We start from the raw sequence: 55,335 nt of genomic DNA on the forward strand, positions 1-55,335 counted from the left end.
ACGGGCCGCGCCATCGCACCACGGGCACCTACGGCGCCGTGTTCGGCGTGTTCATGGCGCAGAAGCTCGCCGGCAAGCCCTTCACGGTGGTCGGCGATGGCGAACAGACCCGCGACTTCACCTTCGTCAGCGATGTCGCCGATGCTTTCGTGACCGCCGCGCGCTCCGAGGTCTCGAACGAGATTTTCAACGTCGGCTCCGACAACACCTACAGTGTCAACCGGCTGGTTGAGCTTCTCGGCGGCGACAAGGTCCACATTCCCAAGCGTCCCGGCGAGCCCGATTGCACCTATGCCGACATCGCCAAGATCAAGCGGATCCTGAAATGGACGCCGAAGGTAAGATTTGAGGACGGGGTCGCGACGATGCTGAATTCGATGGATCAGTACAAGGACGCTCCCCTGTGGACAGTGGACAAGATCGCGGACGCCACGAAGGACTGGTTCAAATATCTCGCAGACAACAACGACGCGCCATCCGGCGCGCCGCAGAAGGCAAGCCAGTGAACAGGTTCGCCGGGTATCGTTGCCGCGAATCGATCAATTCCGGGCCGCCCGGCTGAGGCCGGCCGGCGCTTTAGGTAATTCACATGGGCTATATTCCGACCGACAATCCCGCGTTGAACGACCAACTGGCGGAGCACGAAAAGATCAGGACAATCGAGGAACTGGGCGAGATCGCGCGCTCCGCGCAAGCGCGGGGCCGGAAGGTTGCACTCTGCCATGGCGTCTTCGACCTCGTGCATCTCGGCCATATCAGACACATCCAGGCGGCGCGCAACGACGGCGACGTCGTCATGGTCACGATCACCGCCGACCGTTACGTCAACAAGGGACCCGGTCGGCCGATCTTCCCCGAAAACATGCGGGCCGAGATGCTGGCCTCGCTCGCGACCGTCGATTGGGTCGGCATCAATCACACTTCCAGCGCCGAGCCGATCCTGGATACGGTGCGGCCGGACATCTATGTGAAGGGGTCTGACTATGAAAACCCCGAAGACGACGTAACCGGCAAGATCCGGACCGAGCGCGACGCCGTCGAGCGTCACGGCGGGCGCATCGTGTTCACGCGCGACGTGACATTCAGCTCCTCGTCGCTGGTGAACCGGTATTTCGACATCTACGATCCTCCCCTCCGCGACTACCTGCAAAAAGTCCGTGAAGGTGGCGGCGCCGATCGCCTGCTGAAGCTGATCGACAAGGTGCAGGACATGCACGTCGTGCTGGTCGGCGACACCATCATCGACGAATACCAGTACGTCACGGCGCTCGGAAAGGCCTCGAAGGAAAACATCGTCGCCACGCTGTTCAAGAGCGGCGAGCAATTTGCGGGCGGCGTCATTGCCGCGGCGAACCATGTCGCGAGCTTCTGCAAGTCGGTGGAGGTCGTCACGACGCTTGGTGGCAACGACTACCCTGAGGAGTTCATTCGGGCGCATGTCCGCCCGAACGTCACGTTGACGCCGATCCGCCTTCAGGGCCGTCCGACGACCCGCAAATCGCGGTACGTCGAGCTCGGATATCTGCACAAGCTCTTCGAAGTCTACACCATGGACGACACGCCGCTCGACGAGGCCGATCGGAAGGAGATCGACCGTATCACGACGGAGCGCGTCCGTGGCGCGGACGTGGTGATCGCCACCGATTTCGGTCACGGCATGATCGCGTCGAGCACGATCGACACCCTGATCGCCAACTCCAGATTCCTGGCGGTCAATGCCCAGAGCAACAGCGGCAATCACGGCTACAACCTGATCACGAGGTATCCGCGGGCCGACTACATCTGCATCGACGCGCCGGAGGCGCGTCTGGCTGCAAGCGACAAGTTCAGCGACATCGCGTCCGTGATCGAGGCCGGCTTGCACGGCAAGATCGACTGCGACAACATGATCATCACGCACGGCTCCTTCGGCTGCTACCCCTTCTCGTCGAAAACCGGCGTCACGCGCGTCCCCGCCTTCACCAAGACCGTCGTCGATACCGTCGGCGCGGGCGACGCCTTCCTAACGATCACCGCGCCGCTGGTTGCCGCCGGCGGCAATATCGAGGACGTCGCCTTCATCGGGAACGCAGCCGGCGCGATCAAGGTCGGGATCGTCGGCCACCGCAGCTCGGTCGAAAAGGTGCCGCTGGTCAAGTTCGTCACCGCGCTGTTGAAGTAGCGCGACGGCAGATACTGGAGAACGACAGTGATTGGTCGAAAATGGAATGTGATGGTCACCGGTGGTGCCGGCTATGTCGGTAGCGTGCTGGTTCCCCAGTTGCTCGCTGCGGGCCACAAGGTCACCGTGCTCGACCTGTTCATGTATGGCGAGGACGTGTTCGATGCCGTCCGCGACAATCCCAATTTGCGCCTGATCAAGGGTGACATCCGTGACGAAGCCGCGATCAACGAGGCCCTGCGCGGCAACAACGCCGTAATCCACCTCGCCTGCATCTCCAACGACCCGTCGTTCGAGCTGGACCCGGGGCTCGGCAAGTCCATCAACTACGACTGCTTCCGGCCGATGGTGCGCGCCGCCAAGAAGGCTGGCATCAAGCGCTTCATCTATGCCTCCTCGTCCAGCGTCTACGGAATCAAGGACGAAGCCGAGGTGACCGAGGACCTGTCCTGCGAGCCGCTCACGGACTACTCGAAGTTCAAGGCGATGTGCGAGACCGACCTAGCCGACGAGGCCGCGTCCGGGTTCGTCGCCTGCACGGTTCGCCCCGCCACCGTCTGCGGCTACGCACCGCGACAGCGGCTCGACGTCGTCGTCAACATCCTGACTAATCTCGCGGTTAACACCGGCCGCATCCGCGTGTTCGGCGGAACGCAGCGCCGGCCCAATTTGCACATCCAGGACATGTCAGCCGCTTATCTGTTCCTGCTCCAGCTGGATGACGCAAAGATCGACGGCAAGACGTACAATATCGGCTACGAGAACCACTCGCTGATGAAGATCGCCGACATCGTCAAGTCGGTGGTCGGCAGCAATGTCGATGTCGTCGTCGAGCCGACCGACGATCTCCGCTCCTACCACGTTTCTTCGGAGAAGATCCGGCGCGAGCTCGGCTTTGCGCCGTCCCATACGATCGAGCAGGCCGTGTCCGGCCTCGTTGACGCTTTCAAGGCGGGCCACCTGCCGAACTCGCTTAACGACCCCCGGTACTTCAACATCAAGATGATGCAGAACATCAGCCTGAAGTGAGCGGCGTGCGGATCGGCATCGATTTCGACAACACGATCATCTGCTACGACAAGGTCTTTGCCGCCGTCGCACTTCAGCGTGGGCTGGTGCCGGAAGGGTGGGAGGGGCTGAAGACCGACCTACGGGATCATCTCCGGTCCAGCGCGGGCGGCGAGCTCGCCTGGCAAGGACTGCAAGGCTTCGTCTACGGCAAGGGAATTGGCGGCGCCGAAATCTATCCGGGCGTGCGGGAATTCCTGGTGGCGTGCAAGCGGGCCGGCTCGAAGGTCTGCATCGTCAGCCACAAGACCCGATTCGGTCATCAGGACCCCGACCGCACCGACCTGCGCGACGCGGCGCGCGGCTGGCTGCGGGGAGCCGGCCTGATCGACGCTGCGGATGCGGCGCTGGCCGTCGACGACGTCTATTTCGAGCACACACTGGCCGCCAAGGTCGAGAGGCTCGCGAGCCTGAAGCTGGACGTCTTCATCGACGATCTGGTCGACGTCTTCGAGCAACCGCATTTTCCGAAAACCACGCGATCGATCCTGTTCACGCGGTCGGAGCCTCCTCACCCCGAACACTGCAAGCCGATCGCGACATGGGCCGATATCCGCCGCGAGGTGTTTGCAGCATGAGCGAGACCGACATCACCGCGCCGGATGCGATGGCAATCGGCAGCCGCCTGGCCGGTGCGCGTGTCGCAGACGCCCAGCCGGCACGGTCCGGCGGCAACAACAGGGTTTTTCGGCTGGAGATGGCGGAGGGACCGCCCCTCGCCCTCAAGCATTATCGGTCCGACGGACGCGATCGCCTGGGACAGGAGTATGATGCACTCTCGTTCCTGGCGCGCCACGGCATCACGTCGACACCACGGCCGGTCGCGAAGGACGCGGATGCGTTCTGCGCGCTGTACCAATGGTTCGACGGCGAACCTGCGGTGCTGCGCCCCCAGGGCGACGATGCCGATCAACTCGCCGATTTCCTCATCGGGCTGCAGAAGCTGCGCGACGCCGAAGGCGCGCAGCATTTGCGCAACGCCTCAGCCAGCATCTTTTCGCCAGAAGCGGCCATCGCCCAGTACGAGCAGCGCCTGGACGCATTGAGGCGGGCATTGGATGATCATCCGGACCTGCGCACGTTTATCGAAGGCAGCCTCGTTCCCAGCACTGCCGTCGCGATTCGGCAGCTCCGCCGGCGCTACGCGGAACTGGGCCGGGGTCCCTCGGTGGACCTTGCGCCCACCCATCGCGCGCTGAGTCCGTCCGACTTCGGACTGCACAACGCGCTGCGCGCCGAAGACGGGCGCTTGCGATTCATCGACCTCGAATATTTTGGCTGGGACGATCCGGTCAAGCTCGTGTCCGACACCGCCATTCACCCCGGCAGCGACCTGCCGGAAGCGAGCGCGAATCGCTTGATCGAACGGCTGTCGCGCGCCTTCGAGGCGAGCGATGACGCGTTTGCGATCCGCCTTGACGTACTATATCCTGTGCTCAAGGGAATCTGGTGCCTGATTGTCCTGAACGCGTATTTGCCGGACAGCCGCTCCCGGCGCGCAATGCCTGCGCAAGGTGGCGATGTTAGGATCCGCCTCGCCGGTCAGCTCGACAAAGCCCGCCGACTTCACCAGACGATTCGCCCAACCGATTTACCGAAGTGACCCGGATCTCACCCCACGCTGAAACCGCCCTCGCCTGCACGCTGGATGAGCGCAGCCTCTATCTGCGCCGCCTGGTGCTCGGTTCTGTCCGCTCTGCGGGACGCGGACATGTCGGTCCGGCATTGTCGCTGATCGAGATGGTCCGCGTGCTCTACGACGACGTGCTGCGGATCGATCCGAGCAATCCGCGCGATCCGACCCGCGACCGCGCGATCCTCAGCAAGGGACACGGGTGTCTGGCACTCTATGCGCTCTTGGCCGATCGCGGATTCTTTCCGCTGTCGGAGCTGGACGGTTTCTGCGGCCCCGACAGCATTTTGGGCGGACATCCCGAATACGGAATGGTGCCGGGGGTCGAGGCCTCGACCGGCGCGCTCGGACACGGACTGTCGATCGGTGTCGGCCTGGCGCTCGCCGCGCGCATGCGCGAGCGGACCTACCGTACCTTCGTCCTTCTCGGCGACGGCGAGATCAACGAGGGATCGGTGTGGGAAGCTGCCATGGGCGCGGCCAAGCACGGGCTCGACAATCTTGTCGCGCTGATCGACTACAACAAGCTGCAGAGCTACGGGCCCACCGATTACGTCCTGCCGCTGGAGCCGCTCGCGGACAAATGGCGCAGCTTCGGCTTTGCCGTGCAGGAGCTCAACGGCCACGACGTCGGCGCCCTGCGCACTGTCCTGAAGCAGGTCCCGGCCGTTCCGGGAAAACCCACAGCGATCATCTGCCATACCGTCAAGGGCAAGGGTCTGCCGGCCGCGGAATCCAACGCGGATTGGCATCACAAGAACAAGCTCACCGACAGCGAGCTCGACGCCATCCGCGTCGCCGTCGGGGATTTTTGATCGGCTTCTCATGCGCAACACCGCGATGAACATGGTCCACAAGCTCGCCGCGCGCGACGAGCGTGTGCTCTACATCGGCTCCGATCCCGGCGCAGGTACCTTGCGCGCGATGAGCAAGGAGTTTCCCAAGCGCCACCTGATCGAAGGCATTTCGGAAGCGCACATCATCGGCATGTCGGCAGGTCTCGCGATGGAAGGCTTCGTGCCCTACGTCAACACCATCGCCACGTTTCTGACCCGCCGCTGCTACGAGCAGGTCGCGGTCGATCTGTGCCTGCACAATCTGCCGGTGCGGTTGATCGCCAATGGCGGCGGGCTCGTCTACGCCCCGCTCGGCCCCACCCACCAGGCGATCGAGGATATCGCCATCATGCGGGCGCTGCCGAACATGACGGTGGTCTGCCCGTGCGACGCCGACGAAGCGGCGCGGCTGATGGGGCAAACGCTCGACTGGACCGGGCCGATCTACATCCGGCTCGGCAAAGGTGGCGACGCCGTAGTCTCAAAGGCCGAGCACGGCTTCGAGATCGGCAAGGCCATCCTGGTGCGGCCGCCAGGCGACGTCGTCATGATCACGACAGGCATCATGCTCCAGCGGGCACTCGCTGCGGCCGACCTGCTGGCCGCGCAAGGCATTCGCGCCGGCATCCTGCACATGCACACGGTCAAGCCGCTCGACACCAAGGCGCTGCTGCAAGCGATCCGGGGTATCAGGCTAGTGGCGACGCTGGAGGAGCACGTGCCCTCGGGCGGCCTGGGCAGCGCGGTCGCGGAGACGCTGATCGACAAGCTCGGCTCTGGCCTGCCCGCGATGCTGCGGTTGTCGTTGCCGGACCGGTTCATGCACAATTACGGATCGCAGGACTCGCTGCTGAAGAAGCACGGACTTTCCGCCGACGCCATTGCGACCTCGATCGCGCGCGCGCTTCCCGCCTCATACACCTCCTCTCCGCAACTTCATTCCACCTGACGGGTCCCATGCACGACGTTCGATATTCCTATCTGCTCGAGCAATTCTCCGACCCAGCACCGATCCTGGCCGAGATCGGCCGACTGGTGGCGACGGGTGACTTCACTCTGGGCAAGCCGGTCGCGGAATTCGAACGGCGCTTTGCCGAGCTGATCGGCGTGCGTCACGCCATCGGCGTCGGATCGGGCACCGATGCGCTCAAGCTGCCGCTCAAGGCGCTCGGCATCGGCCATGGGGACGAGGTCATCACGGCCGCCAACACCTTCATCGCCACCGTCGGCGCCGTCGCCGAGACCGGCGCGACCCCGGTGCTGGTCGACTGCGACGACTCCTTCTGCATGAACGTCGACTACGTCGAAGCCGCGATCACGGAGAAAACCAAGGCGATCATGCCGGTTCAATTGACCGGCGAGGTCACCGACATGGGCAGGCTGATGGCGATCGCCCAGCGTCACAACATCCCCGTGGTCGAGGATTCCTGCCAGGGCATCCTGTCGGAATTCGCGGGAAAGCGGTCCGGCACCCACGGTATCGCGGCCGGCTTCTCCCTGCATCCGCTGAAGAACCTCAACGTCTGGGGCGATGCCGGCGTCGTCGTCACCAACGACGACGGGATGAACGAGCGGCTTCGCCTGATCCGCAACCACGGCATGAAGAATCGCGACGAAATCGCGATTCTCGGCTGCAATTCGCGGCTCGATTCCCTCCAGGCGGTCGTCGGCAACTGGCTGATCGGCCAGACCAGCGAGATCACGCGCCGTCGAATCGAGAACGCGGCCTATTACGATGCAGGCCTCGCGTGCCTGCCCGGCCTGCGCATTCCGCCGCGCCGGCCTAACGTGAAGCACGTCTACCATCTCTACATGGTGTTCGCCGAGCGCCGCGACGAGCTCTACAAACACTGCCTGGACAACGGCATCGAAGCGAAGATCCACTATCCCATCCCGCTGTATCAGCAGGAAGGCCTCAAACACCTCGGCTACGCGCCAGGCACCTTCCCGGTCTCCGACCGCCATGCCCGGGAAGTCATCAGCTTCCCCGTCGACCAGCATCTGACACGGGCGCAGCAGGACCGCGTCATCGAGATCGTTCGGGCGTTCTGCCATGGACGCTGACACCGGCCGCCGGCGCATCGGTTACGTCAATCTTCCCGCCCAATTCGAGGAAGAGCGCGTTGAGATCATGCAGGCGGTCGAGGGCGTGTTCCGGCGCGGCGATTTCATCGGCGGCGCGGCCATTGCCAAGTTCGAAGAGGAGCTCACCACTTATGTCGGCTCGCCGCATGTGGTGACGCTGAATTCCGGCACCGATGCGCTGATCCTGTCCTTGAGGGCGCTCAACATTGGTCCCGGGGACGAGGTGATTACCCCACCCAATTCGTTCGTGGCATCGACCGCGGCCATCATTGCCGTCGGCGCCAAGCCCGTGTTTGCGGACGTGCTGCCGGACCAGAATATCGATCCCGCCGCAGTTGAGGCCGCCGTCACCTCGCGCACCAAAGCGATCATGCCGGTGCACCTGACCGGACGCATGGCGGACATGAACCCGCTGATGGCGATCGCGGCCAAGCACGCTCTCGCCGTGATCGAGGACAGCGCGCAGGCCGTCGGCTCGACCTATGACGGGCGGATGAGCGGGACCATCGGAACGTTCGGCTGCTTCTCCGCCCACCCGCTGAAGAACCTCAATGCCGCGGGCGACGCCGGCTTCGTCGTCACCGCCGACGCCGAGCTTGCCGCGAGAATTCGCCGCCTGCGCAATCATGGCCTGATCAATCGCAGTGACGTCCAGGAATGGGGCATCGTGTCACGCCTCGACACGGTCCAGGCCGAGGTGCTCCGGATTCGCTTGCGTCACCTGCCCTCTGTCATCGAACGCCGGCGCCGCAACGCCGCGCAATACCGCGCCGAGCTCGCCGGCCTTCCCCTGTTCATCCCGCTTTGTCGCAACATCGAGTTCAACACCTTCCACACCTTCGTCGTGCAGACGGACCGTCGCGATAGCTTCCAAAAATATCTTGCCGACAAAGGTATCGAGACCGCGATCCACTATCCGGTACCGATCCACCTCCAGGAGGCGGCTGCGCATCTTGGCCACGGTCGCGGCGCGTTCCCGGCGACCGAGCGGCAGGCAGATCAGATCCTCACGCTCCCCATCAACCAGTTCCTCTCGACCTCGGACATCAACTATATTTGCGCGACCGCCCGGGAGTACTTTGCATGACGGACACGGCTTTCCTCGAGGCCGATGAGCAGGCATTGGCGCAACGTTTCATCGATGACGGCTTCGTCACCACGCCGGCCGACGATCGCGCCGGGCTCGACCGGATCCAGCGGCGCGCCGCCGAGCTCGCGGCGGACTTTTTGAAGCTGCCACACGGCAACGACCCCTACGCGATGCTCGACACCATCCACACGCGGGTGAGCGTCGATGATCTCAACGGCCTGCGGCTGCACGTCTTCAACGGCCTCAATGCAGAACCCTGGTTCCGGCCGACCTATTTCCGTCTGGCGCGCTCGACGATCGAGACCATCGTCGGCAACGAACTCTGCATGCAGCGCCGCGTCAATCTCAGCATCCAGCTGCCCGGAGACGATTCGTCGCTCCTCGCCACCCATTCCGACGTCTGGTCGGGCGACTCGCCGTTCGAGGTCGTGGTGTGGGTACCGCTGGTCGACGTCCACCGCACCAAATCGATGTATCTGCTGCCGCCATCCCTGAACGGCGACATGCAGGACCGGATGGCCAGCCTGCGCAGCGCCGAGGAACTCTACCAGACCATCAAGCCGCACGCGACCTTCATCGAGATTCCCTACGGTCACGTGATGCTGTTCAACCAGACCCTGATGCACGGCAATCGCGTCAACGAGGAAGCCGGCTCGCGTTGGAGCATGAACTGCCGCTTCAAGAGCATCATGTCGCCCTATGCGGACAAGCGATTCGGCGAATTCTTCGAACCGATCCTGCTACGTCCGGCGACCCGCGTCGGCATGCAATACAAGCTCCCGGGAGGCTTCCATGGCTGAGCGAGCCGGCCATCGCGGCTATATCGGCGCCCGGCCGCTGAACGGCAGCCGCACCCCGCAGCACGTCCAGAACATCGTGATCCGCGACTACGCGCGGCGGAAGAACCTGCATTATCTGCTCAGCGCCGCCGAGCACACTATGCCCGGCAGCTACATGGTGCTCGAGGACATCCTGGACGAGTTGCCTCGATTGCGCGGCTTGATTCTCTACAGCATCTTCATGCTGCCGCCCGACGAGGCAAGGCGGCGGAAGATCTATGACCGCGTGCTGAGCGAGGGCTGCGACCTGCACGCGGCCGTCGAGGAGATCACGCTGTCCTCGCGCGACAACATTCAGGCCGTCGAGGACATCCTGCTCGTCAACAAATTCGCGACCATCCTGTGACGATGCCGCGGACCGGTTGAAAACAATGACCGAGATCAACCTGCTCCAGCCAATGCACGCATCGACCAAGCGGCACTACGTTCAGCGGGTCGTCGAGCACGACAAGGCGGAATCTGCCACTGTCGCGCGGCAATGGGGACGCGACTACTGGGACGGCGACCGCCGCTATGGCTATGGCGGTTATAGCTACGACGGACGGTGGCGGCCGCTCGCCCAGACCCTGATCGACCGCTACGGCATCAAGCCCGGGATGAGCGTGCTCGATGTCGGCTGCGGCAAGGGCTATTTGCTCTACGAATTCACCCAACTCGTCCCTGGCCTCACCATCGCCGGCATCGACATCTCCGACTATGGCATCGCCAATGCCAAGGAAGAGGTGCGACCGCAATTGAAGGTCGGCAGCGCCGTCGAGCTCCCCTACCCCGACCACAGCTTCGATCTCGTGGTGTCGCTCGGCGTGCTCCACAATCTTCCGCTCGAGGACGTCTTCCGCGCCGTGTCGGAGATCGAGCGCGTTGGACGCGGCACCTCGAAATATCTGATGGTGGAATCGTTCCGCGACGAGCGCGAGAAGGCGAACCTGCTCTACTGGCAGCTCACCTGCCTGAGTTTCCATGGTCCGAAAACCTGGGCCTGGATCTACGACAAATGCGGCTACCGGGGCGACCATGGGTTCATCTTCTTCGAATGAAGCAACGGGCCTGCGCCGGCCGGCCTCGCTGCGAGCGCAAAATCTTGAAGTGTATTATTCGGACGACGCCATCGTCACGGCGGACGACGCCACGATCGCGGAACTGAAGCGCATCGCCGCAGGCAATCCGCGTCTGCGCAGCCGGCTGTGCATGCATCCCGATCCCTCGTCCGGCCTGCACGAGATGCTGATCGTGCATCATCGCGAGGCCTATGTGCGGCCTCACAAGCATTTTGGCAAACCTGAGTCGTTTCATTTGATCGAGGGTACCGCGCAGGTCGTGATCTTCGAGGACGACGGCCACATTCGCGACGTGCTAGAGATGGCGCCGTACGGTCGGGGCGCGCTCTGCTACTACCGGATGCCCGAGCAGGTGCTTCACTCGATCCTGATCACCTCGGAGTGGCTGGTGTTTCACGAAACCACCGCCGGTCCGTTCGATCCCTCCCGCACGGCGTTTCCCGACTGGGCTCCGGATGGCGGCGATGCCGCGGAAGTGCAGGACTATGTCACTAGGACCGGTGCGCTCGCCGCGAAGCATCTGGCCCATCGCCATACTTCACGAGCCATTCCAGCAGAGGTTGCTACCGATGACTAATCATTGCCGCCTCTGCCATTCGACCAATTTGCGCCCGGTCATCGACCTCGGACAGATGCCGATTGCGCATCGGCTTCGGCACAGCCGCGACGAACAGGACGAACGGTATCCGTTCGAGGTGTTCGCCTGCGGCGAGTGCGGCCTGCCCCAGATCGTGAAGCCGATCGATCCCGACATTCTGTATCGGCAGTTCAACTACAATTTCAGCAGCTGGAAGCCGGAGCCGCACCAGGTCGACGAACTCGACACCATCGCCAAATTCTCGAGCCACCAATCCGTGTTCGAGATCGGATGCAACGACGGCCTGTTCATGGACAGGCTTCGCGAACGCGGCGCGAAGGTTTTGGTGGGCGTCGAGCCCAACCCGGTGTCCGGCAAGATCGCCCGCGAGCGTGGCGTCAAGGTCTATGCCGACATGATCAGCCCGGCGCTGTCTCACGACGCGGTTGCCGAGGCCGGCAAGTTCGACCTCGTCGTGTCGCGCCAGGTGCTGGAGCACATCGTCGATTTCGAGAACTTTTTCGACTGCGTGAAAATCGCGCTACGCGACGACGGGCTGCTGTTCATCGATGTGCCTGATTTCGCGCCCGGCTCGACGGCGGGCGACCTCTCCGTCCTGTGGGAGGAGCACGTCAGCTATTTCACCGAGCCGACGCTGCTGTCGCTGCTGGCGCGCCACGGCTTCGAGGCGGTGTCGGTGAAGAAGTACAATTTCAGCGGCGGCAGCCTCGCGATTGCAGCGCGACGCGCGACGCGCGACGTGACGACGCCGGCCGCGCCGTCCGGCGTCGGCGAGAAATTCGGTCGGCGCGCCAGGGAGTACGGCGCGCGTCTTCGCCCGATCCTCGCCAAGGCCCGCGCCGACGGCGCCGAGATTGCCATCTACGGCGCCGGCTGCCGCGCCTGCACCTTCACCAATGCCCATGAATTTGCGGATCTTGTCGACCTCTCGGTCGACGACCAGAAGGAGCGCCAGGGCTTGTTCCTGCCCGGCACCGGCATTCCGATCCGCCCGCCGGAGGACCTCGCCGGCAAGTCGGAGCCGCTCGTCTGTCTTCTGGCCGTGAACCAGGAGAACGAAGACAAGGTCGGCAGCCGGCTGCGTGAAAACGTGAAGCGTCCGCTCCACATCGTTTCGATCTTCGCGCCCTCCGACATCTGGAGCGAGCTCGATCGTCTCGAGGCGGCCGCAGGGTCGCGGCATGGCTGAGGACAAGCTCTTCAACTATTACGAACGTCAGGACGTCCTACCGACGTTCGGGAATTTCAAATCCGCCGCCGAACTCGAAGCCTATGCCGGCCTGCGGCGCGAGTTGTTTTCGGACAAGCTGGTGCTGCCGCCGCGGTTGTTCCGCGACGCCGACATGCTCGAATTCGGCCCTGATTCCGGCGAGAACGCGCTCGTGTTTGCGAGCTGGGGCGCGAACATGACGCTCGCCGAGCCGAACCGGCATGCGCACGCAAAAATCCAGGCTTACTTCGCGCATTTCAGCCAAGCCCAACGTCTCCGCGAACTCGTGTCGTTCGACGTCGAAGGATTTCGTAGCGATCGTCGTTTCGACATTATCGATGCCGAAGGATTCATCTACACGGTGCAGCCGACTGAAAATTGGCTCGGCATCTTTCACCGGCTGCTCAATCCGGACGGTTACGCCGTCGTTTCCTACTACGAGCGCTACGGCGGCTTCTTCGAGCTCGCGCTCAAGGCGATTCATGCGGCCGGCAAGGCACTGACGGGCCGTCCCGGGCTCGAGACGGCGAAGCTGCTGTTCGACGCGAAATGGAACAGCATTCCGCACACGCGCAGCTTCGAATCCTGGCTGATGGACGTGCTCGAGAACCCTTTCGTCCGGCACCGCTACTTCCTCGACGCGGGGGCCTTGTGCACGGCGGCGCACGAGCAGGGGTTCGATATCTGTTCGGGGTGGCCCGTCTATCGCGACAGCCTGGACGTCTACTGGCACAAGAAGGTCCTCTCCGACGACGAGAAGCTGCGCCGCGCGACGCGCCACCTCGGTCGCAGCCGTCTGAGCTTTCTCGGCGGACGGAAGCTCTATCTGGCCGGCAAGACCGAAGCGGTCGAGGCGATCTCGGCTTCGATCGAGACACTGGTTCTCGATGTCGATGCGATGATCGACGATCCCTTCGGCGCCAGCCTGCCCCGTGTGATCGCGAACCTCGCGTCACTGCGCGAGACGATACCGGCGACGGACATTCTTGCCGACGATGCGTCCGACATCGACGCCATCATCGCGACCCTCGACAGCTTCCATCGCATCTTTGACGCGATCGGGCGACGGGATGCGTCCACAGTCACCGCCCTCACCCAGTCAGACCGGGCGTTCATCAACACCTGGGGACAGCCGGCGCATTTCCTCGTTCTCCGGAAACGCTTCGAGGGTCCTAGCAAGTGAGGCCGGGCATTGGCATCATCGGAACGGGCATGGTCGGCCAGATGTGCCACCTCGCCAATTTCGCCGCGAACCCCGCCTGCCGCGTTGTCGCGATCGCGGATCTCCGGCCTGATCTCGCCGCCGCAGCGGCGCAGAAATTCGACATCGCGCGGGTCTACGGCACGCACCGGGAATTGCTGGCGGATAGCGAGGTGTCGGCCGTCGTCGTCGTTACGAAGCGTCGCGCCACCGGCCCGATCGTGCTGGATGCGTTGAACAGCGGCCGCCATGTGCTGTCGGAAAAGCCGATGGCCTACACCGCGGCTCAGGCCGTTGCGCTGGCCGAGGCGGCGCGGCGGCACAACCTCGTCTACAGCATCGGCTACATGAAGCGTCACGACGCCGGCGTGGCGCGCGCGCTGGCCGAGTTGGCGCGCCTGCGAACGGATCAGTCGCTTGGACGCATTGTCGGCGCGCGAGGCTGGTGCTTCGGCGGCAGCACTGGCCGGTCGCAGGACAATTTCGTCATGACCGGCGAAGTGCGGCCGGACGGGCTCGAGCTCTGGCAGGACGGCCCAGACTGGATGCCGGGCGTGATGCTACCCGGCTACGACAATTTTTTGAATGTGTTCAGCCATATCATCAACCTCGCGCGTTACATGCTCGGATCGTCACCGACAGTCGCGGAAAGCACCATCGAGAGCTCGGGCGCGGCGACCGTGACGCTCGACTTCGACGGCGTCGCCTGCGCGCTGCAACTCGCGAACGGATCCGAAGGCGTCTGGCGCGAGGGGCTGAGCATCGCGTTCGAGCGGGGCGCGCTGACCATCGAATTGCCCCCGCCTTTTGCCGAGCAGGAGGCGGAGGTCATCCTCGATCAGCAAGGACAACGCACGCAATTGCGGCGCGACACGAGCTGGGCGTTTCGGCGTCAAGCCGATGCATTCGTCGCCGATATCGTGGAACGGAGGACGCCGCTGGCTTCCGGCGCAGAGTCTGTGGCCGATATCGCCCTTGCGGAGGCGATCTGGAAACGGCAGGTCATCGCCTAGGGCTCACGCCATCTAGCAATATCCAGCCGATCGCTGATCGCCACATCCTAGCTAAGCGTTTGATTTCGCTGGCAGGAGTGGCAGGGCTCGAACCTGCGACCCCCGGTTTTGGAGACCGGTGCTCTACCAATTGAGCTACACTCCTACGGACCCTGCGTTGCCGCCCGGATCAGGCCGCTTTGAAGCACAGGGGGCGGCCGGATTGCAAGGGTGAAGCGCGCTGGCCTCGCTTGTTTGTGCCGCGCCTTCTGGGCCACAGTCCGCTCCGAACAATAATAAGTAACTGGGAGTGCCCATGACTGCCCAAGCCTTTGCGACCGCCCAAGCGTCCCCGACAGCCGCCCACCGCCCCTCGACCTCGCCGAAGACCCCGCCTCTGCCGGAATCCCGCCCTGAGACGCTGGGGCTGTCGCGCACCCGCCTCCAGGCCATGTCGGACGCCTTCAAGCGCGAGATCGACAATGGAACCGTGCCGGGCGTCACCGTGCTGGTGGCACGGCACGGCCAGGTCGGCTGGTTCGAGGCGCTCGGCCGGCAGAGCCCGACGGGCTCGGCGCCGATGGCGCATGATTCGATCTTCCGCATATTCTCGATGACCAAGCCGATCGTGTCGGTCGGCATCATGACGCTGGTCGAGGACGGCCACCTGATTCTTGCCGACCCCGTCGCGAAATTCATTCCGGAGTTCGCCGATCAAAAGGTCGGCGTGGTCAGCGGCGGCAAGCTGGAACTGGTTCCGCCGAAACGCCCGATGTCGGTGCAGGATCTTCTCCGCCACACCTCTGGCCTGACCTACGAGCACCAGGGCGACGGCCCCGTGCACAAGATCTACCAGGAGTCGCGGGTGCGCAGCCGCAAGATCACCAATGCCGAGCACGCCACCCTGGTGGCGAGCTTCCCGCTGGTCTGCCATCCCGGCGACGAGTTCAACTACAGCCGCTCCACCGACATCCTCGGTCGCATCATCGAAATCGTCAGCGGCAAGTCGCTCGGCACCTACCTCTCCGAGCGCATTCTCGCGCCCTTGCAGATGGCCGAGACCGGTTTTGCGACAGCGGAGGCCAATGTCGGCCGGCTCGCCGAGCCGTTCGCGGCCGATCCCTGGACCGGCGACAAGGTCGCGCTGTTCAACATGCTCGAGCAGCCAATCATGGAGTCCGGCGGCGGCGGCCTCGTCTCCACCACCATGGACTATGCCCGTTTCGCGCTGATGCTGCGCAATGGTGGCACGCTCGACGGCAACAGGATCATCGGCCGCAAGACGCTGGAGCTGATGGCCTCCGATCATCTCGGGCCTCACGTCGTGACCAACGGCACTCTGCTGTCGCCCGGCCACGGCTTCGGCCTCGGCTTCGCGGTGCGCCGCGAAGCCGGCATCGCGCCCTTCCCCGGCAGCGTCGGCCAGTTTTTCTGGAGCGGAATTGCGGGGACGTTCTTCTGGATCGATCCGAAGGAGGATCTGTTCGTCGTGTTCATGAGCCAAGGCCCGGGACAGCGCGATTTTACGCGGACGCTGGTGCGGTATCTGGTGTACGCGGCGGTGGATTGAGGGCTTCGCCTGATCGCAGCGTCGCACCTCCACACTCTCTGTCATGCCCCGCGAAGGCGGGGCATCCGGTACTCCGTGTCGGATGTGGTGAGAGCGAGCTCTCCAACGCAGGCCGCGGAGTGCTGGATCGCCCGCCTTCGCGCGCGATGACACCTACTGGGGCCTCAGCTGATCGTCGCGCCGCCGTCGATCACCATGGTCTGGCCGGTCATGAAGTCGCCGGCCTTCGAGCCCAGGAACACCGCAGCGCCCGCGATCTCGTCGGGGATGCCGATGCGCAGCAGCGGCGAACGCGCGGTCGAGGCTTTCAGATTCTCCGGATTGTCCCACAACGCTTTCGCGAAATCGGTCTTGATCAAGCCGGGCGCGATGCAGTTCACGCGGATGTTGTGCGGGCCGTATTCGCAAGCCAAATTGCGCGCGAGCTGCATGTCGGCGGCTTTCGAGATCGCGTAGGCGCCGAGGATGGTCGAGCCTTTCAGGCCGCCGATCGAGGAGACGATGATGATCGAGCCATCTTTCCGTTCGATCATCTGCGGCACCACCATCGAGATCAGCCAGTTGTTGGCGACGATGTTGTTGTCCAGAATCTTCCTGAACTGATCGTCGGAGATGCCGGCGAGCGGGCCGTAATACGGGTTCGACGCGGCGTTGCAGACCAGCACGTCGATCTTGCCGAAGGCGCGGTTGCTCTCGTCGATGAGGTTTTGCAGGTTTTCCTTCGACGAGATGTTGGCGGCGATCGCCACTCCCGTGCCCTTGCCGAACTTGTCGTTGATGCCCTTCGCGACCTGGTCGCAGACGTCGGCCTTGCGCGAGGAGATCACCACCTTGGCGCCGTGCTCGGCCATACGCTCGGCGATCGCAAGCCCGATGCCGCGCGTCGAGCCGGTGATGACGGCGACTTTCCCCTTCATGTCGAACAAGGTCATGTTTCTCTCCCAGATTGATCTTCATGTTCATTGTCATTCCGGGGCGGCGAAGCCGAACCCGGAATGACTGCTCAGTCAGGCGAGCTTCTTGACTTCCGGTCCCGCGGGTTGATGCATCGCTGCGTGCGCGTCGTCCGCGATCCACGGCTGCTGGTTCACCATCGGCAGCCGCCAGACACTGCGTTCAGGGCTTGCGAAATAGTCGAGCCGCGTCACCGAGCAATTGTCGATATCGAATGCGAGTCCCCGCTCGGGCTGATTGTCGAGCGCCAGCCCCAACGCCGCCTTGATGGTGCCGCCATGTGCGACGGCGATCACGTCCTGCCCGGCTGCCTCGAGATTGATCCGATCGATGACGCGGCGGGCCCGGTTGTAGAGATCCATGAAGCTCTCACCGCCGGGCGCGGGCTCGTTGATGTCGGCAAACCAGCTCGATCCAACGGGACGGCTGGCGATGAACTCGGCGCGATTCATGCCCTGCCATCGCCCGAGATTTTGTTCGGCGAGGTCCGCTTCCCATGTCATCGCCGCAGGCCTCGGGAAGCCGGCCGCCCAGATGGCTTCGGCGGTCTGATGCGTGCGCATCAGATTGCTCGAATACCAGACCGCCTTGCGTGGCAGCACCTTGGCAACAGCATTGAAGACGTAGGTATCGCTGGTGTCGCAGGCGAGATCAGACTGACCGTAGATGTTGCCGCCGTCATTGCGCACGGGCGCGTGACGGACCCACCACCAGCGTGTCGTCACCACTTTGGGCTTGTCTGCACCTGCCATCGAAACCCTTCCATCCCGTTTGATGTCGCTGTACGTCAGTAGCGAACGTGTCTCAAGACACTTTACCGTTTGAAATCTTGTTTGAAATTCCGTCGCGCGGCAAGCGTCGCGTGCGAACCAAAGGGAGAAACCGCATGGGCCGTCTGCAAGGCAAATCCGTCATCATCACCGGTGCCGGCAGCGGCATCGGCCGCGCGGCCGCGCTGCTGTTCACCAGAGAAGGCGCCAAGCTGATCGCGGTCGATCGCACCGAGGCGGTGAAGGAGACCGTCGACGAGGTGAAGAAGGCCGGCGGTGTCGCGGAAGCGATGATCGCGGATGCAGGTTCCGAACAGGACGTCATGGCCGTGATCGACAAGGCGGTGAAGACGCACGGCCGGCTCGACGTGATCTGGGCCAATGCCGGCGTCTCCGGCGGACTCGTCCCGCTCGGCGAGCAGACCGTCGAGCAATGGCAGGAGGTCTTGCGCATCAATCTGATCGGGCCGTTTCTCGCGGTGAAGCATGCGATGCCGCACATGGTGAAGCAGCAGTCCGGCGCGATCGTGCTGACCGCGTCCGTGGCGGGCCTCAAGGCTGGCGCCAGCGGTCATCCCTATGCCGCGAGCAAGGCCGGCGTCATCTCCCTGGTGCAGACCACGGCGTATTCGCTCACCGGCACCGGTGTGCGCATCAACGCGGTGTGCCCCGGTCTGATCGAGACCGGCATGACCAAGCCGATCTTCGACCGCGCCAAGGAGCGCGGCTCCGCCGACAAGATCGGCCAGCTCAATCCGCTCAAGCGCCCCGGCCAGCCGCACGAGCTCGCCGCGATGGGATTGTTTCTGGCCAGCGACGAGGCGTCGTATGTCAATGGCCAGGCCTTCCCGGTGGACGGCGGACTGACGGCGTCGATGCCCTATACGGGAAAGCCGGTTTAGTTCACGCGCTCTCGCGTCGCAGACGCGCCGCAACGTTCTTGGCGTTGCGCAGCGTCCGCGGCACGAGACAGGAGTTTTGTCGCGCAACTGCTTCAGCACCGTCATTGCGAGCGCAGCGGCGCAGCGAAGCAATCCAGAGTCTTTCCGCGGCCGCCCAGCGTTGACCGACAATTAGGGGGTTTTGCCCGACGGGCAATACAACGTCTCGTAGCCCGGATGAGCGAAGCGACATCCGGGATTCCGACTACGAGCTGTCCCGGGTATCGCTTCGCTCACCCGGGCTACGGGACCGACATGTTGATTTGCTCACAGGAGCACGACGTTGGTATGGTTCGTGCAAGCATCTCAGCTTCCATCCCCCTGACAAGAACGTGAAAATGCCGAGCTCAAGACCCGACCGTATTCGCAAGCTGCTCGCCGACCTCGTCGGCTTCGACACGATCAGCGATCGCTCCAACCTGCCCCTGATCGCGCATATTGAAAGCTATCTCGCCGCGCATGGCGTCAAGGGTGAGCGCATCGTCGACGAGACCGGACAGAAAGCCTCGCTATGGGTCACCATTGGACCCGAGGACCGCCCCGGCCTGGTGCTGTCGGGCCATACCGACGTGGTGCCCGTGGTCGGCCAGGACTGGAGCCACGATCCGTTCAAGCTGGTCGAGCGCGACGGCAGGCTCTATGGCCGCGGCACCACCGACATGAAGGGATTCGTCGCGGTGTGCCTTGCCATGGTGCCCGAGATGCTGGAGGCAAAGCTTGCGACGCCGATTCATCTCGCCATTTCCTATGACGAGGAGATCGGCTGCGTCGGCGTGCGGCCGATGCTGCGCGAGGTCGCAAAAAAACGGATCAAACCGCTCGGCGCCTTCATCGGCGAGCCGACCGAGATGAAGGTCATCATCGGCCACAAGGGCAAGCACGGCGTGCGCGCGACCTTCAAGGGCCTCGCCCGCCACTCCTCGATCGCGCCTGAGGGCGTGAATGCGATCGAATATGCGGCCGAGCTGATCGTCGAAATCCGCCGCCGCGCGCTGCAACTCGCAAGCACGAAAGCAACGAACAGCCTCTACGACGTTCCGCACTCGACGCTGCTCACCAGCATCGTCCATGGCGGCGCCGCGCTGAACATCGTGCCGGATAGCTGCACGGTGGATTTCGAATGCCGCGGCATCGGCATCGCCGAGTCGCGGGAGGTCACGGATGCGATCGTCGCCTGGGCCAAGGCGGAGATTGAGCCGGCGATGAAAAAGCAGAATCCGGAGTGCGGCATCGATTTCGAGGAGATCCTCGACTACCCCGCGCTCGACACGGCGGCCGATGCGACCATCGTCACGCTGGCCAAGAGCCTTGCGGGGCGCAACGACCACGCCAAGGTCGCGTTCGGCACGGAGGCAAGCCTGTTCGCCAGCATGGCCGATATCCCGTCCGTCGTGATCGGCCCCGGTTCGATCGCACAGGCTCATACACCGGACGAGTTCGTGGAAATCGCGGAGCTGGAGAAATGCGCAGGCTTCGTGGAGAAGCTGATCGCGCATTGCGCGAAGGGGTAAAGCTTCTCCTCGTCATTGCGAGCGAAGCGAAGCAATCCAGAATGGTTCCGCGGGGGCAGTCTGGATTTGCTTCGTTGCAAGAGCTCCTCGCAATGACGGGAGTATGTGGGGCAGCGCGTATCCCACGTGAGCGGTGCGCCTCATCGCTCCTGCAACGCCAGCCGCACGCCAATCGCGCAGTAGATGGTCCCGACCACCTTGCCCTGCCACTTAACCACGGCTGGATGGCGGCGTAGCAAATTGCCGAGGCGGCCGGCGCTGACGGCGAACACCACCGTGCTGACGAGGCCGAGCAACACGAACACAGCGCCGAGCAGCGCGAGCTGCAGCGTCGTCGAGCCATGCTCGGGACGGACGAACTGTGGCAGGAACGCAAGGAAGAACAACGCGGTCTTCGGATTGAGCAGCTCGGTCAGTACGGCCTGCCGGAATGCCCGCACTGCGCTGATCGCGGGCGCGCCGCCATTCACCTCGAGCGGCGTCTTGTCGAGCATGGCGCGAATGCCGAGGTAGATCAGAAAGCCTGCGCCCGCGTATTTGACGACGCTGAACAGGAGCGCTGACGTTGCGATGATCGCAGAGAGGCCGACGATTGCCATGGTGGTGTGGACCACGTCACCGGCCGCAATTCCCGCGCCCGTCGCGATGCCGACCCTGGTGCCCGAGCTCGCGGCACGCGCCATGGTGAGGAGTGTCGCCGGACCGGGAATGAAGACGAAGCCGAGGACGATGAGGATGTAGGTGATGAGGGTCGTGTGATCGATCATGCGGGCAGCTCTCTCGTCATTCTGTCCCGTGTCCCAGACACGAGAGGAACGCAAGCAAAGGCGCGACCGCCGGCCGCACCTTCGGATTCCTTAAACCGCGCCCGCCTTCTGCGCGTATTCCCACGACGACTTCGACAGCGGCACGGTGCGCTTGGCGGATTCGAGCGCCTTGGCATTCGCTGCGGTGCCGTCGCGGACGCGGCCGGCGATGCCTTGCGTGATGCCGGCGAGGCGGAACAGGTTGTAAGCAAAGTACCAGTTGAGGTCAGGCACCGTCATCTTGGTGACGTTGCAATAGATCTGCGCGGCCTCTTCCACGCTCGGAATGTTGAGCGCCTTGAGGTCGGCGCCGTCCAGGCCGGGCATCACCCACTGCATCAACAGATAGGTGAAGTCGGCCATGGGATCGCCGAGCGTCGACAATTCCCAATCGAGCACGGCCTGCACGCGCGGTTCCGTCGCATGGAAAATCATGTTGTCGAGGCGATAGTCGCCGTGGACGATCGAGACGCGGGCCTGCTCCGGCACGGTCTTCGGCAACCATTCGGCGACCTTCTCGAACTCCGGAATGGTCTGGGTCTCGGACGCGCGGTACTGCTTGGTCCAGCGGTCGATCTGGCGCGCGAAATAATTGCCCGGCTTGCCGAAGTCGCCAAGACCGATCGCGACGGGATCGAACATATGGAGCTTGGCCAGCGTCTCGATCTTGCTTGTGAATATCTTGCGGCGGTCTTCCGGCGTCTGGCTCGGCAGCGTCGGATCCCAGAACACCCGGCCGTCTTCCATCGACATGATGTAGAAGGCCGAACCGATGATGCTGTCGTCCTGGCACAGCGCATAGGCCTTCGCGACCGGAAAGCCCTGCTTTCCCAGCGCCGCGATCACCCGATATTCGCGATCGACCGCATGCGCCGACGGCAACAATTTGCCGAACGGTTTTCTGCGCATCACGTAGGAGCGGTTCGGCGTGTCGAGCCGGTAGGTCGGGTTGGACTGGCCACCCCTAAACTGGAGGACGACCAGCGGTCCCTCATAGCCTTCGACGTTGTCGCGCATCCAGGCTTCGAGCCGCATCTCGTCGATACGATGACGCTCCTCGACCGGCTTGGTGCCCGAGAATTCTTCGTCTTTCCTGACGCCGTCAGCCACGATGACGCTCCCTCTTCAGTCCGGACATGATCCTAATCGGTAACCCCCAGCGCACTTGCGTCAAGCGGTCATCCGATCACGGATCATGCCCTGTCGTTTCTTCAAATCGGGAGCGCCAGCATGCTCTCCCGCTTAATGACTGGAAGAGTTTGCATACTTCCGAACCTCGAGCCTGGCAATGGCGCGATTGTGCACCTCGTCCGGGCCGTCGGCGAGACGGAGCGTGCGGATGTGGGCGTAGTCCTTGGCAAGGCCGGCTTCGTCCGAGACGCCTGCACCGCCAAAGGCCTGGATCGCCTCGTCGATGATCTTCAGCGCCATGTTGGGGGCTGCGACCTTGATCATGGCGATCTCGGCCTGCGCGGTCTTGTTGCCGACCTTGTCCATCATGTCGGCGGCCTTGAGGCACAACAGCCGCGTCATCTCGATATTGGTGCGGGCCTCGCCGATGCGCTGCTCCCACACCGAATGCTCGACGATCCGCTTGCCGAAAGCGGTGCGCGAGGTGAGCCGCTTCACCATCTTCTCCAGCGCCTCCTCGGCCTTGCCGACGGTGCGCATGCAGTGATGGATGCGGCCGGGACCGAGGCGGCCCTGTGCGATCTCGAAGCCGCGGCCCTCGCCGAGCAGGATGTTCTCCTTCGGCACCCGCACGTTCTCGAGCAGCACCTGGGCGTGGCCATGCGGCGCGTCGTCGAAGCCGAACACGGGCAGCATCTTCTCGACCTTGATGCCGGGGGTGTCGAGCGGAACCAGAATTTGCGACTGCTGCTGGTGCTTGGCCGCCTTGAAATCGGTCTTGCCCATCAGGATCGCGATCTTGCAGCGGGGATCGCCGACGCCGGACGACCACCATTTGCGGCCGTTGATGACGTAATGGTCGCCGTCCTTTACGATGCTGGTCTCGATGTTGGTGGCGTCAGACGAGGCCACCGCCGGCTCCGTCATCAGAAAGGCGGAGCGGATTTCGCCGTCCATCAGCGGACGCAGCCATTTGCGCTTCTGCTCCTTGGAGCCGTAGCGCATGAACACTTCCATGTTGCCGGTGTCGGGCGCGGAACAGTTGAAGACTTCCGAAGCCCAGGAGATGTGGCCCATCTGCTCCGAGAGCAGCGCGTATTCAAGATTGGTCAGTCCCGCGCCGCGGAATTCGTCGTCCTCATGCTCGTTCGGCGGCATGAACATGTTCCAGAGGCCTTCGGCCTTCGCCTTCTTCTTGAGATCCTCGAGAACCGGGATCACCTTCCAGCGTTCGCCCGTGCGATCCTGCTCATCATAGACCGGCACCGCCGGGCGCACGTGCTTGGTCATGAAAGACCGCACGCGGTCGAGCCATTCCTTCTGCTTCGGCGACAGATCGAAATCCATGGGACGCTCCTCGTCTTTGCCAACTTGTTTTGGCGAACTTGTTTTGCGCCGGACTGTCCACCCGCATTGTGCGACCCGCAAGTGCGAATGCGCGGCTTGCGGATGCTCCGGAACCCACTCGCGCATTTGCGAACGAGCCCCGATTGCGGATTGACTTTGCCGGCCTTCAAACGATAGTTTCATACAACTGTTTGAATTGCAACTCCCTCCCCGAGGGGCTCCCATGGCCAGCGATCATACCCGGACTGCCATCCTCGCCGCCGCCGAACGGCTCTATGCCGACCGCGGGTTCGGCGACGTGACGCTGCGCGACATCGTCGCGGAGGCCAACGTCAACCTCGCGGCGGTGAATTATCATTTCGGCTCGAAGGACGAGTTGATCGCGGAGCTGTTCGTGACACGCTCGATCGCCACCAACCGCGAGCGCCTGCGCGAATTGAAGGCGGCGGAAGAACAAGGCGGCGGCCGCGCGCCGATCGAGGTGATCCTGCATGCCCTGGTCGGCCCGACGCTGCGCGGCTGCCTTGGCCCCGAGAACCAGCGCTCGACCGCGGCGCGCTTCATGATCCGCGCCTCGATCGAATCCGTGCCGCCGATCCGCCGCATCAAGAATCGCGAGATCGACCATTTGCGCAAGTTCGCCGGCGCGATGCGAAGGTCCCTGCCCGACCGCAGCGACATCGATATCTACTGGGGTCTGAATTTCGCGCTCGCCATGGCGCACCACACTATACGCGAGAGCGAGCGGCTGACGAAACTGTCGGAAGGCAAATGCGATCTCGACGATGTCGAGGACGTGGTCGCGCGCGTCGTCAGCGTGGCGACGATGGCGCTGACGGCGGGGCGGACGGAGGCGAAGGCACCGTCACGGCTGGCTGCGCGTTAGCGCAACTCGTTGCCGCACTAACGGTGCGCTCCCTCGCCCCGTTCTTACGGGGAGAGGGTTGGGGTGAGGGGCCTCTCTCCGCGCATGAGATCGTCGAGGGACCTGCACCCCCTCACCCGGATCGCTGACGCGATCCGACCTCTCCCCGCGAGCGGGGCGAGGTAAGTAAGCGCGGTCACATCATCGCGATGCAGTCGATCTCGACGTCGAAGGGGCCGAACCATTCCGGCGTGCAGACGAAGATCCGCGCCGGCGGATCGCGCGGGAAATAGCGCGCATAGACGGCGTTGAACGCGGCGAAGTGTTTGGTCGAGGTGCAGTAGACGTTGCACTTCATGACATTGTCGAGGCTCGCGCCCGCCGTCTGAAGGCACAGCTTCATCTGCTCCATGATCAGTTCGCTCTGCCGCTCGATCGGCACGTCCGCGATCTCGCCCGTCTCGGGGTCGAATGGCGGCAGGCCGGCGACGAAGATCATGTTGCCGGCGCGCGTGACCGGCGAGACCGGGGCTTTCCAGCGGTCGAGGAACGTCGAGATCGGGTCGACGCGGAGCGCTTCGCGTTTAATTTCGAGATTCATGGGCGGTCACCTTCGGTGCAAGCGAGATGACGGCTTGCTACATCATCATGCAGCCGTCATGCTTCGCTTCTGATCGAAGTTTGCCCGCCGAGCCGCCTAGGCGTGCTGCGGCATCTCCTCGGCCTCTTCCTTGGCGAGCAGCAGCAGCATCTCGATGCCCATGTCGCCTTCCTGCGGCGAGCGGATGAACTTTATTTCGTCGGCGCTTTGCCGCAATGCGGCAACGATCGCGACGGCTTGGTTGGCCGTTGCCGCCTCGGTCGCCAGAATTGCCTTCTGGTTCTTGGCCTGAAACCCGATCGTGTAGGACATGCGTTCCCTCCCGGACTGAGTGGACCGATCGAATCTGAGTCGCGCGCCAAGCGGAAGCCTGTGTGAGTACGGACCGGGATTATCTGGGGATTGCGCGCAAGGCTCGCACAAGGCCGCAGGCGCGTCATGCTGACGTCACTTTTTTATCCAATGGCGATCAGGCCAAACTGCGAGGGCCGCTTCGCCGAAGCTAGATAATGCCCTGCTGCTTCAGTGCCTCGATCTTGCCGGCATCGTAGCCGAGCTTGCCGGCGAGCACCTCCTGGGTGTGCTCACCCAGCAGCGGCGGGGCGCGGTAATCCTTGATCGGGGTTTCCGAGAGCGTCAGGGCGTTGCGGATCAGCGAGAGATCGGGCTGGAAGGGATGGTCGACCTTCACCCGCATGCCGCGCGACTGGACGTGCGGATCCGAAAACACCTGCTCGAAATTGTTGATCGGGCCCGAGGGAACGCCGGCCTCCTCCAGCTTCTCCAGCCAGTAGGCGACCGGCTGCTTCAGGAACAGGCCGGCGAAGATCGCCATGATCTCCTTGCCGTGAACGACACGGTCGTTGTTCTTGAGGAAGCGCTTGTCGTTGGCGAGCTCGGGCTCGCCGAGCACGGCGCAGGTGCGCTGGAACTGGCCGTCATTGCCGACCACCAGCATCAATTCGCCGTCGGTGCAGCGGAACACGCCGGCCGGCATGCCGCCATTGCCCCAGGTGCCGCGGCGCGGCGGCGTCTTGCCGTTGACGAGGTAGATCTGCAGCCAGTGCGACAACGATGCGATGACGGTGTCGAACAGGCAGACGTCGATATGCTGTCCCACGCCGTCATTGGCGTCGCGATGGTAGAGCGCCGAGAGAATCCCGATCGAGGTGTTCATGCCGGTCATGTAGTCGACGATCGAGGGGCCGACCTTCATCGGGCCCTCGCCGGGCTCGCCGTCGATATGGCCGGTGACGCTCATCAGGCCGCCCATCGCCTGCAGGATGGCGTCGTAGCCGGCGCGCGGCGCATAGGGGCCGGTCTGGCCGAAGCCGGTCACCGAGCAATAGATAATGCCGGGATTGATCGCCTTGATGGTCTCGTAGTCGAGGCCGTAGCGCTTGAGATCGCCGACCTTGTAGTTCTCCATGAAGACGTCGACGTCCTTGGCGAGCTCACGGATGATCGCCTGCCCCTCGGGCTTGGCGATGTTGACCGTGACCGACTTCTTGTTGCGGTTGGCGCAGAGGTAAAACGAGTTGTTGTTGTTGGCTCCGCCATCAGGGTCGGTCAGATAGGGCGGGCCGAAGGCGCGCGCGTCGTCGCCGGTGCCCGGCCGCTCGATCTTGATCACCTCCGCGCCCAAATCGCCCAGCATCTGGGCCGACAAGGGCCCGGCAAGCACGCGGGTGAGGTCAAGGATCTTGATGCCTGAGAGCGGCAGCGCCGACATGTCGAATTCCTCCGGGAACTGGATCTTGGCGCGGCCGCGAGATCGCGGGCCGCGCTCCCTGCGGATACACCATTTTGGCGGCCCGAGCACTGCACTGTGGGCATACGGCCATCCGCCCGCCCGCCCGGCGCAGGTCATCCGCCCGGTGAATTTCCGCCGCGCGAATATTCTCAGGTCACGGCCGCTGCGGCCACCTGCGGCCGTCGGCGGCCGAGCAGGACCAGGATCAGCACCGTGGCGCAGGAGCAGACCAAGGTGAGACCGAGCGCGCCGCGGCTGCCAAACTGGGTGAGCAGGCCGACAAGGAGCGGCGGCGAAACCGCGGATGCGAGATTGAGCGGCAGCGCGATCATCGACATCGCCTTGGCGAACTCGGTCTGATCGTAGAACACGAGCGGGATCGTCGCCCGCGCCACCGCCATTGCACCGCTGCCGGCGCCATAGAGCAGGATGAAGGCCGCAACCGCCCAGGTCGCGCCCTCGCTCGTCATCAGCAGCAGCATGGCGACCGGGAGCGCCGTACCGGCAACGAGCCCGGTCGTGATTCCATCCCATCGCCCTCCGCCGAGAAAATCGAGCCCGCGGGCGCTGACCTGGATCACGCCCAGCATCGAGCCGAACGCAAGCGCCTGCGCCGGGGGAAGCCCCTCCGCCCGGAGCAACTCGATCATGATGGCGCCGATGCCGAAATTGACGAAGGCGTTCAGTGTGATCGCGGCGGCGACGAGGCTGAAGGTGCTCCTGGGAATCGCAGGCGGCGGCGAGGATTTCACCGGCTCACCGCCATGATCACCGGCGATTTTCCGGCGCGGTGCAAAGAATGCATAGAGCGGAAGGTTGATGACGATCATCATCGCCGCGTAGACGAGGCACGTGCCGCGCCAGCCGAGCAGACCGCTGAGGAACGACGTCGTCGGCCAGAAGATGCTGCTCGACAGGCCCGTCACCAGCATGAGCGCGCCGATCGCGTTCTTGGCCTGCCGCCCGGCGACCTCGTTCAGCATGATATAGGCACCGGTCGAAAGCGTGGCGCTGCCGGCGATGCCAAGGACGATCCAGGCCGCGAAATACAGCATCGGCTCGCGCGCGAGGGACAGCAGGATGAAGCCCGGCACGGTGAGGACCGTACCTGAGATCATCACCTTTCGTGCGCCGTGCCGCGCAAACGACTTGGCGAGCCAGGGCGCGCATAGCCCCATCGACACATAAAGAACGGACGTCCCGGCGAACACCGCCGGCAGGCTCATGCCGAGATCGGCCGCGAGATCGCGTCCGACAATGGCGGGAAGGCCGATCGTCCCCCACCCGACAAGCTGGGAGACCGCGAGCACCAGCAGGACCCCGATGAGCCTGCTGTCAGATTTCAGAAACCGCATTCCAATTGTCGCCTGCCCGGCAGGCGCAGATCACGCCTGTGACGGCAGTCTTACCCGGAGACTCAGCGCACGGAAACGCCGGCCGACGAATGGCAGCAGGCGGCCGGGAGCATGTCAGGAGGCGGCAGGAGCTCCCTGCCCCGCGAGCCCGAGCAGGGATCGCGCCTCGGCCGCAGTCGCCACGCGCCTGCCGTGGCGCGCGACAGCCTCACCGGCGATGGCCACGAGCTCCGCGTTGCTGGCCGCAAGGCGTGCCTTGTCGATCCTGATATTGTCCTCGAGTCCGGTGCGAACCGCATCGGCGCCCCGCGCGAGCGCCCAGCCCATGACCTCGGCCTGGTGGCGTCCGATCCCGGCTGCCGTCCACGTCGCCTTCGGGATCAGCCGCCTGAGCTCTCCCAGCAGGATGTCGAGGACATGCTCGTCCGCGGGCATGGCGTTCTTGACGCCCATGACGAACTGCACGTGCGGACTGGAATCGATCAACCCCGCCTCGATCAGGCGGCGGGCGCCATGCAGATGCGACAAATCGAAGATCTCGATTTCCGGCCGGATGCCATTCGCCTTCATCCCGGTGGCGAGCGTCTCGACCAGCGCGGCACTGTTCTCGTAGACGATGGTCGGAAAGTTCACCGATCCCGTGGACAGCGAGGCCATGTCCGGCTTCAGGTAGAGCGACGATCCGCGCGCCGAGGGATCGCGGCCCCGCCCGCCGGTCGAGAACTGAACGATCATCCCAGGACAGTGCTTTTTGATCCCCGCCTGCACCAGGGCGAAACGCTCGGGATCGGAGGACGGCGTCTCGTCATCGTTGCGCACATGGATATGGGCGAGCGTGGCACCGGCTTCGAACGCCTGGTGCGTCGACTCGATCTGCTCGGACGGCAGGATCGGGACGGCGGGATTGTCCTTCTTGCGCGGAACGGAGCCGGTGATTGCGACGGCAATGACAGCAGGGTTCATCTTGCAACCTCATATTGATTGCGCTCACGCGCACAAATTCGGATCGGCAGCCTGACTATGCAGTGAGGCCCTGCCGCCGCGAACATCATCGATCGCGGCGGCAGTTGCCTCTATCATACGCGTCAGGTCCGAACCGTGGCAGCCCCGCTCACCGCATCGCCGGCGCGCTGACGGTCATAATCTGCCCGCGGCATCGGAACCGCATTGGGATTGCCGAGATCGTCGATCCTGATCCGATAGGTTTCCCGCGCGGTCAGGGCCGCCAGCGCGGCGATGATCGTGATAGCGAAGGCAATCGCCCCCACCGTCAACGGAATGTTGGTCGAGCCGGGAGGCGCGACGGTCGCAAACAGGGCGGGAAGCAATGCAGTGATTGTCGTGCCGATGTTCTGCGAGATCGCCATGGCCGACACGCGGGTGCGGGTCGGAAACAGTTCGGGGTAGAAGCTCGGGAAAATCGCGTTGTAGCCCTGATAGACGACGCCCCACATCAGCAGCGACACCAATATTGCGAGCGGCACATTCCTGATGCTGATGGCATAGAGATAACAAAAGGCGAGCAAACCGGAGAGAAGCGCGCCTACGATGATCGGAGGCTTGCGGCCGACCTTGTCGGAGAGATTGCCGACGAAGGGAATGACGAACACGGCCAGCATGTTTCCGAGGACCGGGATCCAAAGATAGACGTCCTTGGCAAAACCGATCCCGTAGGCCGGCTGCACCGCATAGGCCGCGCCGAAGATGGTCGCAACGACAGGAATGACATTCATCAGCGCCATGCAGATGACCCTGAGCATGTCGCGCCAGCTCAGCTTGATGGCCTGGACGATGGGCGCGCGCGGAGCTTCTCCCCGCTCGCCCTCGCGGGCAAAAGCAGGGGTCTCGTCGACTTCACGACGAATGATGTAGCCCGCGACGATGACGAAGAAGCTGAGGAGGAAGGGAATCCGCCAGCCCCAGCTGTTGAAGGCCTCGGTCGGCATATAGGCCGCCAACGGCAGGAAGATTGCTGCGGCGAGGATCTGTCCAGCCTGCACCCCCTGGAGGGCGAAGCTGGCATAGAAGCCCCGCCGACCGAACGGCGCGTGCTCCAAGATCATCGAGCTTGCGCCTGAGATTTCGCCGGCAACGGCAAATCCCTGCACGAGGCGCAGAATGACGAGCAGAATTGGCGCCAGGATGCCAACCTGCTGGTAGGTCGGCAAGATACCCACGGCCATCGTCGAGATGCCCATCAGGAACATGCAGATGATGAGAACCGTCTTGCGGCCATGGGTGTCGCCCCAATGTCCGAGCACGAAGGCGCCGATGGGACGAGCCACATAGCCGACGCCATAGGTCGCCAGCGACGCAATGATCGCGACGGTGGGATTCTCCGACGGGAAGAAGATTTGCGGGAAGATCAGCGACGCGGCGGTCGCGTAGATGAAGAAGTCATAATATTCGAGAGCCGACCCGATCCAGCCGCTGGCAGCGGCTTTCCTGGACTGACTCATCTGATGGATCGCGGTCATCTCAAGATTCCTCCCTTGGGTTTTGCTGACGTCCCGTTGACGGGCTTCGCTCAAAATTGGGCAGCACTCTCCGGCCGCTCTGCGGAGTTTCGCGAGCGCTTGTCATGGCCGATGGGTGTCTGCTTGGTGGCGACGATAGGCTTTCGCCGGGCTAACACAATTACCCAGTTATGCGACAAACCTAACATGATGTTATTTGCGCGCCAGGCGCAGATCACGCCTCTAAGGTCCTCTTAGCTGCAAATCGCAGAATAGAGGAATGTCGGTTCCGAATGGTGTGGAGCGCCCTTCGCAGAACAGCGGGGTGAGGCGGTTGACATTGGACCATTGCATGGTCCATTTTATGAAACTTGAGGAAGGACAATGAGATGCGGGTCTCCGTCACCGACGCAAAAGGACAATTGACCGATCTTGTCCGCCGCGCAGAGGCCGGCGACGAGGTGATCCTGACGCGGCATGGACATCCCGCGGTGCGGCTCGTCCCGGTCAGGCTTCCGCCGGACCGCGCCGCCCGCCGGACCGTGCTCGAGGCGGCGCGAAGGACCGGCGGGGCCAAAGCTATCCCCGGACCGAGCGCCGCGCGCAGTCAGGACTTTCTTTTCGGGGATGACGGACTGCCGGAATGATCGCGCTCGATACCTCCGCGCTGATGGCGATCGTGCTCGACGAACCGCAGGCCGATGCTTGCATCACCGCGTTGGAAACCGCCGACGAAATCCTGATCTCGGCGGCCTCCATTGCAGAAAGCCTGATCGTCGCGGCACGGCGGGGCGTCGACGAAGAAATGAACAAGCTGATCAACGATCTCGGTTTGAACGTGATCTCGGTGACCCAAGCATCGGCCGAACGCGTGGCGCAGATCTACTCGCGTTGGGGCAAAGGCATTCGTCCTGCCGGTCTCAACTTTGGTGACTGCTTCGCCTACGATGTCGCCAAGGAGCATGGCTGCGCACTTCTTTACGTCGGCGACGACTTTGCCAAGACGGATATCGTTGCGGCGGCGTAAGTCGACGACTGCCGCGGCGGCGACTTACCGGCCGAACAGAAAAGCCGCGGGGCACCCGTCAGGCTGTATGGCCGGGATCGACGTGCTTCGGCGTTTTCTTGTCGCGTTGGGGCGTCATCTTGGCCGGATCCGGCGCATCCGGCACGCCACGCGGCCCGAGCTGGTCGCGCTGAATGTCGTCTTCGGAGCGGGAGGGTTCAATGCCGTTCGGCTCACGGGGCTTGGTCATCGCAGCCTCCTGAAGTGTTCTGCTCGGAGTGTCCGGTCAAATTCCCAGCGCGTTCTCGCCGGCTTCGCGGCCGGGCACGCTGACATGGACTTCGTGTCCCTCGCGAAGCGCCAGCGATGCTGCGGCAACCGCCGACTCGAAAGCCGCCTCCTTGGTGCTGTATCTGTTCTTGACGTCGCCGTCGTGCAGCACGCCCCATTCGTCCTGCACCGGCACGATCGTGTATTGCGCGAGGCCCATGGTGTAACTCCTCGAGATCTATCGCTGCGTGAGCTGCGGGTGCGCGGCGGTCACGCGCCAAACCGTGTTGCCGCTGTCGTCGGCGACCAGCAGCGCGCCGGTCTTGTCGATGGCGACACCGACGGGCCGCCCGCGCGCGTGGTTGTCGCTGTTGAGGAAGCCGGTGACGACATCCTGCGGCGGGCCGCTCGGCTTGCCGTCCGTGAACGGCACGAACACGACCTTGTAGCCGTTCAAGACCTGCCTGTTCCAACTGCCGTGCTCGCCGACGAAGGCGCCGCCGCGATAGGCGGGCGGCAAACTCGCGCTCGTGTTGAAAGCCATTCCAAGCGGCGCGACATGCGAGCTCAGCGCGTAGTCAGGCACGATCGCTTTGGCAACGAGGTCGGGTCGCTCCGGCTTGACGCGAGGATCGACGTGCTGGCCGTAATAGCTGTAGGGCCAGCCATAGAAGCCGCCGTCCTTCACCGATGTCATGTAGTCCGGCACGAGATCGGGACCGAGCTCGTCGCGCTCGTTCACCACCGTCCATAGCGACCCGGTCTGCGGCTCGAAGCTGAGACCGTTGGGATTGCGCAAGCCGCTCGCGAAGATGCGCCAGCGGCCGCTGGCACGGTCGACCTCGAGGATCGCGGCGCGATTGTGCTCGGCCTCCATGCCGTTCTCGGTGATGTTGCTGTTGGAGCCGACGCCGGCATACAACTTTGAACCGTCGGGGCTCGCGACCAGGCTCTTGGTCCAGTGATGGTCGATCGGTCCGCCCGGCAGCGGCGTCAGTACCGTGCCCGGCGCGGTGATCTTGGTATCGCCTTCGGTGTAGGGATATCTGACGATCGCATCGGTGTTGGCGACATAGAGATCGTTGCCGACCAGCGCGACGCCGAACGGCGAGTTGAGATGGTCGAGGAAGACGCTTTGCGTATCCGGGACGCCGTCGCCGTTGCTGTCGCGCAGCAGCGTGATGCGGTTGCTCTCGCCGGTGTCGCCGCCGGATGTCGCCCAGGACTCGACATATCCCATCACGATTTCCTTGGGCCGCTTGATCGGAGCACCCTTCGGCGCCTTGGATTCCACCACCAGCACGTCGCCGTTGGGAAGCACGTAGAGAAATCGGGGGTGCTGCAAGCCGGTCGCGAAGGCCTTGGCCTGCAAGCCCTGCGCAACGGCCGGGGTCTCGTCCTTTTTCCAGCCGACGATGCGGGCGATGTGCATCGGGGGCAGCCAATATTGCTGGATGTCGGGCAGCGTCGGGTTGGCGCCGGTTTGCGCCTTGGGATCGCCACTGCCGTCATTGCAGCCGGCGAGACACAGCAGCGAGGCGCACAACAGCGCCCTAGCGATTGCGGAGTTCATCGCGCAACTCCTACACCGTGGCGATACACCATGGCCCAGCCGAGCCAGCCGGTGACCGGCAGGATCAATACGGTGATGGCTGAAAGAATGAGCCCGGTCGGCCACACCGAGGTCCAGGCATCGCGCGTGTGGATCAACGCATTGATGGTTGCCAGGATCAGCGCCAGCGCGTTGCCGATCAGATGCGGCCAGGCTGGCGCCTGTGCCCGCACCAGGCGGTTGCCGAGGAAATCGGTCAGGCCGGCGATGGCGGCCAGCACGCCGAAGATGACGCCGACGACCAGAAGCCAGGCCGAAAAATCCGCCCACATGATCTCGGCACTGACGACATAGGCGATGTCGGTCAGCAGCGCCCCGATGAAGCACGCGATTGGGATCGGCACCAGCATCGGATGAATCGGATGGCCTGCGATTTGCGCGGTCGAGCGCACACGCAAATTGTCTTGCACGATTGACCTCGTGTGACTTTCGCCCCGCCCGACGGCCAACTCATGCTGGCGGTGAAGGTTCCTACGCTTGCGCAGTCACCGGCGTGCCGCCTGATACGCCGCGGACGCCCGCTTCCCCGGGCTAACCGACGATTTGCATCAGATGCACGCAGGCATCCGCCATGTCGTCGCGAGCTCGTGCCCTCGAAAAACGCAACGCAATTTGAACTCAGTGATCCCCGATCCCCGCAACGCCGATACCGGTTATCGCAATGCCGCCCACACCGTCACCGGCCGTCCTGTCGAAATGCCAAGCTCCAGCCGACATTGGGACTGACCTGCCCCTGGAGAGGGTCGGTCCATCGAGATGCAACAATTGTTGGGATGGAGCGGGTGAAGGGAATCGAACCCTCGTATTCAGCTTGGAAGGCTGCTGCTCTACCATTGAGCTACACCCGCGACAGGGGCTCCCTAACACGGCCGGGCGGCGGTCTCAACTGCCCAAGATCAACGGCCCAACACAAGATCAACTGCCCAAGAGTCGGCTTTCCAGCGCCTTCCCGGCCCTGCGAACAGCCGCTGGTTCCTCCCGACCCGCCTCCCCTTAACAACACCGGAATTGCTGCCTATATTGAAATCTTCCGCAACCAACGAAAGGAGGTGATCCAGTGTCTCTTACCAAGCGCTGTCACCTCGCTGGGATCGCCCGCTAAGCTTTGAATAAAGGCTTGGCATCGGGGCGCTCTCAGCCCTGGACCAGCGAGCAAGAAATCGGGCGCGACGGGGGCCTCCCCGCCGCGCCTTTTTCGTAGGTCACGCGCCTGCTGCTCCGGCGGGCGGCTCGCCGGCGAGCACCTCGCGGACCCTCAGTGACAGGTCCGCCTTCCGGTACGGCTTCCTCAGCAACGCAACGCCGGAACCGAGATGACCCTCGTGGTCGAGGGCGTTGTCGGTATAGCCGGACGTATAGAGCACTCTCATCCCCGGGCGGAGGCGCCGCACGGCCTCGGCCAATTCCTGCCCGTTCATGCCGCCGGGCATGATGATGTCGGTGAACAGCAGATCGAATCGGGCGCCCTGCTGCACCAGCGCAAGCGCGGTTGCGCCGTCGCCGGCCGCGAGGGTGCGATAGCCGAGGCTGCCAAGCTGGGCGATGACATAGCCCTGCACCAGCGGATCGTCCTCGACGACGAGAATCGTCTCGTGCCCGCGTGCCGCCGCGGGCGCCTGCAGTGGCCCGGTCCTCGTCTGCGCTCCGCCCGCAGATCGCGGCAGAAACAGCCGAATCACGGTGCCTCGGCCTTCCTCACTCTCGATCGCAACGCTGCCGCCGCTCTGCTTGGCGAAGCCGTAGACCATGCTGAGGCCGAGCCCGGTGCCGCGACCGACCCCTTTGGTGGTAAAGAACGGCTCGAACACGCGGTCGCGGAGGTCGGCGGGGATGCCATGGCCGGTGTCGGCCACCGCGACCATGATGAAGGCGCCGCACGTAGCGTCGCCGTCACCAGCACCATCCAATTCGCGGTTTGCCGTCTCGAGCGTCAGCGTGCCGCCGCCAGCCATCGCATCGCGCGCATTGACGGCGAGATTGATGATCGCCGACGACAGCTGCGACGGATCGGCCATCGCCGCCCAGGCGTCGTCCGCGAGGCGGGTGACGATTTCGACGTTTCCGCCCAGGATCGGCTTCAACAGCTTCGCCGTCTCGAGCACGAGGCCGTTGACGTCAATCTCCCGCGGCTCCAGCGGCTGGCGACGCGCAAAGGTCAGGAGCTGTGAGGTGATCTCCGCGCCTCGCGCCGCCGCATCGTCGATGAGCTGGGCGATCGCGGCGAGGTCGGGCTTGTCCGCCAGCCCCTCACGGATGATCTCGATGGTGCCGGTGATGACAGTGAGCACGTTGTTGAAGTCATGCGCGACGCCGCCGGTGAGCTGGCCGATCGCATCCATCTTCTGCGACTGACGAAGCCGCTCCTCGGTCTCGTGCTGCTCGGTCAGATCGGTGGCCGAACCACGATACCCCATGAAGCGTCCGTCGGCGCTGAACACCGGCCGGCCGTTGACGCTGAAATGGCGCGCACGGCCAGCCGCATCGCGGCCGCGATATTCGAACTTGCGGAACGGCTCGTGGCGATCCAGCGTCGCCAGGTGAGCGCGCCATTTCTGCGGCTCGGCATCGCGGTCGAAGGCGGCGTCTGAACGGCGCCTCCCGATCAGCGCCGTGTGGTCCATGCCGAAAGCATCGGCCCGATCTGAAATGTAGGTGAACATGTGATCCGGGCCGGTCTCCCAGAACCAGTCGGATGCGGTCTCGGCATAATCACGGAAGCGCTGCTCGCTCGCGCGGGCGTTCTCCTCGGCGTGCCGCCGGATCTTCAGGTCGCGCTCGAGATTCCCATTGGCCTCGCGCAGCTCGCCATAGGCATGTTCGAGGTTGGCGCACATGGCGTTGAAAGCAACGACCACCTTGTCCAGCTCGTCGGCCTCGTAAGGCGACCGGCGCTCCAGGCGCAACGGTGGCGGCGGCCGTCCGAGGCTGTATTTGCCGACGTACTCGGCGATGGCGACGAGATGCCGGGTCACCAGCAGATGAAACATGTAGATGATGAACAACGAGACGAGGAACGTCTTTGCCGCCTGGCTGGCCAGAATGACGAGGGCCCTGTTCAGCAATTGCTGATAGACGTCGGTCAGCGTCGCCTCGACCCGCAGCGTGCCGATGGCGCGCGAGGTCCCCTGCACCATGGTGCTCAGCGGAAATTCCCGGGTCATGATCGAACGGGTGTTTCGCTCGCCGACTTCGACACGGATCGGATTGGGCCGATCGACGATCTCGCGGACCTCCGCCGCACGGATGTCAGGCAGCCGCAGAATGCCATCGAGCTGGAGCTTGAGCTGGTTCTGGTCGAGATTCCATAGGCTCTCTCCGAGGCTGCCCGTGGTGCTGCGGCCGATCTCGTCCAGCCGCGTCTCGATCAGTCCGACCTCACGATTGTAATCCAGATAGAGCTGGAGCGCAGTCAGGGTCAGCGTCACGACCGATGAGAACAGCAGCACGGCGGCAAGCAGCCGGGGCCCGACGCCGCTGCGCGACCAGTTGAAGATCCGCGACACGAGCACCGCGAACATCGGAGGCGCGAGCGCGGCGCCGATGCCGGTCAGATCCTGCTTCGCAGCCACCGGCGCAATGGCGCGGCGGCGCTTGGTATCATCGTCACCTGCGTTGCCCATGCACCACGTCCCCGAAAATGGCGGCACCTGCTCAGCCTGCCGACCGCAACCGCGAGCAAAGTGAACGGTTGAGGCCCTGCCTCAGCACGCGGTGCGCGTGGCGATCCTGTCGGCCGATGATCCTATCGGCCCTTGATCCTGTCGGCCCTTGGGCGGCCTGAGTTCGACGGGGTCATATCTTGCGCCCAGCAGCAGGATTCCCGGGCAAAGTACCACCTCGCGTGCTAGAATGACATCGGTGAAAGCCCGGAGCCGCCCGCACAGCGCGAACGTGCTGTCAACGTTGCGGACCGGCGCAGCTGCCATCTCCGGTAGATCGCGCGGCCCCGGAATCCGATGTTAGCAGGGCACGCCCAAAAGGCATGGCCAGGGAGATGCGTCATGAGGCGGATAGTCGTGGTCTGCCTGTTGCTGCTCGCGGCAGGCCCGTCGCAGGCGCAAGAAGTCATCCGGCTCGCACGCATCGCCGATATTCCCGATCAATATGTCGGCGGCGAGATGCTCCGCGCGGTCTATGCCAGGCTGAACATCAAGCTCGAATTCGAGGATGTCCCCGGCAAGCGCGCGCTCGCGCTGTCGAGCACCGGCCAGGTCGACGGCGAGGTCCAGCGGATCGGAACTCTCTCTCGCGACTACCCGACGCTGATCCAGGTGACACCTGCGATCAATTACATCGAGCCCGCTGTCTTCACCACGAAACTGCAGTTCGACGTCGCCGGCTGGAATTCAATCAGAGACTACAGCATCGGCGTCGTACGCGGCGTCGGCTCGTCGGAAGCCGGTACCCGCGGCATGACCCGGGTCACTGCGACCACAAGCCTCGACAACATGGTCAAGATGCTCGATGCCGACCGCTTTGACGTGATGGTCACCGACCTCTTCAGCGGCTTGGCTGCGGTGAAGAAACTCAATCTCCAGGCCAGGATCCATCCGCTCTCGCCGCCACTCGAGCGCATCAGCATCTACCACCATCTGCATGAACGGCATCGCGATCTCGTGCCGAAGGTCGGAAGGATGATCGAGCAGATGGAGACGAGCGGCGAACTCGCCCGGTTGCGGGAAACCCTGATCAAGCAGGTGCTGAGCGGGATGTGAGACGCGGTCAGTTCGTGCGAGTCTGCTCCCGCACCGCAACCGCGTCGGGTCTAGAAGCCGCAAACGCTCATTGCGCGCGGGCGCTTGCCGCGCCGGCTTTCGAGGATGCGCTCGCCGCCGCTCTCGGCCGAGCTGCCGTAATAGCGGTGGTGGCCGCTCTGGTCGTGCAGATCCGCGGCGTCCGACTTTCCCGCCCGACGCGCGTCGCAGATGATCTTGCAGATGATCTTGATGGTCGACATGGCCGCCTCCGAAGTGTTCTTGGTGGCCATCAGTCGCTCCGATTTCGAGCGGCGTTCACACCTTTCGGCCGCAATCGGGTTTCGGGAAGGTTTCGTCGCCGCACCCCGCGACGCAATATTTTCCGCAGCCCCCATTGTCGGCTGCGACGGTGGTGATACGTCCTTCGGACGCGCGCAGCGAAAATCAACGAGGTGACGATGCTTTACGCCATCCTGGCCTATCACGTGGAAGACGAGATCTTGTCCTGGACGTCCGAGAAGGACGCCGCGGTCGTGGCCAAAGTCATCGAGGTTCAGGCACCGCTGCGGGCAAGCGGGCATTTTGGCCCGGCCGCCCGCCTGGATGAGACCCGAAAGGCCCGCACCTTGCGTGGCCCCGGCGCGGGCGTCGTGCTGGACGGCCCGTTTGCCGAGACCAAGGAGCAGCTCCTGGGCTTCCACCTCGTCGAATACGACACGGATGAGGAGGCGATCGCGGCCGCGCGGACGCTGCGTCAGGTCAATCCGTCAGCCGTCTACGAAATCCGCCCGGTCAAGCTTTACGTGCCGGCCGACGGGTTCGGCGCGACGCCCTCCGGCGAATGAGCGGCAGGCCTATTTGTCCGTCCCGGTTGGCCCGACATAGAAGCGCTGGATCAGCAGGCCGCCGAAGGCGATGAACCACACGAACGGCGCGACTTGCGGCGCGAACGCCGCAACGACCGTGCCCGGGATAAACACCAGCAGCGGAAACAGCGAGGCCATGATCTCGTGGCGCCAGCCGCCCAGGATCCTCCACCACAGCCAGGCATTGAGGCCGGCGATGGCAGTCAGGTGCAGGCCGTAGAGCACGGCGACCGCACTGCTCGTGGGGTAGTTGGTGTAGAGGCCGTTGGTCACCGGCAGCAGCACGATCGAGAGCAGGAAGAACAGATTGAGGATCACCGCGCCGCGGCTGCCGACGGGCTGGCGCGCCAGCCGGCGGTGATGGCTGATCCAGAACACGCCGGCGATGATGAAGCTGAGCGCAAGGCCCGCGAGCTTGCCGGAATAGACCCGGGCCAGATCGTTCCAGTCGGGCGCGCTTGTGAAGACCGCGGCCCTGGGCAGATCGTAGGCGAGCAGCGTCATGGCAACGCCAAAGATGGTGTTGCTGAGCGATTCCAGCCGTCGCATCTCGAACTGGTCGGATTTGAGCTCGGTCATGCCGGGTGGCGCTTTTTTGGAATGGAACCTTGGGCCGTCTTGCCCCTAGGTCTTAACATCGGTCCCGTCCAGACGCATTGCGATTCGCAGCGGGATCGCCGAGTCTGGCTGTTTCACCGGGGCGATTCGTGGCGACATATCTGGACACGCTCAATGCGGAGCAGCGCCGCGCCGTGGAGCATGGTGTGGCCGATGGTGCGACCGTGGGCGCGCCCCTGCTCGTCATCGCCGGTGCAGGCTCCGGCAAAACCAACACGCTGGCCCATCGCGTCGCGCACCTGATCGTCGCGGGCAGCGATCCGCGCCGCATCCTCCTGATGACGTTCTCGCGGCGCGCCGCGGCCGAGATGGCCGGCCGGGTCGAGCGCATCGCCCGAAAAGTGCTCGGCGAGAACAATGCCGCGATCATGCGTGACGCGCTCAACTGGACCGGCACCTTCCACGGCATCGGCGCACGGTTGCTGCGCGAATATGCCGAGCGGATCGGCGTCGATCCTGCCTTCACCATCCACGACCGCGAGGATTCCGCCGACCTGATGAACCTGGTCCGGCACGAGCGCGGATTGTCAAAGACGGAGAGCCGCTTTCCCGCCAAAGGCACCTGCCTGTCGATCTACTCGCGCTGCGTCAACGCCGAGATGGAGATCGAGAAGGTGTTGGGGGCGCATTATCCCTGGTGCGCAGGCTGGGCGGCCGAGCTGAAGGGCCTGTTCGCGGCCTATGTCGAGGCCAAGCAGGCCCAGCACGTGCTCGATTACGACGACCTCCTGCTCTACTGGTCGCAGATGATGAGCGATGCGACGATCGCGGAAGAAATCGGCGGCCGCTTCGATCACGTCTTGGTCGACGAATATCAGGACACCAACCGCCTGCAATCCTCGATCCTGCTGGCGCTGAAGCCGGACGGGCGCGGCCTCACCGTCGTCGGCGACGACGCGCAGTCGATCTATTCGTTCCGCGCCGCCACTGTCCGCAACATCCTGGATTTTCCGCAGAGCTTCTCGCCGCGCGCCGAGATGATCACGCTCGACCGCAATTACCGCTCGACGCAACCCGTGCTGGCAGCGGCCAACGGCGTCATTGGCCTGGCGCGCGAGCGCTTTACAAAGAACCTCTGGACCGACCGCGCCGGCACGCAAAAACCACAGCTCGTCACCGTGCACGACGAGGCCGACCAGGCCCGCTACATCGTCGAGCAAGTGCTGGCCACTCGCGAGCAAGGCGCGCTGTTGAAGCACCAGGCGGTGCTGTTCCGAACGTCCTCGCATTCGGGCCCGCTGGAGATCGAGCTCACCCGCCGCAACATTCCCTTCGTCAAGTTCGGAGGGCTCAAGTTTCTCGATGCCGCGCATGTCAAGGACGTGCTGGCACTGCTGCGCTTCGCTGAGAATCCGCGCGACCGCGTCGCCGGCTTTCGCATCCTGCATCTGTTGCCGGGCATCGGACCTGCGACGGCGCAGCGTGTGCTCGACCAGATGGCGGAGAGCTCCGATCCGCTCGCCGCGCTCGGCCAGCTCCCGGTGCCGCCGCGCACCGGCGCGGACTGGACCGGCTTCGTCCGCACCATCGAAAATTTGCGCTATTCGGAATGGCCGGCTGACCTCGAACGCGTGCGGCTCTGGTACGAACCGCATCTCGATCGCCTGCACGAGGATTCCGAGACGCGCCGCGCCGATCTGATGCAGCTCGAGCAGATCGCGAGCGGCTATGCCTCGCGCGAGAAATTCCTGACCGAGCTCACGCTCGATCCACCGGATGCGACCAGCGACAAATCCGGGCCACCCTTGCGCGACGAGGATTATCTGATCCTCTCCACCATCCACTCCGCCAAGGGCCAGGAGTGGAAATCGGTGTTCGTGCTCAACGTCGTCGACGGCTGCATGCCGTCGGATCTCGGCGCCGGCACCAGCGCCGAGCTCGAGGAGGAACGCCGCCTGCTCTATGTCGCGATGACGCGTGCCAAGGACGATCTGCACCTTGTGGTGCCGCAGCGCTTCTTCACCCACGGCCAGGCCGCCAAGGGCGACCGCCATGTCTACGCCTCGCGCACCCGCTTCATCCCGGAGCAGCTGGTCTATCTGTTCGAGCGCACTGCCTGGCCGAAGGCCGGGGCAAGCGCAGCGCGCACCGCCGCGCAAGGCCCGAAGGTCGACATCGGCGCTCGAATGCGCGGAATGTGGCGGTAACGCCGGCTACGCGCCCAGCCGGTCGAACTGGACCTTGCCTGCCTTCATCACCATCGGGATGTGCTCGCCCTGGCCGAGCAGGCAGGCAACATCGCGCAGCGGATTGCCGTCGACCACCAGCAGGTCCGCAATGGCTTCGGGCATGATGCGCCCGAGCTTGCCCTCCATGCCGAGCACCTCGGCGCCGATCAATGTCGCGCTGGCGATGACGGCGCGCGGCCCGAGAATCTCGGCGCGGATGCGGAATTCGTCGCTCTGCAGACGCTGCGACGGTCCGAGCAGGTCGCTGCCGAACCCCATCTTCACGCCGGCATCGCGATAGATCGTGAGCGAACGCAGGCCGGCGTCGCGGACATCGGCGATCTTGGCCACGCTTTCGGGCGGCAGGCCGTATTGGGCGCCCTCGTTGGCCAGCGCCTCGTAGGTGACGAGCGTCGGCACCACATAGGCGCCCTTCTCGGCCATCAGTTGCGCGGTCGGAGCATCGACCAGATTGCCGTGCTCGATGGTGCGCACGCCGCAGCGAATGGCGCGTTCGATCGCAGCAGCGGTGTAGGCGTGGGCGAGCACATAGGTCTGACGCCCGCGCGCCTCCTCGACGATGGCGCGGATCTCGTCCTCGGAGTAGCCGAAGGCGCCGACCGGGTCGGTCGGTGAGGCGACGCCGCCGGAGGCCATGATCTTGATCTGGTCGGCGCCCATCTGGAGCTCTTCGCGGGCCGCCCTTCGCACGCCATCGACACCGTCGGCAACGCGCGCCAGCGCGCCGACACGCACGCAGCACGGGCACGGTGCGTCGCTGGCGAGGTAGTCCGAGCGGGCCCGCATGTCGCCGTGGCCGCCGGTCTGGCTGAGCGCACGTCCCGAGACGAACAGCCGCGGTCCGTCGGTGAGCCCGGTCTCGATCGCCTGCTTCAGCGCATGGCCGGCACCGCCGGCGTCGCGCACGGTGGTGAAGCCCCGCCGCAGCATGCCGCGCAGCAGCAGCGTCGAGCGTAGCGTCACCAGCACGTTGGGCATGTGCACCTGCTGCGCCAGATTGAGTTCGACGGCGATCGCATGCACATGCAGGTCGATCAGGCCGGGCATCAGCGTCTTGCCCTTCAGATCGATCGTGCGGTCGGCTTCCACCTGGAGCGGCCGATCGGAGACCTCCTTGATCAGACTGTCCTCGACCAGCACATGATGATCCTCCAGGAGGTCCGGCTGAAGCGGATCGAGCAGAGCGGCGTTCTTGAAGAGCACACGGGACATGACGACTTCCTGTCTGATCAGGACTGGATGAGCAGCGCGGGCAGAGCGAGCTGGGCGAATGGAAGACACGCAGCGACATCGTCCTCGCCGTACCAGCCTGCTTCATGGAGCAGATTGAGCGAGCCGAGCGTGCGCCCGCGCCAGCGCACGGGCATGTTGAGCACGCTCGCGCAGCCGAGCGAAGCAATCAGCTCGTGATCGGAAAACACCTCGCGCAGATCGTCCCGGGTGCGGCCGATATAGGCCTCGCCGCGGTCCAGCACAGCCTCGGCCCACGGCCCCGGCGCCAGGCGTTTGCGTCCGCCCGCCGGGTAAGGTCCGGGGAGATTGGAATACACCCGCGCTGCTTCCCTCGTGTCGTCGTCATAGGTCAGGATCGTGAACAGCTTGTGGCCGATCGCCGATTTCAAGGCGTCGTCCAGCGCCGAGTACAGGGCATCCGGCTGATCCGCCCTGCCCTGCGCGGCCGCCACGGCGCAGAGCAGCGGATCGGACCGGCGTTTTGTTTCCCTCACGCGACTTCACCCGCCGCAATCTCTTCCAGCGAACGGCCGCGCGTCGGCACCCCCATCAGCACCACGGTGAGCGCGCCTAACAGCAGCACGCTTGTGGTGAGGCCGAAGACGCCGGCGAAGCCGAAATTGGGATAGAGATAGCCGACCAGGATCGGCGAGACGATCGCACCGATGCGGCCGACCGCGGAAGCGAGCCCGGCGCCGGTGGTTCTGACCGCCGTCGGAAATACCTCGGCGGTATAGGCATAGACGCCCGCATAGGTGCCGTTCATGAAGAAGGACAGTAGAATTCCCGCCACCATGATGTGCTGGTCGCTCTGCGCGAAGGCGAGGCCGAGCGCGCTTGCGCCGCCAAGCACCATGTAGGAGGCGATGGTCGCCTGCCGGCCGATGTGCTCGTTGAAATACGCGGCACTGAAATAGCCGGGAATCTGCGCGCAATAGATCGCGATCGAATAGGCGAAGCTCTTGGTGATGCTCATGCCGTTCTGGACCAGAAGGCCGGGGATCCAGACGAAGAAGGAATAGTAGCTGAACGTGATCGCAAGCCACATGATCCAGGTCATGATGGTGATGCGCGCCTGGCGGCCGGCGAGGAGCGCGGCGAAATTGGCAAGCAGCGTCCCACCAGTCACGGCAGGCGCCGCGGCTTCGACGACCGGTTGCGGCAGGACATGGCCTTGGCTCGCAAAGCCGGCCTCGATCCTGTCCAGCACGGCTGCGGCTTCCTTCTCCCGGCCCCGGCTTTCCAGCCAGCGCGGCGATTCCGGCAGCGCCCTGCGCCACCACAGCAGCATGACGACCGGCACCGCGGTGATCACAAGAACGATGCGCCAGCCATTCTCATAGGCGGGCACGATGAAATAGCCGAGCAAGGCCGCCGCGACGAAACCGAAGGAGAAGAATCCGGCCAGCGCGCCGGTAAAGCTGCCGCGGTAACGCCGTGCGACGAATTCCGCCAGATAGGGCGCAATGATTGCGCTCTCCGCGCCGGTGCCCATGCCCGCGACCACGCGGGCGGCGAAGAAGAACGACCAGTCGTTCACCGCCGCGCTGACGATGGATGCGACGCAATAGAGCGCCAGCGCCGACATCATCACCGCACGACGGCCAATCAGGTCACCCAGCGTGCCCGCCAGCAGCGCGCCGAACAGGAAGCCGATATAGGTGCTGCTGCCGAGCACGCCGATCTGCACGCTCGACAGATTCCAGATCGTGCGCAACACCGGCAGGATGAACGCCAGCACCGCTGCATCCATCGCGTCGAATGTATAGCCGAGCCCGCCCATCAGCAGCAGATGCTTATGGAAACGCGCGAATGGAAGGCGCTCGATGCGCGCCGAAATCATCGACATGAAAGTCCCCCTCTGTCTGGCGGCCCGGCACTCCGCTCATCCCTGGGGGAACCATAGACAAGGAGATATTATCGTCATAATTTATAATCATGATCTAGTACATCACTGTGGTGAATGTTCTGTCGTTCCGAAAGCTCGACCTCAACCTGCTGAAAGTCTTCGAGGCCCTGATGACCGAGGGCAGCGTCACGCGCGCCGCCAACGCGCTTCTGATGACGCAGCCTGCGGTCAGCAACGCGCTCGCACGCCTGCGGGACGCGCTCGGCGATCCCCTGTTCGTCAGGTCCGGCACCGGCATCCGTCCGACCCAACGCGCCGTGGTGCTGTGGGAGCCGATCGGCGAAGCGCTCGAAACCGTCCGCGGCGCGCTCGACGAGCAGGTGTTCGACCCGCACCGTGCGCAGACAGAGTTCAGCCTGTCGATGTCGGATTACGTCGCCTCGCTGGTGATGCCGAACCTGCTGAACCATTTCGGCAAGGTCGCGCCCAAGGCGCGAATCCACACCGTTCCCAACACCGTCGTGGAGATCGCCGACCAGCTCGAAGACAATCGCGTTGATTGCGTGCTCAGCGTCTATGTCAACGAGGCGCAGCAGCCGGCCGCCATCCGCTCGCGCTCGCTGTGGACCGTCGACTACGCCTGCTTCATGCGGCGTGGCCATCCGCTCGCGGCGATGAAGCGGCTGAGCACGCGCAGCTTCCTCAACGCGGGGCATGTCGATGTGAGCCTCGCCGGCAAGACCTTGCCGTCCTACGACCTCTTCCTCGCCTCGCGCGGGCTATCGCGCAACCTGGTCGCGACCGTCAATCACTACAGCGCCGCCTACGAGGTGGTGCGCCAGTCCGACCTGATTGCGGTGCTGCCGAGCGATTTGCGCTCGCAATCCCGGCACGCGCCGTTCCTGCACGCCATGCCGCTTCCGCTCAAGGCGCCGCCGCGCATCGTCAGCCTGTTCTGGCACCAGCGCAACGACACCGTGCCGGCGCAGCGCTGGCTGCGCGAGACCCTGGTCGAGATGTTCGCCAGGTCCGACTGAAGCCGCGGCCCCCCCGACACCAAGAAGAAAGGGAAACAATGGGTTTCTCGAAGCAGCATTGCGCATCAGACCCGGCTGCTTAGCTCCAACCAAACCAATCCCCTCCCCCAGTGACAGGCGCGCAAGCCGCGCCCGCAGAGACCTCATCAATGACCGCACCGCTTGAATTCGGACTGGACACCTTTGGCGACGTCACCAGGGACGCCTCCGGCGCGATGCTTCCGCACGCGCAGGTGATCCGCAACGTCGTCGACGAAGCGGTGCTCGCCGACGAGCTCGGCCTCGACTTCATCGGGCTCGGCGAGCATCACCGCGCCGACTTCGCGATCTCCTCCCCTGAGACCGTGCTGGCCGCCATCGCGTCGCGGACCAGGCGCATCCATCTCGGTTCGGCCGTGACGGTGCTGAGCTCGGACGATCCGATCCGCGTCTTCCAGCGCTTTGCCACCCTGGACGCGCTCTCGAACGGACGTGCCGAGGTGATCCTCGGCCGCGGCTCATTCACCGAATCCTTTCCGCTGTTCGGTTTCGACCTGCGGGCTTACGAAGCGCTGTTCGAAGAGAAGCTCGATCTGTTCGCAGCGCTGCTGTCGCAGAAGCCGGTGACCTGGGAAGGCAAGCTGCGTCCGCCGCTGAAGGATCAACTGGTCTATCCCCCGGTCGCGAACGGCACGCTCAAGACCTGGATCGGCGTCGGCGGCAGTCCGCAATCGGTGGTGCGCGCCGCGCATTACGACCTGCCCTTGATGCTCGCGATCATCGGCGGCGATCCCGCGCGCTTCGCGCCCTTCGTCGATCTCTATCACCGCGCGTTCAGGGAGTTCGGCCGCCCGGCCCAGCCGATCGGCGTGCATTCGCCCGGCTATGTCGCCGAGACCGACGAACAGGCGCGCGAGGAGCTGTGGCCCGACTACAAGGCGATGCGCGACCGCATCGGCAAGGAACGCGGCTGGCCACCGATGGGCCGCGACGAGTTCGTCAATGAGGCCGAGCACGGTTCGCTCTATGTCGGCTCGCCGGAGACGGTCGCGCGCAAGATCGCCAAGACCGCCAAGGCACTCGGCATTTCGCGGTTTCAGCTGAAGTATTCAGCGGGCCCGCTGCCGCATGGGAAGCTGATGAAGAGCATTGAGCTCTACGGCCGGAAGGTGGTGCCGATGGTGCGGGAGATGATGGGGTAAGGCGATCGGATCCGCTCAGTCCGTCTTCGCCCTACGGGCTTCGCCGGACACCACGCTCCGTCCTTCGCGCATCACGTTGGCTGCGCCACGCGAAGCCCGAAGGGCGAAGCGTGGTGGGGGAGGCAGGACTCGAACCTGCGAAGCCATAAGGCGGCTGATTTACAGTCAGCTCCCTTTGCCACTCGGGACACTCCCCCGCTCGACGGCAGCACAATCGGGCCGGACCTTGCCGGCGACCGAAGACGGCCATGGAACGTGAAGGCCGCGACAGCCCGGATGGGGGCGCGACCGGGCGCGGTTATCGGCGAAGCGATGGGGTAAAGTCAACCGAGGCGAACAGCTAAAATCGCCCCCGACACCACCCAAATTGCCATATTCCGGGACCCGTGACACAAGCGAGCCCATGAAGGATCGAAAATTCAACCCGAGGGGCCCCCGCGGCGGGTCTAAGCCCTTCAACAGGCCCGGAAAATCGGCCGGTCGCCCGGCCCGGCGCGATCGCGATTCGGACACCGACGGTCCCGTCATCCTCTATGGCTGGCACACCGTCACCATGGCGCTCGCCAACCCCCAGCGGCAGATCCGCAAGCTGACGCTGACCGAGAATGCCGCAAGGCGTCTGGCGGACGAGAACATCGCAACCCGCATCACGCCCGAGATCGTCCGGCCCCAGGAGATCGACCGCCTGCTGTCGCCCGACGCCGTGCACCAGGGCCTGCTCGCCGAGGCCGATCCCCTGCCCTCTCCCGACATCGAGGATTTGGAGCAGGACGGCATCGTGCTGGTGCTCGACCAGATCACCGATCCGCACAATGTCGGCGCCATCCTGCGCTCGGCTGCGGCGTTCGCCGTGAAGGCGATCGTCACCACCGCGCGCCACAGTCCGGAAGCGACCGGCGTGCTGGCCAAGGCCGCCTCCGGCGCGCTGGAGCTGGTGCCGATGGTGACGGTGCAAAACCTCGCCCGCGCACTGACCACGCTGAACGAGCTCGGCTTCCAGACCGTCGGACTGGACAGTGAAGGCAGCGCGGATCTCTCCGAGGTCACGCTGCGCGAGCCGCTCGCGCTGGTGCTGGGCGCGGAAGGCAAGGGCCTGCGGCAATTGACGCGCGAGACCTGCAGCGTCGTGGCGCGGCTCGACATGCCCGGCGAGATCAAGAGCCTCAACGTCTCGAATGCCGCCGTGCTCTCGCTCTATGTCGGCGCCAGCCGGCTCGGGCTGATGAAGCGGTGACAAAACAAAACGCCCGTCCGCATCGCGGACGGGCGTCTCGTTGGTTTAACCGATCAAGCGATCAGTAATAGCGACGCAGCACGCGGTGGCCGCCGTAGTACGGCACATGGCGCGGGGCGTAGCCGTAGCGCGGACCGTAGCCGTAATGCGTGCGCGGCAGATAGCCGGCGCGCGGGCCGTAGCCGTAGCGATACGGACGGTAATACGGGCGGCGGTAGGGATAGGCGGCCGGGGCTTCGACCGCGGCGGCGCGATAGCCATAGCCGTGCCCATAGCCATAGCCACGGCCGTAGCCGTAATTGGCGGGCGCAACCACCGCGTCCTCACGGTAGGTCGGATACGGCGCGAAGGCGCCCGGACCGGTGTAGGTCGGGCCCTGGTTGACGTGATAATATTGCGTGGTGGGCTCGGCGAGACGCTCATAGGCGCCGTAGCCGTAGCCGTAGCCGTAGCCGGCCCCATAACCGCCGCAGCCGGTGTTGCAGCCGGAATAGACCGGCGCGACCGGCTGGCACGGATCGAAGCCGCAGGCCGCGGCGGGCGCGGTGGCGGCGAACATCACGGCAGCCGCCGCGACCAGTCCCGAAATCATCTGACGCATTACTCTCTCCTGTTGATTTCCGTTTTTTGGATTTTGTCGTTTCTTAACCCGACGGTCTGCCGGGCATCTCTGTACGCGGCCGCGGCCGAGGACGCCGCGGATAGTCGTTGATCTCAGGCGCGAGGATCACCGGCGGCGGATTGACGGGCACGTCCATCTGCGGCGGCAGCGGCGCCGATTGCGCGCCCCAGCTCTGGTGATAGCTCTCGGCCGGCTTGGGCATTTTGCGGTTCGCGGGCGGCTCGACCTCGAGCCGGCCATAGCCGGGCCGCAGGCCCAGCGTCGGGTAATAATGGCCGACGTCCTCAGGCTGGCGCTCGGCGATATAGCGGCCGCCATAGATCGTGGGCTGCACCTGGACGTTCTTCCCCAGGCCCCAGGTCCCCTCGATCACGGTATAGGACGCGTCGATGTTGTTGATGATGATGGGCACGCCGGGACGACCGGGAACGACGATATCGAAGCCGCCGCCGGCAAACGCCGACGCGGGCAGTCCGATCAGAAAGGCGGCGAGCGCAGATGCGCGCATGAGAGGATCCCATTTATCCGGCGACAACCTACCCGATGGCGACGCAGAGAGGGTTAAGGCCCTCTCACCAATTGCCGGTAAGCCTAATGTGTAAGGATTGCGCGCCGCTCAAATGCTGCAAAGCGAACTAGCGAAGCATTAACGCCGCCGGACCCTGCAGTCCGGAACCATCGCGCGTGCTCACTTCCGTTTGACTGCCGCTCACGAAAATCCGCCGGTTTCAGCGGAACGTCCGGCGTCTTCGGCGTTTAGCCCCCGTCAACAAAACGGGAGCCAAACAATCATGAACGTCAAACTTCTCGGAGCCACGGCGATTGCGGCGACCCTCGTGACGGGCTCTGCCATGGCGCAGGCCGTGATCACCAATCCCGGCCGCTGCGCGGCGCAATTCCCCAACGCCAACTGCCAGAACGTCGGACCGGGAAATCCGTACACCGACAGCGGCTATCGGCATCGTCGCGTGTCCTATCGCCAGACCAACAACGGCGACTGGAATAACGACTGGAACAGGAGCCGCACCGGCTTCTGGCCGACCGACGTCGCCGCCGGCGCGGTCGGAACAGCCGCGGGCGTGGCCGGCGCAGCCATCGGGACTGCAGGCGCAATCGCAACCGCCCCGTTCCGTGCCACGAACGACGCCTACGCCTACGACAATGGCTGGGATAACCGCGGCTGGGACAATCGCGGTTGGGACACCCGCACCTACGCCCAGCGCAACGGCTTCGTCTGCACGCCCGGCACCTGGTTCAAGGGCGAAGACGGCCGCCGGCACATCTGCCAATAAGGCGATTTAACCGAACGCGACAGATCAGGCGGCCTTCGGGCCGCCTGATTCGTGTCTGCATCGGGCATCGCGGGTTCTGGCACTTTCCGGTCAAGTCTGGTATTGCGGCGCGCACGGGCGGACGGCTCCGGCGTATGCTGGTCCCTGCCCGCTTCTCCAGGCGTCGCCGGCTTAGCTCAGCGGTAGAGCAGCGGTTTTGTAATTAGGCTTCGGCGAATTTGGTTCTGTTTGGCTCGGTCTAGTTGCGGTGACTTTAGCGGTGAAATTGCTGTTGATTCAGTAGTTTATGGTTCCGCTCGGCATCGGTTCGTGTATGGTTCGGTATGCCTCGATAAGGCCGCCGGAATTACCCGGCCGGTTACCCGGACAAACCGATGCTCCCTGCACAGCACAAGCGAGCCGCCGCGTTCATCAAGAATTTGAAGGCTACCGATGCCCGTCAGGAAGTCCCTGACGACGCTGTGAGCGGCCTCTATCTCATTGTGCAGCCCTCTGGCGCGTTGTCCTGGGCCGTCCGAACCAAGCTGGACGGCAAGGCCGCAAAGGTCACCCTAGGCCGCTATGACGAGGAAGGCTCGGGCCTAGAGCGGATCGACCGGCCGTCCAGCAAGCAGGTTCTAAACGTCGCCGAGGCACGGGCGTTGGCTGAACGCGTGAAGGCCGATGCCAAGCGCGGACATGATCCACGCCAATCCAAAACGGAACGCTTTAGCCTCGAATACTGGCTTGATGAATTCACCAAAGCCGCCCGCTTAACCGGGTTCAAAGGGCGTCCCGTCAAAGCATCCACGGCAGACGAATATGACCGCATCATCAAGACGGACATCAAACCACATTGGAAGCACGTTACGGACATTCGAGCATTTGACTATCGCGACGTTGAAAAGCTGATCAACAAACTTGATCCCGGTGCGCGACGTAACGCGTTTGCGCTCTTGTCTACATTCTTCCGTTGGAAAGCCGTCATTCGTATCATCGGCCGCAACGTGATCGAACTTGCCCACTCGCCTCCTAAACCGCAAAGCCGCGACCGTGTACTTTCACACGATGAAATCAAAGCTGTATGGAACGCCGCAACAGCTTGTGATTATCCATTCGGAGCATTGGTCAAACTGCTTTTGTTGACCGGTCAGCGACGCGACGAAATCGCGAACCTGAAATGGTCCGAACTGTCTGACACCTTCGATACGATCACGTTCGAAGGATCACGCACTAAAAATGGACGCGCTCACATTGTGCCGCTTCCACCACTGGCAACCGCGATCATCAAGGCGCTACCGCGAGTGGCAATCTCAATCGATAAAATGTCCGACTACGTATTCACAACGATCGGCACCACACCGTTCAGCGGCTTTTCAAACGGAAAGATCGCCCTTGAAAAGCATTGTCCGGGTTTGCCGGATTGGCACCTGCATGATTTGCGTCGGACAGTTTCAACCGAACTCGCAAAATTACGCGTCACGCAGGAAGTGACGGAAGCAATTCTGAACCACAAATCAGGCAAGGTCAGCGGCGTAGCCGCGATCTACAATCGCTATGAATACGCCGATGAAAAGCGCGAAGCCTTGAAACTCTGGGCGGATCGCTTGCAGCAAATCGTCATCGATCGGCCGCGTCCAAAGCTTGTCGCGTCTCAATGAGATGAGACACAGGCACGTTCGGGCCGACCATCAGAGTTCGGCTCGTCGCGACGACGATCAAACTGCACGAGAAGCAGCGTCCTCTCGCTGCATCGCTAGTGCTTGATGAGTCCACCAAGATACCTAGCGAAAGCCGTGACCACCTCTTCCAACGCGATAATCGGCCCCTTCGGGTGCTCTGCTATCCATTGAACGATCTTGAGGAATAGGTTTCGTGTCCACTCGCTTCGTTGCATCAGTACGAGAGACAGGCACGGCACAATGTAAAGCAAAGAAAAGAGGACATCGAAGCCAATCGCGTAATTGATCAGTGTCTCGATTGGATCAATATTGAGATCGAACGTTGCAATCCTTCCCAAATCGATAAAAAGAGCTTTTGCATTGAGGTAGCCGTATTGCGTTAGCGTAGAAACGATGTAGGTGACGCCGATGAGTTCAAAGGGAAATGCTTTAGTAAATGCCGCAACGACAAGCGGCCAACTAAGCGATCGGCCGAGAATGAAGCACATCGACGCAATTGTTAGCCTCACCCATGTCACTTCATATCCGATTGAAGCATAGTCGGGCATCCCTTCGACCGAAAAGACAATAGCAAACACTGCGATTGAAATTAAGACAGCCGACACCACGCTCGGCATGACTAGCGCTAAGGCGAGATCGAATATTACGATAAAGGTCGCTCCAATGCGCGATTGGGTGACGCGCGAGAGCAACCACAAAGTGATATTGAATGAAATGAAGAGGCCCAGTGCCAGAGGCATTGTCAAAAAGAGAGGGACCAGCGCGCCGACCGTCGCGCTAAATATTCGCATTGCGACAGCGCTGTCTTCGTGATCATCCAAGAACTTCTCAATACCGGCTTTCGCTCGTCCTAACGAATAGATCGCCTGCATGTCATCGTAGCCGGAACCAATGGTGCAGCTGCCATCCACGTTTCCAAATTCGGGCTCGTCACCGGAATAGCCATCAACATAGAAGTAAAAGCTATACCGCAGTTCGAAGTCGGTCTTCATTAGGGCTTGTTGGTAATCTTTGATTTCCTTCGGAGTAGCTAGGGCTCCCCACATCGCGTTAGCGAAGCTAAGAAAAAAGCCGATCGCGACGAAAAACATGAGAAAATAGCGCTGCAAGCGACGCATTTGCGTGTATCGCGAACGCATCGCGAGCTGAAACTGCTCATGCAATTCGAGCGATGCAGTCCGGAACCAGAACTTTTCAACACGAGCGCGGATCGCGTCCCGATCGCGACTGTCAAGGAGCCGATCAAGCGCGGAAAGGACAAATCCTGCCGTTATTAGCGCAACGACTACGGCCCCGGCAGCTCCGAGCAAACTGAACATTCCGAACTCTCGTCAGAAGCCATCGGCGTTGATCAGTTCAACACCCTTGGTTGAAAATATCTTGTGGTAGAATGCCACAATTCGCGGTTGAGTCGTCATTCAGATCGACCATACTTAGGTCGGATTGCGCGCGTTCTCCGGGCTGCCTACGGGCGAGCCACAGTCGCGCCCGACTTGCACCGACAGTCTGAGCAGCGGTTGCAGGATTAGAGGAGCCTCGCGCCAACCGGTAATGATTTCAATGCGGTGGTTGTCGCGCCGAACCGATGGGTAACCTTAGGGGGAATAATCGCAAACTTTTTAAGCTCCCCGTTCTCGATTGGCGCATCAATGTCCGAATTAAGTTGCCCCCTAGCGCAGCGCGGAGGCCAATCCTATCTTGCAACCAACGCTTGATTCGGGGGAAATCGATGCTGCGACTGGTTGCGATTATGATTGCCGGGGTTGCCTTGGCCGGCTGCAAAGAGCAGGTGAAGGACCCGCAGCAGGTCGAATTCGAGCGGAAATTTGAGCGCGAGGCCGTATTGGTCAGGACGTGCCCGGGCGATCCTCGTTATGCTTCTGGTCCCACAGCCGCGGCTCAGCGCGTGTACCGCTTCGAAAAAGAACTCTGGTTCATCGACATAGACGGCCCTCGCAAGCTGGAGACTAACCCCGAGGCGGCTTGTAGTACCCTGACATTACCCCCCGATCCGAAGCCGGCCGGCATCCCACTGCCCGGAGGCCTCACACTCCAAGGTCCAAAGACCTGAGCTTATACCCTGACGTTGCGCTTGCGGAGGTTTTGGAGTGTCTTACCGACGTTGGCGGCGAATTCCGCCCGGTCCCGCGCTTGTGCCTTCCGTAGCTCCGCAATCGCTTGCGGATCAGCCCCCGGGGCAATATCGCCATAGGTAGGGGCATAGGTGATTTGCATGCTGTTGTCGTTGCCCGCCTGTTGACCACCGTACATTTGGACGCCAAGCGCGCCAGATGGCCCGCGCTTCAATGGCAAGATGCCTTCCGGCCCCGCCTCGCCCATCAGCCCTGCCCCGCTCGCGAACTTGAACAGCGTCGGCGACTTCACGATTTGCCCGGAATAGGCGCTTAGGCTTGGTGAATTGTAGACACCGCCCAGTGCATTCTTCACAGGCGCGGTTGGGCCGTATCCTCCGATGCCATCGGTTGCGTTGCTGCCGAGACCAAACAGACCGAGAATGCTGCCGCCGATACCGCCGCCACCGAAGCCGCCCAACACCGCCTGCAATGCCTTCGCGATCGGCGCGAGGATCAACATTTTGATGATCATCTGTTGAATGGCTTGCAGGATCACCACACCGGCATTTTTGAAGCCCTGCCCCATGGTCGTAACGCCGTTCATCACGTCTTGGATTGGGGATACAAGGCTGTTCAATGCGCCACTAACGGACGTGTCGAGTAGTTTTGCGAAATTGCTGCCGTCCAATTCGATTTGCTTCAACGACTGGAATTTAGCGCCCGCGATTGCCGCAGCGTCGGACGTTTGTTTCAACTGGTTCGCAAGCGCCTGTTGACCGGCTGCCATCTGCTCAACGTTGTTCTTATCGATCAGCCCTTTATCGATCCACGATTGTAACGTGTCCGCAGCGGCTTTGCGCGCGGCGTTCGCGTCATAGACGCCAGCGGTTGCCTGTTGCTGCACGCGGCTCATTTCGGCCATAGCGCGCGTGTTGTTCAGGATCGCGGCGGCCATGTCTCTGCTAACACCGACGCCTTGCAAGCCGGCTGCGGTCAATTCAAGTTGCTTCTGCTTCGCTTGCTGTTCAACTGTCGCCATATCGCCCAGGATTGAAATGCGCT

General features: G+C 63.5%; 56 protein-coding genes and 3 tRNA genes (2 of these 59 cut by a window edge). 31 read left to right on the plus strand and 28 right to left on the minus strand.

Annotated features, from left to right (window positions below; translation table 11 throughout):
* From ABIB90_RS14050 to ABIB90_RS14125, 16 genes are all read left to right on the plus strand, one after another.
* On the plus strand, window positions 1–506 hold the end of the coding sequence (locus ABIB90_RS14050; RefSeq protein WP_354200907.1) for an SDR family oxidoreductase. 523 nt of this gene lie to the left of the window's left edge; 506 of the gene's 1,029 nt are visible here — the last part of the coding sequence; its start codon lies off the left edge, out of view; the stop codon is at window positions 504–506.
* 83 nt (window positions 507–589) lie between these two features.
* Window positions 590–2,161, plus strand: a complete 1,572-nt coding sequence (locus ABIB90_RS14055; protein WP_007602965.1) for a PfkB family carbohydrate kinase — start codon at window positions 590–592, stop codon at window positions 2,159–2,161.
* Window positions 2,162–2,188: 27 nt separating this feature from the next.
* A complete protein-coding gene (locus ABIB90_RS14060) occupies window positions 2,189–3,190 on the plus strand; it encodes an NAD-dependent epimerase/dehydratase family protein (RefSeq protein WP_007602964.1) in 1,002 nt (333 codons plus the stop codon).
* Between the two features lie 5 nt (window positions 3,191–3,195).
* Window positions 3,196–3,807 carry an HAD family hydrolase gene (locus ABIB90_RS14065; protein WP_245286052.1) on the plus strand — a complete coding sequence of 204 codons (612 nt, stop codon included), beginning with the start codon at window positions 3,196–3,198 and terminating at the stop codon, window positions 3,805–3,807.
* On the plus strand, window positions 3,804–4,832 hold the full coding sequence (locus tag ABIB90_RS14070) for an aminoglycoside phosphotransferase family protein (protein ID WP_354200908.1): 1,029 nt from the start codon (window positions 3,804–3,806) through the stop codon (window positions 4,830–4,832). The genes ABIB90_RS14065 and ABIB90_RS14070 overlap by 4 nt, the downstream gene beginning before the upstream one ends.
* Window positions 4,829–5,677, plus strand: coding sequence for a transketolase (locus tag ABIB90_RS14075; RefSeq protein WP_007602953.1), 849 nt, complete (start codon window positions 4,829–4,831; stop codon window positions 5,675–5,677). The genes ABIB90_RS14070 and ABIB90_RS14075 overlap by 4 nt, the downstream gene beginning before the upstream one ends.
* Window positions 5,678–5,687: 10 nt before the next feature.
* Entirely contained in the window at window positions 5,688–6,647 is a 960-nt protein-coding gene (locus ABIB90_RS14080) for a transketolase family protein (RefSeq protein ID WP_354200909.1), read from the plus strand.
* Window positions 6,648–6,655: 8 nt separating this feature from the next.
* A complete protein-coding gene (locus tag ABIB90_RS14085; protein WP_354200910.1) occupies window positions 6,656–7,762 on the plus strand; it encodes a DegT/DnrJ/EryC1/StrS family aminotransferase in 1,107 nt (368 codons plus the stop codon).
* The gene (locus ABIB90_RS14090; RefSeq protein ID WP_007602950.1) at window positions 7,752–8,870 is read left to right on the plus strand and encodes a DegT/DnrJ/EryC1/StrS family aminotransferase; all 1,119 of its coding nucleotides are present in this window, start codon (window positions 7,752–7,754) and stop codon (window positions 8,868–8,870) included. The genes ABIB90_RS14085 and ABIB90_RS14090 overlap by 11 nt, the downstream gene beginning before the upstream one ends.
* Window positions 8,867–9,673: a sporadic carbohydrate cluster 2OG-Fe(II) oxygenase gene (locus ABIB90_RS14095; RefSeq protein WP_007602949.1), complete on the plus strand. Its 807-nt coding sequence runs from the start codon at window positions 8,867–8,869 to the stop codon at window positions 9,671–9,673. The genes ABIB90_RS14090 and ABIB90_RS14095 overlap by 4 nt, the downstream gene beginning before the upstream one ends.
* Window positions 9,666–10,058, plus strand: a complete 393-nt coding sequence (locus ABIB90_RS14100) for an LIC12192 family sporadic carbohydrate cluster protein (protein ID WP_007602948.1) — start codon at window positions 9,666–9,668, stop codon at window positions 10,056–10,058. Before ABIB90_RS14095 ends, ABIB90_RS14100 begins: the two co-directional genes overlap by 8 nt.
* 25 nt (window positions 10,059–10,083) lie before the next feature.
* Entirely contained in the window at window positions 10,084–10,749 is a 666-nt protein-coding gene (locus tag ABIB90_RS14105; protein WP_007602947.1) for a class I SAM-dependent methyltransferase, read from the plus strand.
* Window positions 10,727–11,347, plus strand: a complete 621-nt coding sequence (locus tag ABIB90_RS14110; RefSeq protein ID WP_007602946.1) for a WbuC family cupin fold metalloprotein — start codon at window positions 10,727–10,729, stop codon at window positions 11,345–11,347. Before ABIB90_RS14105 ends, ABIB90_RS14110 begins: the two co-directional genes overlap by 23 nt.
* On the plus strand, window positions 11,340–12,557 hold the full coding sequence (locus ABIB90_RS14115) for a class I SAM-dependent methyltransferase (RefSeq protein ID WP_219684103.1): 1,218 nt from the start codon (window positions 11,340–11,342) through the stop codon (window positions 12,555–12,557). Before ABIB90_RS14110 ends, ABIB90_RS14115 begins: the two co-directional genes overlap by 8 nt.
* Window positions 12,550–13,761: a class I SAM-dependent methyltransferase gene (locus tag ABIB90_RS14120; RefSeq protein ID WP_007602944.1), complete on the plus strand. Its 1,212-nt coding sequence runs from the start codon at window positions 12,550–12,552 to the stop codon at window positions 13,759–13,761. The genes ABIB90_RS14115 and ABIB90_RS14120 overlap by 8 nt, the downstream gene beginning before the upstream one ends.
* Window positions 13,758–14,792, plus strand: coding sequence for a Gfo/Idh/MocA family protein (locus ABIB90_RS14125; protein ID WP_219684105.1), 1,035 nt, complete (start codon window positions 13,758–13,760; stop codon window positions 14,790–14,792). The genes ABIB90_RS14120 and ABIB90_RS14125 overlap by 4 nt, the downstream gene beginning before the upstream one ends.
* Window positions 14,793–14,861: 69 nt before the next feature.
* On the opposite strand, the gene ABIB90_RS14130 is transcribed toward ABIB90_RS14125, so the two are convergent.
* A tRNA-Trp gene (locus ABIB90_RS14130) sits at window positions 14,862–14,937 on the minus strand.
* A 150-nt stretch (window positions 14,938–15,087) separates the two neighbouring features.
* Between ABIB90_RS14130 and ABIB90_RS14135 the strand changes: the two genes are divergently transcribed.
* Window positions 15,088–16,341, plus strand: a complete 1,254-nt coding sequence (locus ABIB90_RS14135; RefSeq protein WP_354200911.1) for a serine hydrolase domain-containing protein — start codon at window positions 15,088–15,090, stop codon at window positions 16,339–16,341.
* 164 nt (window positions 16,342–16,505) lie between these two features.
* Here ABIB90_RS14135 and ABIB90_RS14140 read toward each other — a convergent pair whose 3' ends face one another.
* The gene (locus tag ABIB90_RS14140; protein ID WP_007602936.1) at window positions 16,506–17,273 is read right to left on the minus strand and encodes an SDR family NAD(P)-dependent oxidoreductase; all 768 of its coding nucleotides are present in this window, start codon (window positions 17,271–17,273) and stop codon (window positions 16,506–16,508) included.
* Window positions 17,274–17,348: 75 nt separating this feature from the next.
* Window positions 17,349–18,047: a histidine phosphatase family protein gene (locus ABIB90_RS14145; protein ID WP_007602935.1), complete on the minus strand. Its 699-nt coding sequence runs from the start codon at window positions 18,045–18,047 to the stop codon at window positions 17,349–17,351.
* A 134-nt stretch (window positions 18,048–18,181) separates the two neighbouring features.
* On the opposite strand from ABIB90_RS14145, the gene ABIB90_RS14150 reads away from it, so the two are divergent.
* Both ABIB90_RS14150 and argE read left to right on the plus strand, forming a co-directional pair.
* Window positions 18,182–18,967 (plus strand): SDR family NAD(P)-dependent oxidoreductase, encoded by a 786-nt coding sequence (locus ABIB90_RS14150; RefSeq protein WP_354200912.1) that lies wholly within the window; start codon window positions 18,182–18,184, stop codon window positions 18,965–18,967.
* Window positions 18,968–19,344: 377 nt separating this feature from the next.
* Window positions 19,345–20,517: an acetylornithine deacetylase gene (argE, locus tag ABIB90_RS14155; RefSeq protein WP_354128764.1), complete on the plus strand. Its 1,173-nt coding sequence runs from the start codon at window positions 19,345–19,347 to the stop codon at window positions 20,515–20,517.
* A gap of 140 nt (window positions 20,518–20,657) precedes the next feature.
* Here argE and ABIB90_RS14160 read toward each other — a convergent pair whose 3' ends face one another.
* The 3 genes from ABIB90_RS14160 to ABIB90_RS14170 form a co-directional block, all read right to left on the minus strand.
* The gene (locus ABIB90_RS14160) at window positions 20,658–21,284 is read right to left on the minus strand and encodes a LysE family translocator (RefSeq protein ID WP_354200913.1); all 627 of its coding nucleotides are present in this window, start codon (window positions 21,282–21,284) and stop codon (window positions 20,658–20,660) included.
* A 90-nt stretch (window positions 21,285–21,374) separates the two neighbouring features.
* Entirely contained in the window at window positions 21,375–22,433 is a 1,059-nt protein-coding gene (locus ABIB90_RS14165) for a phosphotransferase family protein (RefSeq protein ID WP_354200914.1), read from the minus strand.
* Window positions 22,434–22,565: 132 nt separating this feature from the next.
* Window positions 22,566–23,801 (minus strand): acyl-CoA dehydrogenase family protein, encoded by a 1,236-nt coding sequence (locus ABIB90_RS14170; RefSeq protein ID WP_354200915.1) that lies wholly within the window; start codon window positions 23,799–23,801, stop codon window positions 22,566–22,568.
* A gap of 223 nt (window positions 23,802–24,024) precedes the next feature.
* On the opposite strand from ABIB90_RS14170, the gene ABIB90_RS14175 reads away from it, so the two are divergent.
* Window positions 24,025–24,687 (plus strand): TetR/AcrR family transcriptional regulator, encoded by a 663-nt coding sequence (locus ABIB90_RS14175; RefSeq protein ID WP_219683762.1) that lies wholly within the window; start codon window positions 24,025–24,027, stop codon window positions 24,685–24,687.
* 175 nt (window positions 24,688–24,862) lie between these two features.
* On the opposite strand, the gene ABIB90_RS14180 is transcribed toward ABIB90_RS14175, so the two are convergent.
* The 6 genes from ABIB90_RS14180 to ABIB90_RS14205 form a co-directional block, all read right to left on the minus strand.
* Complete coding sequence (locus ABIB90_RS14180) at window positions 24,863–25,267, minus strand: RidA family protein (protein WP_007602926.1); 405 nt, start codon at window positions 25,265–25,267, stop codon at window positions 24,863–24,865.
* A 96-nt stretch (window positions 25,268–25,363) separates the two neighbouring features.
* Entirely contained in the window at window positions 25,364–25,579 is a 216-nt protein-coding gene (locus ABIB90_RS14185; RefSeq protein ID WP_007602925.1) for a hypothetical protein, read from the minus strand.
* Window positions 25,580–25,769: 190 nt separating this feature from the next.
* Window positions 25,770–26,999, minus strand: a complete 1,230-nt coding sequence (locus ABIB90_RS14190; protein ID WP_007602924.1) for a CaiB/BaiF CoA transferase family protein — start codon at window positions 26,997–26,999, stop codon at window positions 25,770–25,772.
* Between the two features lie 170 nt (window positions 27,000–27,169).
* The gene (locus tag ABIB90_RS14195) at window positions 27,170–28,375 is read right to left on the minus strand and encodes an MFS transporter (RefSeq protein ID WP_354200916.1); all 1,206 of its coding nucleotides are present in this window, start codon (window positions 28,373–28,375) and stop codon (window positions 27,170–27,172) included.
* Window positions 28,376–28,489: 114 nt separating this feature from the next.
* Window positions 28,490–29,338: a 3-oxoadipate:acetyl-CoA acetyltransferase gene (locus tag ABIB90_RS14200; protein WP_007602922.1), complete on the minus strand. Its 849-nt coding sequence runs from the start codon at window positions 29,336–29,338 to the stop codon at window positions 28,490–28,492.
* Window positions 29,339–29,460: 122 nt separating this feature from the next.
* Window positions 29,461–30,852, minus strand: a complete 1,392-nt coding sequence (locus ABIB90_RS14205; protein WP_354200917.1) for an MFS transporter — start codon at window positions 30,850–30,852, stop codon at window positions 29,461–29,463.
* Window positions 30,853–31,220: 368 nt separating this feature from the next.
* On the opposite strand from ABIB90_RS14205, the gene ABIB90_RS14210 reads away from it, so the two are divergent.
* Both ABIB90_RS14210 and ABIB90_RS14215 read left to right on the plus strand, forming a co-directional pair.
* Window positions 31,221–31,478 (plus strand): type II toxin-antitoxin system Phd/YefM family antitoxin, encoded by a 258-nt coding sequence (locus ABIB90_RS14210; protein ID WP_007602915.1) that lies wholly within the window; start codon window positions 31,221–31,223, stop codon window positions 31,476–31,478.
* Window positions 31,475–31,858, plus strand: coding sequence for a type II toxin-antitoxin system VapC family toxin (locus tag ABIB90_RS14215; protein WP_007602914.1), 384 nt, complete (start codon window positions 31,475–31,477; stop codon window positions 31,856–31,858). The genes ABIB90_RS14210 and ABIB90_RS14215 overlap by 4 nt, the downstream gene beginning before the upstream one ends.
* A gap of 58 nt (window positions 31,859–31,916) precedes the next feature.
* On the opposite strand, the gene ABIB90_RS14220 is transcribed toward ABIB90_RS14215, so the two are convergent.
* The 6 genes from ABIB90_RS14220 to ABIB90_RS14245 all read right to left on the minus strand — a co-directional run bounded on the left by ABIB90_RS14220 (window position 31,917) and on the right by ABIB90_RS14245 (window position 37,339).
* Window positions 31,917–32,087 carry a hypothetical protein gene (locus tag ABIB90_RS14220; RefSeq protein WP_219683770.1) on the minus strand — a complete coding sequence of 57 codons (171 nt, stop codon included), beginning with the start codon at window positions 32,085–32,087 and terminating at the stop codon, window positions 31,917–31,919.
* Window positions 32,088–32,123: 36 nt separating this feature from the next.
* Window positions 32,124–32,327 (minus strand): hypothetical protein, encoded by a 204-nt coding sequence (locus ABIB90_RS14225; protein WP_007611681.1) that lies wholly within the window; start codon window positions 32,325–32,327, stop codon window positions 32,124–32,126.
* Between the two features lie 18 nt (window positions 32,328–32,345).
* Window positions 32,346–33,680: a PQQ-dependent sugar dehydrogenase gene (locus ABIB90_RS14230; protein ID WP_219683772.1), complete on the minus strand. Its 1,335-nt coding sequence runs from the start codon at window positions 33,678–33,680 to the stop codon at window positions 32,346–32,348.
* The gene (locus tag ABIB90_RS14235) at window positions 33,677–34,129 is read right to left on the minus strand and encodes a DUF2231 domain-containing protein (RefSeq protein ID WP_219683774.1); all 453 of its coding nucleotides are present in this window, start codon (window positions 34,127–34,129) and stop codon (window positions 33,677–33,679) included. The genes ABIB90_RS14230 and ABIB90_RS14235 overlap by 4 nt, the downstream gene beginning before the upstream one ends.
* A 364-nt stretch (window positions 34,130–34,493) precedes the next feature.
* Window positions 34,494–34,567 (minus strand) — tRNA-Gly (locus tag ABIB90_RS14240).
* Between the two features lie 354 nt (window positions 34,568–34,921).
* Window positions 34,922–37,339 (minus strand): ATP-binding protein, encoded by a 2,418-nt coding sequence (locus ABIB90_RS14245; RefSeq protein ID WP_354200918.1) that lies wholly within the window; start codon window positions 37,337–37,339, stop codon window positions 34,922–34,924.
* 381 nt (window positions 37,340–37,720) lie between these two features.
* Between ABIB90_RS14245 and ABIB90_RS14250 the strand changes: the two genes are divergently transcribed.
* Window positions 37,721–38,434, plus strand: coding sequence for a substrate-binding periplasmic protein (locus ABIB90_RS14250; protein WP_354200919.1), 714 nt, complete (start codon window positions 37,721–37,723; stop codon window positions 38,432–38,434).
* 50 nt (window positions 38,435–38,484) lie between these two features.
* Here the strand turns inward: ABIB90_RS14250 and ABIB90_RS14255 are convergent, their stop codons facing one another.
* The gene (locus ABIB90_RS14255) at window positions 38,485–38,706 is read right to left on the minus strand and encodes a hypothetical protein (protein ID WP_354200920.1); all 222 of its coding nucleotides are present in this window, start codon (window positions 38,704–38,706) and stop codon (window positions 38,485–38,487) included.
* 168 nt (window positions 38,707–38,874) lie between these two features.
* Between ABIB90_RS14255 and ABIB90_RS14260 the strand changes: the two genes are divergently transcribed.
* Complete coding sequence (locus tag ABIB90_RS14260) at window positions 38,875–39,261, plus strand: YciI family protein (protein WP_354200921.1); 387 nt, start codon at window positions 38,875–38,877, stop codon at window positions 39,259–39,261.
* A 9-nt stretch (window positions 39,262–39,270) separates the two neighbouring features.
* Here ABIB90_RS14260 and ABIB90_RS14265 read toward each other — a convergent pair whose 3' ends face one another.
* Entirely contained in the window at window positions 39,271–39,861 is a 591-nt protein-coding gene (locus tag ABIB90_RS14265) for a TMEM175 family protein (protein WP_354200922.1), read from the minus strand.
* 128 nt (window positions 39,862–39,989) lie between these two features.
* On the opposite strand from ABIB90_RS14265, the gene ABIB90_RS14270 reads away from it, so the two are divergent.
* Window positions 39,990–42,047: an ATP-dependent helicase gene (locus tag ABIB90_RS14270; protein WP_354200923.1), complete on the plus strand. Its 2,058-nt coding sequence runs from the start codon at window positions 39,990–39,992 to the stop codon at window positions 42,045–42,047.
* A gap of 6 nt (window positions 42,048–42,053) precedes the next feature.
* Here ABIB90_RS14270 and ABIB90_RS14275 read toward each other — a convergent pair whose 3' ends face one another.
* Genes ABIB90_RS14275 through ABIB90_RS14285 form a run of 3 tightly spaced genes read right to left on the minus strand, consistent with a single transcriptional unit; the run spans window position 42,054 to window position 45,171 of the window.
* On the minus strand, window positions 42,054–43,301 hold the full coding sequence (locus ABIB90_RS14275; RefSeq protein ID WP_354200924.1) for a metal-dependent hydrolase family protein: 1,248 nt from the start codon (window positions 43,299–43,301) through the stop codon (window positions 42,054–42,056).
* Window positions 43,302–43,318: 17 nt separating this feature from the next.
* The gene (locus ABIB90_RS14280) at window positions 43,319–43,816 is read right to left on the minus strand and encodes a GAF domain-containing protein (RefSeq protein ID WP_354200925.1); all 498 of its coding nucleotides are present in this window, start codon (window positions 43,814–43,816) and stop codon (window positions 43,319–43,321) included.
* The gene (locus ABIB90_RS14285) at window positions 43,813–45,171 is read right to left on the minus strand and encodes an MFS transporter (RefSeq protein ID WP_354200926.1); all 1,359 of its coding nucleotides are present in this window, start codon (window positions 45,169–45,171) and stop codon (window positions 43,813–43,815) included. The genes ABIB90_RS14280 and ABIB90_RS14285 overlap by 4 nt, the downstream gene beginning before the upstream one ends.
* Window positions 45,172–45,278: 107 nt before the next feature.
* On the opposite strand from ABIB90_RS14285, the gene ABIB90_RS14290 reads away from it, so the two are divergent.
* Entirely contained in the window at window positions 45,279–46,208 is a 930-nt protein-coding gene (locus ABIB90_RS14290) for a LysR family transcriptional regulator (protein ID WP_354200927.1), read from the plus strand.
* 149 nt (window positions 46,209–46,357) lie between these two features.
* Window positions 46,358–47,389, plus strand: a complete 1,032-nt coding sequence (locus ABIB90_RS14295; RefSeq protein ID WP_354200928.1) for an LLM class flavin-dependent oxidoreductase — start codon at window positions 46,358–46,360, stop codon at window positions 47,387–47,389.
* A 111-nt stretch (window positions 47,390–47,500) separates the two neighbouring features.
* Here ABIB90_RS14295 and ABIB90_RS14300 read toward each other — a convergent pair.
* Window positions 47,501–47,586 (minus strand) — tRNA-Tyr (locus ABIB90_RS14300).
* 206 nt (window positions 47,587–47,792) lie between these two features.
* Between ABIB90_RS14300 and rlmB the strand changes: the two genes are divergently transcribed.
* The gene (gene rlmB, locus ABIB90_RS14305; RefSeq protein WP_219683789.1) at window positions 47,793–48,623 is read left to right on the plus strand and encodes a 23S rRNA (guanosine(2251)-2'-O)-methyltransferase RlmB; all 831 of its coding nucleotides are present in this window, start codon (window positions 47,793–47,795) and stop codon (window positions 48,621–48,623) included.
* 61 nt (window positions 48,624–48,684) lie between these two features.
* Here the strand turns inward: rlmB and ABIB90_RS14310 are convergent, their stop codons facing one another.
* Both ABIB90_RS14310 and ABIB90_RS14315 read right to left on the minus strand, forming a co-directional pair.
* Complete coding sequence (locus tag ABIB90_RS14310) at window positions 48,685–49,224, minus strand: hypothetical protein (RefSeq protein ID WP_354200929.1); 540 nt, start codon at window positions 49,222–49,224, stop codon at window positions 48,685–48,687.
* Window positions 49,225–49,267: 43 nt separating this feature from the next.
* Window positions 49,268–49,753, minus strand: coding sequence for a hypothetical protein (locus tag ABIB90_RS14315; protein WP_354200930.1), 486 nt, complete (start codon window positions 49,751–49,753; stop codon window positions 49,268–49,270).
* Window positions 49,754–50,036: 283 nt separating this feature from the next.
* Between ABIB90_RS14315 and ABIB90_RS14320 the strand changes: the two genes are divergently transcribed.
* Both ABIB90_RS14320 and ABIB90_RS14325 read left to right on the plus strand, forming a co-directional pair.
* Window positions 50,037–50,537, plus strand: coding sequence for a hypothetical protein (locus ABIB90_RS14320; protein ID WP_007602678.1), 501 nt, complete (start codon window positions 50,037–50,039; stop codon window positions 50,535–50,537).
* Between the two features lie 374 nt (window positions 50,538–50,911).
* Window positions 50,912–52,177, plus strand: a complete 1,266-nt coding sequence (locus ABIB90_RS14325; protein WP_354200931.1) for a tyrosine-type recombinase/integrase — start codon at window positions 50,912–50,914, stop codon at window positions 52,175–52,177.
* A gap of 95 nt (window positions 52,178–52,272) precedes the next feature.
* Here ABIB90_RS14325 and ABIB90_RS14330 read toward each other — a convergent pair whose 3' ends face one another.
* Window positions 52,273–53,517, minus strand: a complete 1,245-nt coding sequence (locus ABIB90_RS14330; RefSeq protein ID WP_354200932.1) for a hypothetical protein — start codon at window positions 53,515–53,517, stop codon at window positions 52,273–52,275.
* A gap of 410 nt (window positions 53,518–53,927) precedes the next feature.
* Here ABIB90_RS14330 and ABIB90_RS14335 point away from each other — a divergent pair, with 410 nt between their 5' ends.
* Window positions 53,928–54,269 carry a hypothetical protein gene (locus ABIB90_RS14335; RefSeq protein ID WP_354200933.1) on the plus strand — a complete coding sequence of 114 codons (342 nt, stop codon included), beginning with the start codon at window positions 53,928–53,930 and terminating at the stop codon, window positions 54,267–54,269.
* Between the two features lie 2 nt (window positions 54,270–54,271).
* On the opposite strand, the gene ABIB90_RS14340 is transcribed toward ABIB90_RS14335, so the two are convergent.
* A protein-coding gene (locus ABIB90_RS14340; RefSeq protein ID WP_354200934.1) for a phage tail tape measure protein crosses the window boundary here: on the minus strand, window positions 54,272–55,335 show its 3' end. Its footprint extends 1,315 nt past the window's final position; only the last 1,064 of its 2,379 coding nucleotides appear in the window; its start codon lies off the right edge, out of view — the gene reads right to left on this strand; its stop codon occupies window positions 54,272–54,274.

Origin of the sequence: Bradyrhizobium sp. JR4.1 (assembly GCF_040548605.1) — a bacterium.
In the GTDB taxonomy this organism is placed as follows: domain Bacteria; phylum Pseudomonadota; class Alphaproteobacteria; order Rhizobiales; family Xanthobacteraceae; genus Bradyrhizobium; species Bradyrhizobium canariense.

Excerpts from the sequence above, each read along its gene's own strand:
- ABIB90_RS14055 (WP_007602965.1), top strand. The coding sequence starts at position 590 with ATGGGCTATATTCCGACCGACAATCCCGCGTTGAACGACCAACTGGCG.
- ABIB90_RS14070 (WP_354200908.1), top strand. The coding sequence starts at position 3,804 with ATGAGCGAGACCGACATCACCGCGCCGGATGCGATGGCAATCGGCAGC.
- ABIB90_RS14080 (WP_354200909.1), top strand. The coding sequence starts at position 5,688 with ATGCGCAACACCGCGATGAACATGGTCCACAAGCTCGCCGCGCGCGAC.
- ABIB90_RS14085 (WP_354200910.1), top strand. The coding sequence starts at position 6,656 with ATGCACGACGTTCGATATTCCTATCTGCTCGAGCAATTCTCCGACCCA.
- ABIB90_RS14090 (WP_007602950.1), top strand. The coding sequence starts at position 7,752 with ATGGACGCTGACACCGGCCGCCGGCGCATCGGTTACGTCAATCTTCCC.
- ABIB90_RS14095 (WP_007602949.1), top strand. The coding sequence starts at position 8,867 with ATGACGGACACGGCTTTCCTCGAGGCCGATGAGCAGGCATTGGCGCAA.
- ABIB90_RS14100 (WP_007602948.1), top strand. The coding sequence starts at position 9,666 with ATGGCTGAGCGAGCCGGCCATCGCGGCTATATCGGCGCCCGGCCGCTG.
- ABIB90_RS14105 (WP_007602947.1), top strand. The coding sequence starts at position 10,084 with ATGACCGAGATCAACCTGCTCCAGCCAATGCACGCATCGACCAAGCGG.
- ABIB90_RS14110 (WP_007602946.1), top strand. The coding sequence starts at position 10,727 with ATGGGTTCATCTTCTTCGAATGAAGCAACGGGCCTGCGCCGGCCGGCC.
- ABIB90_RS14115 (WP_219684103.1), top strand. The coding sequence starts at position 11,340 with ATGACTAATCATTGCCGCCTCTGCCATTCGACCAATTTGCGCCCGGTC.
- ABIB90_RS14120 (WP_007602944.1), top strand. The coding sequence starts at position 12,550 with ATGGCTGAGGACAAGCTCTTCAACTATTACGAACGTCAGGACGTCCTA.
- ABIB90_RS14135 (WP_354200911.1), top strand. The coding sequence starts at position 15,088 with ATGACTGCCCAAGCCTTTGCGACCGCCCAAGCGTCCCCGACAGCCGCC.
- ABIB90_RS14140 (WP_007602936.1), bottom strand. The coding sequence starts at position 17,273 with ATGACCTTGTTCGACATGAAGGGGAAAGTCGCCGTCATCACCGGCTCG.
- ABIB90_RS14145 (WP_007602935.1), bottom strand. The coding sequence starts at position 18,047 with ATGGCAGGTGCAGACAAGCCCAAAGTGGTGACGACACGCTGGTGGTGG.
- ABIB90_RS14150 (WP_354200912.1), top strand. The coding sequence starts at position 18,182 with ATGGGCCGTCTGCAAGGCAAATCCGTCATCATCACCGGTGCCGGCAGC.
- argE (WP_354128764.1), top strand. The coding sequence starts at position 19,345 with ATGCCGAGCTCAAGACCCGACCGTATTCGCAAGCTGCTCGCCGACCTC.
- ABIB90_RS14160 (WP_354200913.1), bottom strand. The coding sequence starts at position 21,284 with ATGATCGATCACACGACCCTCATCACCTACATCCTCATCGTCCTCGGC.
- ABIB90_RS14170 (WP_354200915.1), bottom strand. The coding sequence starts at position 23,801 with ATGGATTTCGATCTGTCGCCGAAGCAGAAGGAATGGCTCGACCGCGTG.
- ABIB90_RS14175 (WP_219683762.1), top strand. The coding sequence starts at position 24,025 with ATGGCCAGCGATCATACCCGGACTGCCATCCTCGCCGCCGCCGAACGG.
- ABIB90_RS14180 (WP_007602926.1), bottom strand. The coding sequence starts at position 25,267 with ATGAATCTCGAAATTAAACGCGAAGCGCTCCGCGTCGACCCGATCTCG.
- ABIB90_RS14185 (WP_007602925.1), bottom strand. The coding sequence starts at position 25,579 with ATGTCCTACACGATCGGGTTTCAGGCCAAGAACCAGAAGGCAATTCTG.
- ABIB90_RS14190 (WP_007602924.1), bottom strand. The coding sequence starts at position 26,999 with ATGTCGGCGCTGCCGCTCTCAGGCATCAAGATCCTTGACCTCACCCGC.
- ABIB90_RS14195 (WP_354200916.1), bottom strand. The coding sequence starts at position 28,375 with ATGCGGTTTCTGAAATCTGACAGCAGGCTCATCGGGGTCCTGCTGGTG.
- ABIB90_RS14200 (WP_007602922.1), bottom strand. The coding sequence starts at position 29,338 with ATGAACCCTGCTGTCATTGCCGTCGCAATCACCGGCTCCGTTCCGCGC.
- ABIB90_RS14205 (WP_354200917.1), bottom strand. The coding sequence starts at position 30,852 with ATGACCGCGATCCATCAGATGAGTCAGTCCAGGAAAGCCGCTGCCAGC.
- ABIB90_RS14210 (WP_007602915.1), top strand. The coding sequence starts at position 31,221 with ATGCGGGTCTCCGTCACCGACGCAAAAGGACAATTGACCGATCTTGTC.
- ABIB90_RS14215 (WP_007602914.1), top strand. The coding sequence starts at position 31,475 with ATGATCGCGCTCGATACCTCCGCGCTGATGGCGATCGTGCTCGACGAA.
- ABIB90_RS14220 (WP_219683770.1), bottom strand. The coding sequence starts at position 32,087 with ATGACCAAGCCCCGTGAGCCGAACGGCATTGAACCCTCCCGCTCCGAA.
- ABIB90_RS14225 (WP_007611681.1), bottom strand. The coding sequence starts at position 32,327 with ATGGGCCTCGCGCAATACACGATCGTGCCGGTGCAGGACGAATGGGGC.
- ABIB90_RS14230 (WP_219683772.1), bottom strand. The coding sequence starts at position 33,680 with ATGAACTCCGCAATCGCTAGGGCGCTGTTGTGCGCCTCGCTGCTGTGT.
- ABIB90_RS14245 (WP_354200918.1), bottom strand. The coding sequence starts at position 37,339 with ATGGGCAACGCAGGTGACGATGATACCAAGCGCCGCCGCGCCATTGCG.
- ABIB90_RS14250 (WP_354200919.1), top strand. The coding sequence starts at position 37,721 with ATGAGGCGGATAGTCGTGGTCTGCCTGTTGCTGCTCGCGGCAGGCCCG.
- ABIB90_RS14255 (WP_354200920.1), bottom strand. The coding sequence starts at position 38,706 with ATGGCCACCAAGAACACTTCGGAGGCGGCCATGTCGACCATCAAGATC.
- ABIB90_RS14260 (WP_354200921.1), top strand. The coding sequence starts at position 38,875 with ATGCTTTACGCCATCCTGGCCTATCACGTGGAAGACGAGATCTTGTCC.
- ABIB90_RS14265 (WP_354200922.1), bottom strand. The coding sequence starts at position 39,861 with ATGACCGAGCTCAAATCCGACCAGTTCGAGATGCGACGGCTGGAATCG.
- ABIB90_RS14275 (WP_354200924.1), bottom strand. The coding sequence starts at position 43,301 with ATGTCCCGTGTGCTCTTCAAGAACGCCGCTCTGCTCGATCCGCTTCAG.
- ABIB90_RS14285 (WP_354200926.1), bottom strand. The coding sequence starts at position 45,171 with ATGTCGATGATTTCGGCGCGCATCGAGCGCCTTCCATTCGCGCGTTTC.
- ABIB90_RS14295 (WP_354200928.1), top strand. The coding sequence starts at position 46,358 with ATGACCGCACCGCTTGAATTCGGACTGGACACCTTTGGCGACGTCACC.
- rlmB (WP_219683789.1), top strand. The coding sequence starts at position 47,793 with ATGAAGGATCGAAAATTCAACCCGAGGGGCCCCCGCGGCGGGTCTAAG.
- ABIB90_RS14310 (WP_354200929.1), bottom strand. The coding sequence starts at position 49,224 with ATGCGTCAGATGATTTCGGGACTGGTCGCGGCGGCTGCCGTGATGTTC.
- ABIB90_RS14315 (WP_354200930.1), bottom strand. The coding sequence starts at position 49,753 with ATGCGCGCATCTGCGCTCGCCGCCTTTCTGATCGGACTGCCCGCGTCG.
- ABIB90_RS14320 (WP_007602678.1), top strand. The coding sequence starts at position 50,037 with ATGAACGTCAAACTTCTCGGAGCCACGGCGATTGCGGCGACCCTCGTG.
- ABIB90_RS14325 (WP_354200931.1), top strand. The coding sequence starts at position 50,912 with ATGCTCCCTGCACAGCACAAGCGAGCCGCCGCGTTCATCAAGAATTTG.
- ABIB90_RS14330 (WP_354200932.1), bottom strand. The coding sequence starts at position 53,517 with ATGTTCAGTTTGCTCGGAGCTGCCGGGGCCGTAGTCGTTGCGCTAATA.
- ABIB90_RS14335 (WP_354200933.1), top strand. The coding sequence starts at position 53,928 with ATGCTGCGACTGGTTGCGATTATGATTGCCGGGGTTGCCTTGGCCGGC.